Source organism: Mycobacterium sp. NPDC049093 (assembly GCF_040704635.1).
GTDB lineage: Bacteria > Actinomycetota > Actinomycetes > Mycobacteriales > Mycobacteriaceae > Mycobacterium.
This window is the reverse complement of sequence record NZ_JBEZJS010000012.1, coordinates 54,908-101,439: the sequence shown is the minus strand read 5'-3', so window position 1 is coordinate 101,439 and position 46,532 is coordinate 54,908. Positions and strand designations below refer to the sequence as shown.

General features: G+C 67.2%; 54 protein-coding genes (1 of these 54 cut by a window edge). 32 read left to right on the top strand and 22 right to left on the bottom strand.

All coding sequences use genetic code 11. From position 1 onward, the window contains the following. Positions 1 to 260, bottom strand: a 260-nt coding sequence (locus tag AB0876_RS32925) for a DUF732 domain-containing protein (RefSeq protein WP_526044098.1), incomplete at its 3' end; no start/stop codon positions are given. Positions 261 to 307: 47 nt separating this feature from the next. Continuing rightward, the gene (locus AB0876_RS32920; RefSeq protein WP_526044097.1) at positions 308 to 1,465 is read right to left on the bottom strand and encodes an alkaline phosphatase family protein; all 1,158 of its coding nucleotides are present in this window, start codon (positions 1,463 to 1,465) and stop codon (positions 308 to 310) included. 100 nt (positions 1,466 to 1,565) lie between these two features. Between AB0876_RS32920 and AB0876_RS32915 the strand changes: the two genes are divergently transcribed. After that, positions 1,566 to 2,135: an Rv1352/Rv1906c domain-containing protein gene (locus AB0876_RS32915; RefSeq protein ID WP_491841690.1), complete on the top strand. Its 570-nt coding sequence runs from the start codon at positions 1,566 to 1,568 to the stop codon at positions 2,133 to 2,135. A gap of 18 nt (positions 2,136 to 2,153) precedes the next feature. On the opposite strand, the gene AB0876_RS32910 is transcribed toward AB0876_RS32915, so the two are convergent. Next, positions 2,154 to 2,468 (bottom strand): hypothetical protein, encoded by a 315-nt coding sequence (locus AB0876_RS32910; RefSeq protein ID WP_526044096.1) that lies wholly within the window; start codon positions 2,466 to 2,468, stop codon positions 2,154 to 2,156. Positions 2,469 to 2,797: 329 nt separating this feature from the next. Between AB0876_RS32910 and AB0876_RS32905 the strand changes: the two genes are divergently transcribed. After that, a complete protein-coding gene (locus AB0876_RS32905) occupies positions 2,798 to 4,012 on the top strand; it encodes an acyltransferase family protein (RefSeq protein WP_491841697.1) in 1,215 nt (404 codons plus the stop codon). A 155-nt stretch (positions 4,013 to 4,167) separates the two neighbouring features. Continuing rightward, the gene (locus AB0876_RS32900) at positions 4,168 to 4,857 is read left to right on the top strand and encodes an Rv0518 family GDSL lipase (protein WP_055114347.1); all 690 of its coding nucleotides are present in this window, start codon (positions 4,168 to 4,170) and stop codon (positions 4,855 to 4,857) included. Positions 4,858 to 4,866: 9 nt separating this feature from the next. On the opposite strand, the gene AB0876_RS32895 is transcribed toward AB0876_RS32900, so the two are convergent. Further along, positions 4,867 to 5,838 (bottom strand): GlxA family transcriptional regulator, encoded by a 972-nt coding sequence (locus tag AB0876_RS32895; RefSeq protein WP_491841688.1) that lies wholly within the window; start codon positions 5,836 to 5,838, stop codon positions 4,867 to 4,869. A gap of 101 nt (positions 5,839 to 5,939) precedes the next feature. On the opposite strand from AB0876_RS32895, the gene AB0876_RS32890 reads away from it, so the two are divergent. Together AB0876_RS32890 and AB0876_RS32885 are read left to right on the top strand one after the other, a co-directional pair. Beyond that, the gene (locus AB0876_RS32890; RefSeq protein ID WP_526044095.1) at positions 5,940 to 6,482 is read left to right on the top strand and encodes a cupin domain-containing protein; all 543 of its coding nucleotides are present in this window, start codon (positions 5,940 to 5,942) and stop codon (positions 6,480 to 6,482) included. A 22-nt stretch (positions 6,483 to 6,504) separates the two neighbouring features. Then, positions 6,505 to 7,158: an HD domain-containing protein gene (locus AB0876_RS32885; RefSeq protein ID WP_526044094.1), complete on the top strand. Its 654-nt coding sequence runs from the start codon at positions 6,505 to 6,507 to the stop codon at positions 7,156 to 7,158. A gap of 27 nt (positions 7,159 to 7,185) precedes the next feature. On the opposite strand, the gene AB0876_RS32880 is transcribed toward AB0876_RS32885, so the two are convergent. Next, complete coding sequence (locus AB0876_RS32880) at positions 7,186 to 7,848, bottom strand: MOSC domain-containing protein (protein WP_526044093.1); 663 nt, start codon at positions 7,846 to 7,848, stop codon at positions 7,186 to 7,188. An 18-nt stretch (positions 7,849 to 7,866) separates the two neighbouring features. Continuing rightward, the gene (locus tag AB0876_RS32875; protein ID WP_526044092.1) at positions 7,867 to 8,118 is read right to left on the bottom strand and encodes a hypothetical protein; all 252 of its coding nucleotides are present in this window, start codon (positions 8,116 to 8,118) and stop codon (positions 7,867 to 7,869) included. Positions 8,119 to 8,221: 103 nt separating this feature from the next. On the opposite strand from AB0876_RS32875, the gene AB0876_RS32870 reads away from it, so the two are divergent. Both AB0876_RS32870 and AB0876_RS32865 read left to right on the top strand, forming a co-directional pair. Beyond that, positions 8,222 to 9,187, top strand: a complete 966-nt coding sequence (locus AB0876_RS32870; RefSeq protein WP_526044091.1) for an o-succinylbenzoate synthase — start codon at positions 8,222 to 8,224, stop codon at positions 9,185 to 9,187. 160 nt (positions 9,188 to 9,347) lie between these two features. Continuing rightward, complete coding sequence (locus tag AB0876_RS32865; protein WP_133058745.1) at positions 9,348 to 9,671, top strand: hypothetical protein; 324 nt, start codon at positions 9,348 to 9,350, stop codon at positions 9,669 to 9,671. Between the two features lie 17 nt (positions 9,672 to 9,688). On the opposite strand, the gene AB0876_RS32860 is transcribed toward AB0876_RS32865, so the two are convergent. After that, positions 9,689 to 10,582: an aminoglycoside phosphotransferase family protein gene (locus tag AB0876_RS32860; protein WP_526044101.1), complete on the bottom strand. Its 894-nt coding sequence runs from the start codon at positions 10,580 to 10,582 to the stop codon at positions 9,689 to 9,691. A gap of 61 nt (positions 10,583 to 10,643) precedes the next feature. Here AB0876_RS32860 and tpx point away from each other — a divergent pair, with 61 nt between their 5' ends. Beyond that, complete coding sequence (gene tpx, locus AB0876_RS32855) at positions 10,644 to 11,135, top strand: thiol peroxidase (RefSeq protein ID WP_055114335.1); 492 nt, start codon at positions 10,644 to 10,646, stop codon at positions 11,133 to 11,135. Between the two features lie 56 nt (positions 11,136 to 11,191). On the opposite strand, the gene tenA is transcribed toward tpx, so the two are convergent. Next, positions 11,192 to 11,875: a thiaminase II gene (gene tenA, locus AB0876_RS32850; RefSeq protein WP_526044090.1), complete on the bottom strand. Its 684-nt coding sequence runs from the start codon at positions 11,873 to 11,875 to the stop codon at positions 11,192 to 11,194. Positions 11,876 to 12,221: 346 nt separating this feature from the next. Between tenA and ripD the strand changes: the two genes are divergently transcribed. From ripD to AB0876_RS32835, 3 genes are all read left to right on the top strand, one after another. After that, positions 12,222 to 12,848: an NlpC/P60 family peptidoglycan-binding protein RipD gene (gene ripD, locus AB0876_RS32845; protein ID WP_055114331.1), complete on the top strand. Its 627-nt coding sequence runs from the start codon at positions 12,222 to 12,224 to the stop codon at positions 12,846 to 12,848. Positions 12,849 to 12,924: 76 nt separating this feature from the next. After that, complete coding sequence (locus tag AB0876_RS32840) at positions 12,925 to 14,001, top strand: M48 family metallopeptidase (RefSeq protein ID WP_491841682.1); 1,077 nt, start codon at positions 12,925 to 12,927, stop codon at positions 13,999 to 14,001. Positions 14,002 to 14,041: 40 nt separating this feature from the next. Next, positions 14,042 to 14,824: a hypothetical protein gene (locus AB0876_RS32835; protein WP_491841681.1), complete on the top strand. Its 783-nt coding sequence runs from the start codon at positions 14,042 to 14,044 to the stop codon at positions 14,822 to 14,824. A gap of 4 nt (positions 14,825 to 14,828) precedes the next feature. Here AB0876_RS32835 and AB0876_RS32830 read toward each other — a convergent pair whose 3' ends face one another. The 4 genes from AB0876_RS32830 to AB0876_RS32815 are packed head-to-tail and all read right to left on the bottom strand — an operon-like array spanning position 14,829 to position 18,641. Continuing rightward, positions 14,829 to 15,515 carry a CPBP family intramembrane glutamic endopeptidase gene (locus tag AB0876_RS32830; protein WP_491841680.1) on the bottom strand — a complete coding sequence of 229 codons (687 nt, stop codon included), beginning with the start codon at positions 15,513 to 15,515 and terminating at the stop codon, positions 14,829 to 14,831. Further along, positions 15,512 to 16,141 carry a uracil phosphoribosyltransferase gene (upp, locus tag AB0876_RS32825; RefSeq protein WP_491841679.1) on the bottom strand — a complete coding sequence of 210 codons (630 nt, stop codon included), beginning with the start codon at positions 16,139 to 16,141 and terminating at the stop codon, positions 15,512 to 15,514. The genes AB0876_RS32830 and upp overlap by 4 nt, the downstream gene beginning before the upstream one ends. Positions 16,142 to 16,152: 11 nt before the next feature. Continuing rightward, positions 16,153 to 17,370: a DUF1688 family protein gene (locus tag AB0876_RS32820; protein ID WP_526044089.1), complete on the bottom strand. Its 1,218-nt coding sequence runs from the start codon at positions 17,368 to 17,370 to the stop codon at positions 16,153 to 16,155. Continuing rightward, positions 17,367 to 18,641 carry a GTP cyclohydrolase II gene (locus tag AB0876_RS32815; RefSeq protein ID WP_526044088.1) on the bottom strand — a complete coding sequence of 425 codons (1,275 nt, stop codon included), beginning with the start codon at positions 18,639 to 18,641 and terminating at the stop codon, positions 17,367 to 17,369. Before AB0876_RS32815 ends, AB0876_RS32820 begins: the two co-directional genes overlap by 4 nt. A 98-nt stretch (positions 18,642 to 18,739) precedes the next feature. On the opposite strand from AB0876_RS32815, the gene AB0876_RS32810 reads away from it, so the two are divergent. Then, a complete protein-coding gene (locus tag AB0876_RS32810) occupies positions 18,740 to 19,114 on the top strand; it encodes an NYN domain-containing protein (protein WP_491841676.1) in 375 nt (124 codons plus the stop codon). 34 nt (positions 19,115 to 19,148) lie between these two features. Next, positions 19,149 to 20,363, top strand: coding sequence for a cytochrome P450 (locus AB0876_RS32805; RefSeq protein WP_491841675.1), 1,215 nt, complete (start codon positions 19,149 to 19,151; stop codon positions 20,361 to 20,363). On the opposite strand, the gene AB0876_RS32800 is transcribed toward AB0876_RS32805, so the two are convergent. Both AB0876_RS32800 and AB0876_RS32795 read right to left on the bottom strand, forming a co-directional pair. Further along, positions 20,364 to 21,941 (bottom strand): class I adenylate-forming enzyme family protein, encoded by a 1,578-nt coding sequence (locus AB0876_RS32800; RefSeq protein ID WP_526044087.1) that lies wholly within the window; start codon positions 21,939 to 21,941, stop codon positions 20,364 to 20,366. It lies immediately after the preceding gene. 45 nt (positions 21,942 to 21,986) lie between these two features. Beyond that, on the bottom strand, positions 21,987 to 22,754 hold the full coding sequence (locus AB0876_RS32795; protein WP_526044086.1) for a DUF899 domain-containing protein: 768 nt from the start codon (positions 22,752 to 22,754) through the stop codon (positions 21,987 to 21,989). A 104-nt stretch (positions 22,755 to 22,858) separates the two neighbouring features. Here AB0876_RS32795 and AB0876_RS32790 point away from each other — a divergent pair, with 104 nt between their 5' ends. From AB0876_RS32790 to AB0876_RS32745, 10 genes are all read left to right on the top strand, one after another. Further along, a complete protein-coding gene (locus AB0876_RS32790) occupies positions 22,859 to 23,191 on the top strand; it encodes an ArsR/SmtB family transcription factor (RefSeq protein WP_491841672.1) in 333 nt (110 codons plus the stop codon). Beyond that, a complete protein-coding gene (locus tag AB0876_RS32785; protein ID WP_526044085.1) occupies positions 23,188 to 23,631 on the top strand; it encodes an SRPBCC family protein in 444 nt (147 codons plus the stop codon). Before AB0876_RS32790 ends, AB0876_RS32785 begins: the two co-directional genes overlap by 4 nt. A gap of 9 nt (positions 23,632 to 23,640) precedes the next feature. Next, the gene (locus tag AB0876_RS32780; RefSeq protein ID WP_491841670.1) at positions 23,641 to 25,491 is read left to right on the top strand and encodes a fatty acyl-AMP ligase; all 1,851 of its coding nucleotides are present in this window, start codon (positions 23,641 to 23,643) and stop codon (positions 25,489 to 25,491) included. A gap of 27 nt (positions 25,492 to 25,518) precedes the next feature. Beyond that, the gene (gene cynS, locus AB0876_RS32775; protein WP_526044084.1) at positions 25,519 to 25,986 is read left to right on the top strand and encodes a cyanase; all 468 of its coding nucleotides are present in this window, start codon (positions 25,519 to 25,521) and stop codon (positions 25,984 to 25,986) included. A gap of 9 nt (positions 25,987 to 25,995) precedes the next feature. Beyond that, positions 25,996 to 26,652, top strand: coding sequence for a maleylpyruvate isomerase N-terminal domain-containing protein (locus AB0876_RS32770; RefSeq protein WP_491841668.1), 657 nt, complete (start codon positions 25,996 to 25,998; stop codon positions 26,650 to 26,652). 75 nt (positions 26,653 to 26,727) lie between these two features. Beyond that, complete coding sequence (locus AB0876_RS32765; RefSeq protein ID WP_491841667.1) at positions 26,728 to 27,741, top strand: alcohol dehydrogenase catalytic domain-containing protein; 1,014 nt, start codon at positions 26,728 to 26,730, stop codon at positions 27,739 to 27,741. 191 nt (positions 27,742 to 27,932) lie between these two features. Then, positions 27,933 to 28,856 carry an extracellular catalytic domain type 1 short-chain-length polyhydroxyalkanoate depolymerase gene (locus AB0876_RS32760; RefSeq protein ID WP_526044083.1) on the top strand — a complete coding sequence of 308 codons (924 nt, stop codon included), beginning with the start codon at positions 27,933 to 27,935 and terminating at the stop codon, positions 28,854 to 28,856. A 119-nt stretch (positions 28,857 to 28,975) separates the two neighbouring features. Further along, positions 28,976 to 30,007 (top strand): DUF2278 family protein, encoded by a 1,032-nt coding sequence (locus AB0876_RS32755; protein WP_526044082.1) that lies wholly within the window; start codon positions 28,976 to 28,978, stop codon positions 30,005 to 30,007. Between the two features lie 185 nt (positions 30,008 to 30,192). Then, positions 30,193 to 30,849: a class I SAM-dependent methyltransferase gene (locus AB0876_RS32750; protein ID WP_491841664.1), complete on the top strand. Its 657-nt coding sequence runs from the start codon at positions 30,193 to 30,195 to the stop codon at positions 30,847 to 30,849. A gap of 65 nt (positions 30,850 to 30,914) precedes the next feature. Then, a complete protein-coding gene (locus tag AB0876_RS32745; RefSeq protein WP_491841663.1) occupies positions 30,915 to 32,474 on the top strand; it encodes a threonine/serine exporter family protein in 1,560 nt (519 codons plus the stop codon). A gap of 9 nt (positions 32,475 to 32,483) precedes the next feature. On the opposite strand, the gene AB0876_RS32740 is transcribed toward AB0876_RS32745, so the two are convergent. Together AB0876_RS32740 and AB0876_RS32735 are read right to left on the bottom strand one after the other, a co-directional pair. Beyond that, positions 32,484 to 33,332, bottom strand: coding sequence for an SMP-30/gluconolactonase/LRE family protein (locus AB0876_RS32740; RefSeq protein WP_491841662.1), 849 nt, complete (start codon positions 33,330 to 33,332; stop codon positions 32,484 to 32,486). A 24-nt stretch (positions 33,333 to 33,356) separates the two neighbouring features. Then, positions 33,357 to 33,593, bottom strand: a complete 237-nt coding sequence (locus AB0876_RS32735) for a hypothetical protein (RefSeq protein WP_463806336.1) — start codon at positions 33,591 to 33,593, stop codon at positions 33,357 to 33,359. A gap of 233 nt (positions 33,594 to 33,826) precedes the next feature. Here AB0876_RS32735 and AB0876_RS32730 point away from each other — a divergent pair, with 233 nt between their 5' ends. Genes AB0876_RS32730 through AB0876_RS32720 form a run of 3 tightly spaced genes read left to right on the top strand, consistent with a single transcriptional unit; the run spans position 33,827 to position 36,782 of the window. Beyond that, complete coding sequence (locus AB0876_RS32730; RefSeq protein WP_491841661.1) at positions 33,827 to 34,234, top strand: YciI family protein; 408 nt, start codon at positions 33,827 to 33,829, stop codon at positions 34,232 to 34,234. Next, positions 34,235 to 35,404 (top strand): RNA polymerase sigma factor, encoded by a 1,170-nt coding sequence (locus tag AB0876_RS32725; protein ID WP_491841660.1) that lies wholly within the window; start codon positions 34,235 to 34,237, stop codon positions 35,402 to 35,404. Between the two features lie 25 nt (positions 35,405 to 35,429). Then, positions 35,430 to 36,782, top strand: a complete 1,353-nt coding sequence (locus AB0876_RS32720) for an NAD(P)/FAD-dependent oxidoreductase (protein ID WP_491841695.1) — start codon at positions 35,430 to 35,432, stop codon at positions 36,780 to 36,782. A gap of 18 nt (positions 36,783 to 36,800) precedes the next feature. Here AB0876_RS32720 and AB0876_RS32715 read toward each other — a convergent pair whose 3' ends face one another. Then, complete coding sequence (locus AB0876_RS32715; protein WP_491841659.1) at positions 36,801 to 38,018, bottom strand: NAD(P)/FAD-dependent oxidoreductase; 1,218 nt, start codon at positions 38,016 to 38,018, stop codon at positions 36,801 to 36,803. 199 nt (positions 38,019 to 38,217) lie between these two features. Between AB0876_RS32715 and AB0876_RS32710 the strand changes: the two genes are divergently transcribed. Beyond that, the gene (locus AB0876_RS32710) at positions 38,218 to 38,760 is read left to right on the top strand and encodes a hypothetical protein (protein ID WP_491841694.1); all 543 of its coding nucleotides are present in this window, start codon (positions 38,218 to 38,220) and stop codon (positions 38,758 to 38,760) included. Here the strand turns inward: AB0876_RS32710 and AB0876_RS32705 are convergent. Further along, positions 38,750 to 40,111 carry a TIGR01777 family oxidoreductase gene (locus AB0876_RS32705; RefSeq protein ID WP_491841658.1) on the bottom strand — a complete coding sequence of 454 codons (1,362 nt, stop codon included), beginning with the start codon at positions 40,109 to 40,111 and terminating at the stop codon, positions 38,750 to 38,752. The two genes, AB0876_RS32710 and AB0876_RS32705, sit on opposite strands and share 11 nt — an antisense overlap. 256 nt (positions 40,112 to 40,367) lie before the next feature. Here AB0876_RS32705 and AB0876_RS32700 point away from each other — a divergent pair, with 256 nt between their 5' ends. Beyond that, positions 40,368 to 41,162 (top strand): acyl-CoA thioesterase domain-containing protein, encoded by a 795-nt coding sequence (locus AB0876_RS32700; protein WP_526044100.1) that lies wholly within the window; start codon positions 40,368 to 40,370, stop codon positions 41,160 to 41,162. Here the strand turns inward: AB0876_RS32700 and AB0876_RS32695 are convergent. After that, positions 41,159 to 41,764 carry a class I SAM-dependent methyltransferase gene (locus AB0876_RS32695; RefSeq protein ID WP_526044081.1) on the bottom strand — a complete coding sequence of 202 codons (606 nt, stop codon included), beginning with the start codon at positions 41,762 to 41,764 and terminating at the stop codon, positions 41,159 to 41,161. The genes AB0876_RS32700 and AB0876_RS32695 overlap by 4 nt on opposite strands. 48 nt (positions 41,765 to 41,812) lie before the next feature. Then, positions 41,813 to 42,451, bottom strand: a complete 639-nt coding sequence (locus AB0876_RS32690; protein WP_491841656.1) for an FKBP-type peptidyl-prolyl cis-trans isomerase — start codon at positions 42,449 to 42,451, stop codon at positions 41,813 to 41,815. Between the two features lie 216 nt (positions 42,452 to 42,667). Here AB0876_RS32690 and AB0876_RS32685 point away from each other — a divergent pair, with 216 nt between their 5' ends. The 4 genes from AB0876_RS32685 to AB0876_RS32670 are packed head-to-tail and all read left to right on the top strand — an operon-like array spanning position 42,668 to position 44,968. Then, positions 42,668 to 43,492: an SH3-like domain-containing protein gene (locus AB0876_RS32685; protein ID WP_491841655.1), complete on the top strand. Its 825-nt coding sequence runs from the start codon at positions 42,668 to 42,670 to the stop codon at positions 43,490 to 43,492. 34 nt (positions 43,493 to 43,526) lie between these two features. Further along, entirely contained in the window at positions 43,527 to 44,252 is a 726-nt protein-coding gene (scnC, locus tag AB0876_RS32680) for a thiocyanate hydrolase subunit gamma (RefSeq protein WP_526044080.1), read from the top strand. Between the two features lie 10 nt (positions 44,253 to 44,262). Further along, positions 44,263 to 44,619, top strand: a complete 357-nt coding sequence (locus tag AB0876_RS32675; protein WP_526044079.1) for a thiocyanate hydrolase — start codon at positions 44,263 to 44,265, stop codon at positions 44,617 to 44,619. A 34-nt stretch (positions 44,620 to 44,653) separates the two neighbouring features. Beyond that, on the top strand, positions 44,654 to 44,968 hold the full coding sequence (locus tag AB0876_RS32670; protein ID WP_526044078.1) for a histidine phosphatase family protein: 315 nt from the start codon (positions 44,654 to 44,656) through the stop codon (positions 44,966 to 44,968). A 10-nt stretch (positions 44,969 to 44,978) separates the two neighbouring features. Here AB0876_RS32670 and tnpB read toward each other — a convergent pair whose 3' ends face one another. Continuing rightward, positions 44,979 to 46,358: an IS607 family element RNA-guided endonuclease TnpB gene (gene tnpB / locus AB0876_RS32665; RefSeq protein ID WP_526044077.1), complete on the bottom strand. Its 1,380-nt coding sequence runs from the start codon at positions 46,356 to 46,358 to the stop codon at positions 44,979 to 44,981. Further along, positions 46,358 to 46,532 carry the 3' portion of a hypothetical protein gene (locus AB0876_RS32660; RefSeq protein WP_526044076.1) on the bottom strand. The gene runs 74 nt beyond the window's last position, so 175 of the gene's 249 nt are visible here — the last part of the coding sequence; its start codon lies off the right edge, out of view; it ends in the stop codon at positions 46,358 to 46,360. The genes tnpB and AB0876_RS32660 overlap by 1 nt, the downstream gene beginning before the upstream one ends.

The window sequence follows — 46,532 nt, the reverse complement described above, 5'->3', positions numbered from 1 at the left end:
AACTGCCACGACTGGGCGTCGGTGCTGTCCTTGGCCAGTTGCTTCTTCACGAAACCGACCGAGTCCTGGGCGGTGTGGTCGACGCCGTTGTGCAGCCGCTTGCACATGATCTTGGCGATCCAGGCGTTGTAGTCCCGCTGCCCGTAGATACCGAAGGTGTGCAGCTCATTGGCGAAATCAGTATCAATCTCGGCATGTGCGGGAGCGGCGAAGGCAATTGCCGCCGCGGCACCGATCACTGCCAGCCCTGCAAGCTTCATGCGGTGAATCTTAGCCCATCTAAGCCTGTTTCGGGTGCGTGGTTGGTTCAGCCGATCGCCGACAGCAGCGGGACATATTGCTCGGCGCTCGTCAGCGAACCGTGATGGCCGATCAATGCCGACTCCAGGGGTTCGACTCGGCGTCTCAGCAACGCGGCTGAGCTGCGCGCGGCGGCGACCACATCGCCGATGCGGGAACGGACGTCGTCACGTACCCGAGGGCCGAACCAGCCCGCTCCGATGGCCTCGTCCCGCGACATCACCCACGCCGAATCCGCCAGGGTGGTCCGCCATGCGGTGAGAACGTCGTCGGCCGCGCCCGCGGCGGTGTAGACGTGCCGGGCGCGGGCTTCACCACCCACCGCGACCACCCCGTCGCGAAGCGGTTCGCACTCGTCGATGTCGATCGCCGCCGCTGGATCCACGGCGACCATTCCGTGGTCGGCCACCACCGTCAGCAGGCATTCCGACGGCAGAGCTTCCAGCACCGACTCCACCAGGCGGTCGACCTGGCGCAACTGCATCCGCCAGGCAGGGGACCCGGGTCCGTGCAGGTGGCCCACCAGGTCGAGGTCGGCGTGGTAGCCGTAACAGAAGCCGCTGCCTGCGACTGCCGCGATGCTCTCGGCGGCGAGATCGCCGAGAGCGTGCACGCCGACGTAGCGTCCGCCGCGCAGCAGCGCCCGGGTCAGGCCGGAACCGGCGTGCTCGGCGCCGGACACGACCGAGACCTCAAATCCGGCCGCCCCGGCCCGTTCGAACGTGGTGGGCAGCGGTTGGATCTGCTCGGGCACCACGCGGTCGCGAAGATCAGGCCCCCACGGATGCGGGCGCCACCTCAGCGCGTTCATCACGTCGAATTCCGGGCCGGCTTCGGGAACCCGGAACGAGTAGCCGACAAATCCGTGTTCACCCGAGCGGTATCCGGTACCGATCGCCGCCAGCCCCGCTGCCGTGGTGGACGGGAACCCGACGTGCAGGGTCCGGTTGGCGGCATCTGACATGGCGGTGAGTACGGGTGCGTCGGCGGCATGGGCGGCGAGCAGTTCGGCGCCGAGTCCGTCGATCAGCAGAACGCAGGCTCCGCGGATCGGGCCGGGCCAGGCGATCCGCGCGTCGAACCCGGGCGCGCCCATCGCAGCGAGCACGGAGGGGACCACATCGGCCAGGTGGGGTGCATCGGGATCGGGACTTGCAGGCTCCACACCGCGAGCGTGCCACAGATCACGCCGACGGGATTTGTCGCAGCAGACCTCGACCCAAGGGCACCAGACCACTGCGCTGTAGCCGGTACCCTGGGTTTTCATGAAGCCGATGAAAGCCGTGATCCTCGCTGCCGCCCTGGTGGTATCTGCAGGCGGGGCGTTCACTGGCATCGCCAGCGCCGATCCGGTCGTCCCGGCTCCAGGTCCCGCGCCGGGGCCCGTGCCCGCGCCGGGCCCGCCCCCCGGTCCCGTCGACGCGGCGCCGGCCGGCCCCGCGGCCCCGGCGGCCGCAGCTGCCCCCGCGGCCGGAACGGCGATCGACCACGACGGCCTGTTCATGGTCGGTACCGATATCCAGCCGGGTAACTACGCCTCGGCCGGGCCGGTCGAGGGTGGCACCTGCTACTGGAAGCGAATGGCGGATCTGCACGGCGGCGACATCATCGACAACGCATTCACGAAGAAGCCGCAGGTCATCACGATCGAGGCGACCGACAAGGCGTTCAAGACGAGTGGTTGCCAGCCGTGGCAGCCAACCGACGCCGCCCCCGACACCCCGGCCAACGGCACCATCCCGGCCTTGGTCGGCGGCGCCAAGCTGCGCGCGTGGATGGACACCCTGAACAACAACGCCCGCAATTACGACGGATCGTCGGTCCCGATGCCCTGACTGCTCGCGGCGCAGTGATCAGCCGGGCGGGATCAGCGGCGGCCGGCAGGCATTGCCGACCGGGTCCCACCACCAGCCGTTGTCGCACATCGGCGGCGGCGGCGCGACCGGCGGGCGACAGGTGTTGGCCACCGGGTCCCACCAGGCGCCGTTCTCACATCCCAGTGGCACGACCGGCGGGTGGCACACATTCGCCACCGGGTCCCACCATTCTCCGGCCGCACAGTCGGCCCAGCTGACTGCCGGTGCGGCGACCGTAACCACTGCCATCAGACCGAACGGCGCGAGTACCGCGCCGATGCCTGCGGCGCAGCGGCCGAGCGTGCTGGTCATCTCAAACCTCCCCGAGAGATCACGTGACTCGAGCCTATCGGCGTACCGGGCGGACTGCCAGGAATCGGACACGCCGGGTCGGCGCAGGCCACGAGGATCCGCTGGGGCGGCGACGTCGGCAAATGCTTTGCTGCACAAGATCACCCGAGCCGGTGTTCGTGCACCTCGACGGGGCACCCGGCACGGTTACACCGCGCGGCAAGCGCGACCTGCAAAGGCGCGCTGCTAGTCTGCGAGAGCTGCCGGTTGCGCGAATCGCGGGCCGATCCGCCCGGCCAGCCGCGGCGGGAACGTGACGAATCAGGCCAGTGGATACGGAAAAGGGTGTTGTGCGCGGCGCAGAGATCAAGGCCCTGACGGGACTGCGCATCGTTGCAGCCGTGTGGGTGGTCCTGTTCCACTTCCGGCCCCTGCTCTACGAGGTAGCACCCGATGTCACCAAGGCCCTCGCCCCCGTACTGGACCGCGGCGCCCAGGGCGTCGACCTGTTCTTCATCCTCAGCGGATTCGTCCTGACCTGGAACTACATCGACCGGATGGGCCCCACCTGGTCCACCCGGGCCACCTTGCACTTCCTGTGGTTGCGGTTGTCGCGGGTGTGGCCGGTGTACCTCGTCACGCTGCATCTGGCCGCGCTGTGGCTGATCTTCACCCTCAACGTCGGGCATATCCCGCCCGAGGACACGAGCGGTTACAACGCCGTCAGCTATGTGCGGCAGCTGTTCCTGGTCCAACTGTGGTTCGAGCCCTACTTCGACGGTTCGAGCTGGGACGGACCGGCATGGTCGATCAGCGCCGAGTGGCTGGCCTATCTGCTGTTCGGTGCGCTGATCCTGGTCATCTTCCGGATCGCCCGCGCGACCCGGGCGCGGAGTCTGGTCCTACTGGCCATCGCCGCGGCGGTCCCACCGGTCGTGCTGTTGATGGCCACCGGCCACTTCTACACCCCGTGGAGTTGGCTGCCCCGCATCGTCATGCAGTTCACCGCCGGCGCACTGGCATGTGCGGCGGTGCGCAAGCTTCATCTGACAGACCGGACCCAGAAGGGTGCCGGCTATCTCTCGATCCTGTTGGGCGCCGCCATCGTCGGCGGACTGTACTTCTTCGACAAGCACCCGTTGAACACCGTCGGCGATGCCGGCGGCATGGTCGACATTCTCTTCGTCCCGCAGGTGGTCGCTCTGGCGGTCGGCGTCGGCAGCCTGCCGGCATTGTTGTCCACCCGACTTCTGGTCTACGGCGGACAGATCTCGTTCGGCCTGTACATGGTGCACGAGTTGGTCCATACCGCCTGGATCTGGACCACCCGGCAATTCGAGCTGACCCTGACACCCACGCTCTCGGGTAAGGCGACGCTGCTCGGCCTGTTCGCGATCTCGGTGATCGGCGCGATCGCGCTGTATCACCTCGTGGAGGAGCCTGCCAGGCGCTGGATGCGCCGGATGGTCGACATCCGGCCGGTCGACCCGCCGAACACGAAACTGCACCGGATCGACACGGAGTCCGCAGACCGGTCCGACGAGGTTCCAGCCCGCGCGGGCTGACCGTTGTAACCATCCAAACCCGCTGCGCGACAGGTTGTTATGCCCTTGTTATCGCTGTGTCACCAGCCGCCTATCTACGGCCCAGGTTCACACCTTAGGCTGTCTCGGTATCGCGGTCCGGGACGAATTGAGTCTCGCCGGCAGTGGAGGTTGCAGTGAGTCGTCTGACCACTTTCATCGTCTCGCTCGCCCTCCTGGTGGGGCTGTTTGCGCAGGCCCCTCAGCGGCGCTTTGTCACCTCCGGCCTGGATCCCCAGATCAGCCACATCGCGGTGATCGGAGACTCCTACACCACTGGCATGCCCGCCGAGGGTGGCATGGGGCCGAGGAACTGGGCTCCGCTGGCCTGGCAGAAATTGGCACAGCGCGGTGTGCAGGTCGACGCCGATGTGGTGGCCGAAGGGGGCGCAGGCTATGAGGCGCGTGGTAACCGTGGCAGCGTCTTCGCCGACCTGACGCCACGGGCGGTGCAACCTGACGACGCGTTGATCGTTTTCTTCGGCTCACGTAACGACAAGGATGCTGACCTGGGTGCGGTGACGCGGTTGAGCCACGATGCGCTGACGATGGCGCGGCAGGCCGCTCCCACCGCCCGGATGCTGGTGATCGGGCCGCCATGGGTGAACGCCGATGTACCGCCGAATCTGCTCGGCGTCCGCGACATCTTGCGCGATCAGGCCCGGCAGGTGGGGGCCATGTTCGTCGATCCGATCGCCGAGCGCTGGTTCTTCGACAACCCGGAGCTGATCGGGGCGGACGGCATCCACCCGACCGACGCCGGCCACGCCTACATGGCGGACAAGATCGCGCCGCTGATCGGCAAGGAACTTCCGCGCTGGGTCTGAGCGTGGAGCTCAGCCGCGGGAGGTGGTGCGGAAGCGGTCGCGGTAAGCCCGTGGTGACACCCCGAGGTGGTTGACGAACACTCGTCGTAGGGTCTCGGCGCTCCCGAAACCGGCCAGGCGGGCGGTTTCTCCCACCTGTCGTCCCGCGTCGAGGGCTGCTCGGGCGACATCGATCCGCACAGTTTCGACGTAGCGCGCCGGTGTGGTGCCCAGCTCGGCTTGAAACAGCCGGGTCAGCTGTCGGGTACTCAACGAAGCCAGTGCCGCAAGGCTTTTCACGCTGTGGTCGGCCGTCGGGTCGGCCGCGATCGCATCGGTGACCTGTCGCAGCGCCGACTCTGCCGGCGCGTCGGACTCGACCAGCGTCGAGAACTGTGACTGGCCGCCGGCTCGCTTGAGATACACGACCAGTGACCGGGCGACGTCGCGCACCAGTTCGGCACCGTAGTCCGACTCCACCAGCGCCAAGGCCAGATCGATGCCCGCCGATACGCCCGCCGACGTGTAGACGGCCCCGTCCCGGACAAAGATGGCGTCGGGTTCGACCGAGATCGTGGGATAGGCACGCGCCAGCAGCCGTGCGTGCCGCCAGTGCGTGGTGGCCCGGCGGCCGTCGAGCAGGCCGGCCTCGGCGAGGATGAAGGACCCGGTGCAGATCGACGCGAGCCGCCGGGCTCGAGTGGGCACCTCTCGCAGTGCTGCCACCAGGTTCGGATCGATCGGCCGGCCCACGAGATTGTCTCCGCCGGAGACCAATACGGTGTCCACGCGGTCGATCTCCGCGATTCGATCGGTCACCGCGAATCTCGTGCCGATCGAGGTGAGGACGTCGGCGCCGTCGACCGAGGCGAACCGCAGTCGGTAGTCGGCGCCGAACCGGTTGGCCTCGGCGAAGACTTCGGCGGGCCCGGCGGCATCCAGCAGTTTCATCCCGTCGAAGACGGCGATCACGATCTCCCGTGGCTCCCCAACCTGTGCCATGTAGCCATTGTGTCGCTTTTTGTGGGAAAGATGGCGGATCGGACATGTTCGGGGAACTGGGCCGCGGCGCAGACTGGTTGCACGCCGACAAGGAGGTTCACATGTCATCCACCGCAGGTGCAACCGTCACAGTGGTCCAGCCCGGGGCCGGGGATACGGCTGAAATCCCTGGCTTCGGCGCGGTTTTCAAGCTCACCGGCCGTACCACCGGGGGCCTGGTCTCGATTGTCGAGCATCCCTTCGCGGTCGGCATGATCACCGCGGCGCACCGCCACACCAACGAGGACGAACACTCGATCGTGTTGTCCGGTGAGATCGGGTTCCGTTCGGATGACAGTGAAGTGGTTCTGGGACCGGGCGGTTACATCACGAAGCCGCGCGGGCAGATGCACGCCATGTGGAACGCGGGTTCGACGCCTGGTCGCATCATCGAAGTCATCACGCCGGGAAACGGTTTCGAGAACTACTTCCGCGAACTCGGTGAGCTACTGACCGCAGCCGGTGAACCCGGGCCGGACAGCCCACCCCTGCACACCACCGCCGAGTTCATCGAACTCTCGAACCGGTACGGCCTCACCTACGGGGTGCCGGAATGGTTCGACGACATCGTGACCCGCTATCACCTGAACCCGCCCACCCATTGATTCGAGTCTGAAGGAGACACCCATGACCACATCATTGACCGGCAACATCGCCGGGATCGAACTGCCGGATACCGCGTTGGTGCGCGAGGCCACCGAGTACATCCGCGATGTCGAAGACGACCTGCTGTTCCATCACTCCCGCCGGGTGTTCTACTTCGGCGCGCTGCAAGGCCTGCGCAGAGGCCTGCAGCCAGACCTTGAGCTGCTGTACGTCGGCGCGATGTTCCACGACATCGGGTTGACCGACGGCTACCGCACGTCATCACAATTGCGCTTCGAGGTCGACGGCGCCAACGCCGCACGGGACTTCCTGTTGCAGCGCGGGGTCGACGAGGCCGCCGCGCGCAAGGTGTGGCTGGGCATCGCGCTGCACACCACGCCGGGGGTGCCCGAGTTCCTCGAGCCTGAGATCGCCCTGGTGACCGCCGGCGTCGAAACCGATGTGCTCGGGATCGGCCTCGACAACCTGACACCGGACGATCTGAGTGCCGTCACCGCGGCGCATCCGCGGCCCGACTTCAAGAACCGCATCCTGCAGGCATTCACCGACGGGGTACAGCAGCGTCCCGGGTCGACCTTCGGCACCGTCAACGCCGACGTGCTGGCCCACTTCGACGACACTTTCGTGCGGGAAGACTTCGTCGAGGTGATCCTCGCCAACAAGTGGCCGGAATAGCCTGCCCCACAGGCAGACCCCGGCCGATCAGCTGGAGGCGGTGCGGCGTTCGGCGAGTTCCCGCAGGGGTTCCGGCAGGGCAGGAGCCTGCAGGATCGCGGGCAGATGCTGTGGCTCCAGGGTCAGTGCCCGGAACACGAAGCCGACGGTGATGTCATGGTCGGGCCGATCGGTCACCACGATCTCGTCGCCGGCAGATACCGGTCCAGGCGTGACCAGCCGCAGATACGCACCCGGGATCGCCGTCCTGGTAAAGGTTTTCACCCATCCGTTGATCTGCAGCCAGTTTGCGAACGTCCGGCAGGGGATGCGGGGCCGGGACACCTCGAGCTCGAGCCCGTGAGAACCGACCCGCCACCTTTCACCGATGACGGCGTTGGTGACATCGACGCCCGCGGTCGTCAGGTTCTCGCCGAACACACCGTTGGCGATCTCCCGGTCCAGGTCGGTCTGCCAGCTGTCGAGGTCCTCGCGGGCGTAGGCGTACACCGCCTGATCGTCGCCGCCGTGGAACTGTTGGTCGCCGATCGTGTCGCCGACGAGCCCGCTGCCGAGTCCGCCGTGCATCGGGCCGGGCGCGCGTACCGCGACCGCCCCGTCGACCGGACGCTTGTCGATGCCGGTGACTGCGCGGCCCTCGGCCGTGTTGGGTCGTGGATGGGCCACGTTGACCGTCAGTACCTGCGCCATGTCGCCCAGAGTATCGGCTTAGAAAAGCGGTGTCGCAACGCCATTCGGTGCCGGCGGTGAGGGCGGCACCGGCAGGCACAGCCCGGTCGCGGTGTCGAGCTGTCGGCCCGGTATGCAGAAAGGCGAACAACCGTTGGTGACGCCGGTTTCCCCGGGCGGGCAGGCCGAGCTCGGGGCCGGCGTCACGATCGTGGCCACCGCCATCGACCCGGCCGACAGCACCGCGGCCGACACCACGGTGAACACCCCGCGCCACACTGCGCTCGTCATTGGTTGTCTCCTCATGAGCTGCACCTCTTTCGGACCTACGGGCGCAGTCTAAGCCGCGGGTTGTCTGCCCACGCCCGGTTCGGTCCGCTAGCGTCACGTGGTTGTGCAGACCCTCATCGACTTCGACCGTGCGCCGGTTTTCGCCATCCCGACCATCGAGCCGGTCGGTGGGCTCACCGTTCGCGAGGGAATACTGATCGAAGGCCCGCAGGGGTGGGGGGAGTTCAGCCCGCTGCCGCACGAGACCGCGCTGGGCCGCTGGCTCACGTCAGCCACCGAGCCGGGAACCGTCGGCTGGCCCGATCCGGTGCGTGGCCGAGTTCCCATCGCGATCACGATTCCTGCCGTGGACGCCGTACGGGCGCGTGAGATTGCTGCCGCATCGGGTTGTCGGACCGCGGCGGTCGAAGTGGGTGTCGGGGGATTGGCCGAGGACCTTGAGCGGGTCCGTGCCGTGCGCGACGGGCTCGGGGCGGGCGGTGTCCTGCGGTGCGACGCCAAGGGCCGGTGGGATCCGGACACCGCGGTCGCCTCGATCGGTGCACTCGATCGGGTGGCCGGTGGATTGGAGTTCGTCACCCAGCCGTGCCCTACGGTCGACGAGTTGGCGCAGGTCAGGAGAAGGGTCGAGGTGCCTGTCGCGGTCGGCGAGTCGCTCCGCGAATCCGACGATCCGATGGGCCTACTCCTCGGCGAGGCCGCCGACATCGCCGTGCTCGCCACCGGTCCGCTGGGTGGGGCCAGGCGCGCGTTGCGGGTTGCCGAGTCGTGCGGGTTGCCGTGTGTGGTCACCTCGACGCTCGAGACGACGATCGGACTCGGGGCGGGGCTCGCGCTGGCGGGGGCGTTACCCGAGTTGGCGTTCGCGTGTGAATTGGGAACCAGGGGATTCCTCGCCGGCGATGTCGTCGCGGATTCGCGATCTCTGGTCACTGTCGATGGCTACCTGCCGGTGGCGCCGATGCCGCCCGCGCCGCAGCCCGACCGACTCGAGCGGTACGCGGTCACCGACCCGGCCCGGCTGGCGTGGTGGCGCGAGCGCCTTCAGAGTGCCATCTCCGCATCGTGAACTGCTCTGATGTCACCCCGGGTGGTTTGCCGCAGGTCTGGGATCAGCAACCTCCGCCGAACAGATTCAAGTAGCGCACTACGCATGTGTGCGGCGTGGCGGCGACTCGAGAATCGACGTGGTCAGCTACCGCTGGCGGGAAGATCCAACGGAGGATGCCATGTCGTTGTTCGCCAAGCTGTCGGAACTCCGGGCCGTACGGACCCAGGACTCCGCGGGGACCGACGAGCTCAGTATCAGCAGGGCTGACGGGTTTCAGTTCAAGGCTGTGTCGATGTGCCAGGGGGATGTGGTGGATCTGGACCGACTGCTGCCGTTCGACGGCCAGTTGGAGATCGTGTTGAGGGAGGTGGACGTGCGTACCGACGAGATGCAGGACGTGGGCTCGATATTCATCCGCTCAGACGAGTTGGGTCGGGGCGAGCTCACCCAGCAGTTCAGCGGCGCGGGCGCACTCTATGACCTCACGTACAAGGTGATCTGACGACTCAGCCCTGAACGTCAGTCCTGAACGGCCTTGGCGATCGCCACGCATCGCGTCAGCTCGTCGATGTCGGGTTCCGGTGTTTCGGTCAGCTCCCACATTGCGTTCTGCATCACCCGCACGATGACCCAGGCCCGGGCCCGGTCGGCATCCAGGCCGGCGGCGTCGACCAGGGCCGACAGCCTGCGCCGGACCCCGTCGCGAACGTAACCCGCCAGCTCGTCCCACCGGTTCCACAGCATCGGCGCGATCTCGTAGTGCGGATCGCCGTTCATCGGCTTGGGATCGATCACCAGCCATGGCGCGCGGTCGGCGGCCAGGACGTTCTCGTAGTGCAGATCACCGTGGATCAGGGTGCCGGTGGCCACGGGATCCGCGGCCAGCTCCTTGCCGAGGGTGATCGCCTGTTCCACGAGTCGTCGTGGAACCGGGGCGTTGCGGGGGAGACGTGCCAGGTCAGCTGTCGACCGGGACGTGTAGTCGGCCAGCGACCGCAGCTGCGGCAGAGCCGGTACATGGATCCGGTCGTAGATCCCGGCGACGACCTCACACGCCTCAATATCCCAGAGCTCATTGAGATTTCGGTGGTGCAAACGCTCCAGCAGCATCGTCCGCCGGTGCGGATCGGCCCGCAGTAACCGGACCGCTCCGGCTCCCGCCCATCGTCGTAACGCGAGGTGTTCGTGTTCGGACTCGTCATCCGGGAACGCGGCCTTGAGGACTGCGGGCACACCCTCGTCGGTGCGTACCGGTAGGACGATCGAGCAGTAGCCGTGATCGGCGGGCCCGTCGGCGTGCAGGCCCCATTCGTCGAACTGGGCCCGGATCAGTCGTGGCAGGCCATCGACCCATGATTGCCAGTGAGGTCCCCGCCTGCCCATCGCGCGCACCGGCTCGGGCAGATCGATCATCACCACCATCGTCGCACCCCGGCCCGCCCGCGCCGCATCCGGTTTTGACAGACTGTGCCCCATGGCACAGATCACCTTCAAAGGAAACCCCATCAACACGGTCGGCGACCTGCCGGCAGTCGGTAGCTCCGCCCCGAGCTTCTCGGTCACCGGTACCGATCTCGGCGCCGTCACCAACGACCAGTTCGCGGGCAAGTCGGTGCTGCTGAACATCTTCCCGTCGGTGGACACCGGGATTTGCGCCGCCAGCGTGCGCACCTTCAACGAACGGGCCGCTGCCGCCGGTGCCACGGTCTTGTGCGTCTCGAAGGACCTCCCGTTCGCGCTGAGCCGTTTCTGCGGAGCCGAGGGCATCGAGAACGTCATCACCGCGTCGGCTTTCCGGGACAGCTTCGGTGAGGATTACGGAGTCACCATGTCCGACGGCCCGATGGCCGGTCTGCTGGGACGTGCCGTCGTCGTCATCGGCGCCGACGGCAAGGTGGCCTACACCGAGCTGGTGCCCGAGATCGTTCAGGAACCCGACTACGACGCCGCGCTGGCCGCACTCTGATCGTCGTCACCACTCCTCACCGGCGCGCCCCGCGCCGGTGAGGAACCGGCCGGCGCTCAGATCGGCCACTGCTCGCGGCGATATGCCGCGTCGAAGAACATCCATTCGTATTTCGCGGTGACCTCGAAATGGGCTCGTGCGGCGGCTTCGTCCGCCCCGCCCAGTGTCGGTTCCAGCCGATCGGTCAGCTCGAGCACCTCGGCAACCGTGGCGGCGAACTCGTCGCCCCCGTAGCTGTCGATCCAACGCTGATAGCGCCGATCGGGCGAACCGCGTTCCAGCAACGCCGCCCCGACCCGGGCGTAGATCCAGTAACAGGGCAGGACCGCCGCCAACCCCTCGGCGAAAGTGCCGCTGTAGGCAGCGGCCAGCAGATAACTCGTGTAGGCGCGTGTGGTCGGGGCGATCGGCGTCGCGTTCAACGCCTCGATGTCCAGGCCCAGTTCGGGAAGCAGCTCGCTGTGTAGGCCCAACTCGACATCGAAGACCTCGGCGGCGTGCCGGGAGAACATCGCGGTCTCCGCCAGCGTGGGGGCTTTGGCGGCGACGATGGCCAACGCGCGGGCATAGTCGCGCAGATAGTGGACGTCCTGTGCCACGTAGTGGGCGAACGCCGCGTCGTCCAGGCTGCCGTCGGTCAGGCCGGTCAGGAACGGGTGAGCGAGGATCGCGGTGAATGTCGGCTCGATCGGTTCCCAGAGCCGGGAAGACCAGGATTGAGGATGCGCGTCGGAATGCATGCCACCATGGTGTCAGGTCATCCGCAAACGTGGTGAGCCCTCTCGGCCAGCCTGCCCCACAACGTTTTTCGCCCCGGACGAAGTCAAACCGGATCTCCCACCGATACTTTGCCGAGCGGGAGGGCAGTCACCCCGGCGCGCGGCGCACGAGGCGGTGCCGAGGCCACCTGCACAACGGCTGCCCAAGGCCGTTCCGGTAACTGTTGGGTCACGGTCCTGCATCTGATCGAGTCTGTGCCCCAATCTAATTGGGCAAACCGATCATCGAGCGGTACAAATGGTTGACCCGGCTGACAGCGACCAGCGGCCGGCGTCGCCTTCCGGTGGTCGAGAGAGTTGATGTTCGATGAGACGTACCTTTGCCCTGCTGTTCGGTCTGGCATTCCTGGTAGCGGCTCCCGGACTGGCCGGCGCCGCGCCGATCGAACGCCCGACCGGCAACCAACGCTATGTCGATCTGGTGATCGCCCGCGCGATGTCACAGCGCGGTGTGCCCTTCAGCTACGGCGGTGGCGATGTGAACGGGCCGACCCGTGGTGTCGCCCGCTCCCTGCCCGCCGCGGGCCTGGCTCCTGCCACCCCGCCGCTTGCGGGCGGCGGTCTGACACCGGGCCTGTCGACGCCCGTGGTGACCGCTCCCGTCGCTCCGGTTCTGACCCCGGGTCTCGGCTTGGCGCCCGACCCGTCGGCAAATGTGGTCGGGTTCGATGCCTCCGGTCTGATCGTGTACGCTTTCGGCGGAGTCGGGGTGAAGATGCCGCGGTCATCCGGCGAGCAGTACAAGGTCGGGCAGAAGGTGCTTCCGGCGCAGGCATTGCCCGGTGACCTGATCTTCTACGGTCCTGAGGGCACCCAGAGTGTGGCGCTCTATCTCGGCAACAACCAGATGATCCAGGGCACCGAGCCCGCCGTAGCGGTCACGCCGGTGCGCGCGCAGGGGATGACGCCCTATCTGGTCCGCATCATCGCCTGACACCTGAGATCTTGTGCGTCCGAGGCGGCTCAACCCTCCGTAGGCTCTGAGCTGACGACGAGGAAGGCGCACAGCATTGACTGACCAGACACCTGCGACCACGCGGACCGTATTTCCCGGTATCAGTTCCCGTGCCTGGGAGCATCCAGCGGACCGGACCGCGCTGACCGCCCTGCGTCGGCTCAAGGGATTCGATCAGGTCCTCAAGGTGCTGTCGGGGATGTTGCGCGAACGCAAGCACCGGCTGCTGTACCTGGCCAGTTCGGCTCGGGTAGGTCCGCGGCAGTTCGCCGACCTCGACGCGTTGCTCGACGAGTGCGTGCAGGTGCTCGATGCTCCGGTACGCCCGGAGATGTTCATCATCCAGTCGCCCGAAGCCAATGCGTACTGCATCGGCATGGAGGACCCGTTCATCGTCATCACCTCGGGCATGTACGAGCTGATGACACATGACGAGATGCGTTTCGTGATCGGTCACGAGCTCGGGCATGCGCTCAGCGGCCATGCCGTCTACCGCACGATGCTCCATCACCTGCTGCGGTTGGCCTCGTCGTTCGGCTTCATCCCGATCGGTGGCTGGGCGCTGCGGGCGATCGTCGCGGCCTTGCAGGAATGGCAACGCAAATCCGAACTTTCGGGGGACCGTGCCGGCCTGCTGTGCGGACAGGACTTCGACATGGCGATTCGGGTCGAGTTGAAGCTGGCGGCCGGCCGGCACCTCGACAAGCTCGACTCGCAGGCGTTCCTCGCCCAGGCCCGTGACTATGACGCGACCGGCGACATGCGCGACGGGGTGCTCAAACTGCTCAACCTGGAGATGCAGACGCATCCGTTCTCGGTGCTCCGGGCGGCGGCACTGACCAAGTGGGTCGATACCGGCGGATACGGCGCGATCATGGCAGGCAACTATCCGCTGCGGTCCGAGGATGGGAACGCGAGTTGGGCTGATGACGTCAGCGCGGCGGCACGCCATTACAAGGACGGTTTCGACCAGTCCAACGACCCGCTGATCCGGGGCATCCGGGACGGCTTGGGCGGCGTGGTCGACGGAGTGGGGCAGGCCGCGACGAGCGCGGCAGACTCGATGGGCCGCAAGATCTCCGAGTGGCGCCGCAATACCCGGCCGAGTGACGAGCAGTCGAGCGGTGGGTAGTTGCCGTCGGAGCAACGGTAAGCCCCTAGACTAGGCGCTCGTGGGCATCCTGTTTGGCTTCGCGCCGTGGATCATCTATTGGGTTCTCGTCGGCAACGTGCCGTTTCTGGTCGCCGTGCTGGTGGCGCTGGCCGCTGCCATCGCGACATTCACGATCAGCCGGGTCTCCGGGGCACCTGGGCGGACCCTGGAGATCGGTGCACTTGCCACCTTCGTCGTGTTGACGATCTTGACCCTGGTGCTGAGCCAGGACGTCATGGAGCGCTGGATGCAGCCACTCAGCAATGCGGGGATCTTCCTGGTGGCGCTGATCGGACTGCTCATCGGCAAGCCGTTCGTACTGGAATTCGCGGCGGCAGGTCAACCCCCTGGAGTCGTGGAAAGCGATCTGTTCCAACAGATCGTGAAGATCCTGACCTGGATCTGGGTGGGTGCGTTCGCCGGAATGACGGTGTCCTCGTCGATCCCGCCGATCGTGCAGGGCGACGCAACGATCCTGGACACCAGGACACCGCTGTCGTTCATCTGCTACTGGGTCATCCCGTTCACGCTGCTCGGGCTGGCGGCACTGGCCTCGCGGGTCCTGCCCGACCGGATGACGGCGGGAATGAACGACATCGTGCGCAAAACCACCTTCGTGGCGTTCTCCGAGGCCGAGATCGACCAGCTCTACTACCTGGCTCAGGAGCACGCCAATCGCGAGGTCGGCGCCGGGCAGGAAGCCTACGACGTCCGGGTCGGTGGATCGGCGACGCCGTTGGTGGGCGATGAATCCCGCATGTCGTGGCCCTCGACGTACAAGGTGCGCGACCGCAAGAGGTAGTACCTCAGCGGTCCGGCATCATCCCCAGCAGTCCGAACATCATCACGAGCCCCGGCAGCAGGTTGGTCACCTGGTGCGCGATGATGCCGCCCCACAAGCTTCCGGAGTAGAGCCGCGCCAACGCAATTGGGATGGCGACCACGAGCAGCAGCGGGACCCGTTCGGGTTCCAGGTGGGCCAGCGCGAACACCAGGGTGGACGCGATTACCGCGACGATGCGTCCCCAACGTTGCTCGAGCGCACCCCACAGCAGTCCGCGGTACACCACCTCTTCGCAGATCGGTGCGATGAAGGCGACCAGGATCAGGACGGCCACCGCCAGCGGCCAGCCGGTCCGAACGCCCTCGTACACGCCGCCGACCGCGGAGGTCGCGTCAGGTCCGACGATCGCCTGGTACAGCAACGCGGCGGGCAGTGTGACGAACAGGCCGCCGATGCCGAACGCCAACCCGAGACCGGCGGCACGCCAGGACCAATGCCATCGAAAGTCGATGCGGGGGCCGTTGCCGCGCCATTTCGCGATGGCAACGGCGAGAGTCGCGGCGACGAGTGTCGGTACCCCGATCGCCAGGGTGATCAACCAGGGCGGCGGCGGGCCCGGGGGCGCGAAGATACCGAACGCGGCCGAGATCAGCAGATAGACGGCCTCGACGGCGATGAAGGCGCCGAGGCCCCAGCGATGTGCGATCACTTGGTTCCGAAGATGCGGTCACCCGCGTCGCCGACGCCGGGGACGATGTAGCCCTGCTCGTCGAGTTCCCGGTCCAGTGCCGCGGCGTAGATGGGCACGTCCGGATGTGCCTGGTGCATCGTGGCGACGCCTTCCGGACAGGTCAGCAGACAGACGAACTTGATGGATTTGGGCCCGTATTCCTTGATGCGGTCGATCGCCGCGACCGCCGAATTGCCCGTGGCCAGCATCGGATCGACGACCACCACGTCGCGTTCCTGCAGATCACCGGGCAGCTTGAAGTAATACTCCACGGCCACGCGGGTCTTGGGATCCCGGTAGAGGCCGATATGGCCGACGCGGGCGTTGGGCATCACGCTGAGCATGCCGTCCAGGATGCCGCTTCCGGCCCGCAGAATGGACACGAATACCAGTTTCTTGCCGTCGATCACGGCTCCTGTCGTGGATTCCAGGGGCGTCTCGATGTCGATGTCGTGAACCGGGATGTCACGCAGCACCTCGTAGCTCATCAGCATCGAGATCTCGTTCAGCAACTGGCGAAATCCTTTGGTGGACACGTCCTTCTGCCGCATCAGGGTCAGCTTGTGTTGCACCAGCGGATGATCGATGACGTGCAGGTTGCCCATGTCGTCACTCCTTAGAAGACCGTGCCGTCACTGATGATGGACAACGGCGGTGCGCCGTCGCGCAGGCGTGCAGCCAGTGCTCGGCCCGTCGCCCAGGTTCCGCCCTCCAGCACACACGCCAGCGGCAGCCGTGGGGCGCCGAGATGGTCACGGATGAGCGGTGCGAGCTCATCGAGCAGCGCGACGGTCAGTGCCCGCCATTCGACGACGAGTTCGTCGTCCACCGCCCAGTCCTTCTCGGCGAGCGCGGCATCACGTAGCCGCAGCACTCCGGTATCCAGCAGCAGACCGCCGTTCCGGTACTCGGGCAGGCCGGTGAGGGCATCGAGTTCGGTGACGGCGACGCCGGCCCGTTCGAACGGTTCCAGCAGGGAGTAGGTCAGCCACTGGGACAGTTTGTGAAACGGCATCCAGCCGCGTGACAGACCGGGGCCCGGCGCCGCCTGATGCCGCCAGCAGTCACCGAGTGGTTGACCGCCGATGGTGTTGTCGGTGAGCCACACTCCCGACAGTGCGTCCAAGACCGTCGAGAGTAGGTCGTGGGCCGTGACCGTCGGGCCGGTCATCATGTCGAACAATCCGCCGGGACGGCCGTCCGGTCCGAATACATCAGGGCGAGCGGCCAATTGGGTGCCCAGGCGGCGCAGCAGCTGCACCCGACCAGTGAGGCCGAGCAACGGATTTCCGAGGTCCGACTGAAATGCGGCCGCCAGGCTTTCGTCCTCGAGGCCTCGCAGTGCGTCGGCATCTGCCCGCAGCGGATCGTCTCCGTCGCTGGAGAACAAGCCACCACAGAAGGCGTGCCAGCTCGCGACCCCCAGCCCCTCGGAGCGGTTCAGACGAAGGCCGGTACCGGGTTCGGTGTAGTGCCAATCAGGTCCGGCGCCGGCGTCGAGCAACACGCTCACCACCGCCAGGTCGATCATCGATCGAGCACGCGACGCGTCATCCGAACCGGCTGTGCGCGAGTCCAACTCGGACCGGCGATCCACCCCTCCGGCCTCGAAATGTCGCCACCTGCCGTGGTAAGGGATGGCGAGTGTCGGGTAGCGGCTGCGGGTGACGTCCGCGACCTCGGCGGCTGCCCGGTTCAGAGCATCGTCATCCACCAGGAACCAGGCGGAGTTGCCGACCCGGGCCCGCTGCAGAAGGTGCTGTGCCCGTTCGCGGATCGCGGTGGTCGTGCGCAGCGTGGCGACTGCGGCTGCGCCGTCCGGGGTCGTGGTCATGGCGTGAGTCCGCGGCCTTTGGCGATCTTGAGTTCGTCGGCGCCGGGTACCGGGCCGGGGGTGAAGTATCCGGCGGCCATCTTGGCGTCGATCTCCACCCGGGCGTCGGCCGGGATCAGATCGTCGGGGATGTTGACACGCTCGCCAACCTCGATCCCGGAACCGGTGATGGCGTCGTATTTCATGTTGCTCATCGACACCAGGCGGTGGATCTTGCGGATTCCCAGCCAGTGCAGGACGTCGGGCATGAGCTCCTGGAACCGCATATCCTGCACCCCCGCTACGCATTCGGTGCGGGCGAAGTACTGGTCGGCGGTGTCGCCGCCGTCCTGGCGCTTGCGTGCGTTGTAGACCAGGAATTTCGTCACCTCACCGAGTGCGCGGCCCTCCTTGCGGGAATAGGCGACCAACCCGACCCCGCCACGCTGGGCGCCGGCGATACATTCCTCGATGGCGTGCGTGAGATAGGGCCGGCACGTGCAGATGTCGGAGCCGAAGACGTCCGAACCGTTGCACTCGTCGTGCACCCGGGCAGTCAGCTCCACGGTCGGATCGGCCAAATCGTATGGGGCCCCGAAGATGTACACGGTCTGACCGCCGATCGGCGGCAGGAACACCTCGAGGTCGCCGCGGGTCACGAGTTCGGGGTACATGCCCCCGGTCTCCTCGAACAGCACCCGGCGCAGGGCGGTCTCGGTGCAGCCGAACCTGGCAGCGACACCGGGCAGGAACCACACCGGCTCGATAGCTGCCTTCGTCACCAGGGCCGCACCGTTTTCCAGGAGTATCTGGCCGTCGGGATGCAGTCGGCCTGCGGCGATGGCGGTGGCGACCTCCGGCACCATCACATGGGCCTTGGTCACCGCGACGGTCGGCCGGATGTCATAGCCTGCGCCCAGTTCAGCGGCGAACGCGTCGGCGACCATCGCGCCCCATGGGTCCAGGCTGACGATCGTCTCGGGGTGGCTCCACTGGGGGTACGGCCCGATCGCATCGGTGGGAGAGGTATTGGTGAGATCGGCACGGTGCTCCGGGGAGAGGGCGCCGGCGGCGACGGCCAGAGCCCGGTACACGCTGTAGGAGCCACTGTGGGTGCCGATCACGTTGCGGTGCGCGCGGGTGGTGGTGGTACCGATCACCGGACCACGCTCCGCGGCGGTCGGCGCACCCCAGTGAATGGTCGGGGTACCTGCGACAGCACTGTGCGACGTCAACCGGATATGCCTGGCTTTCGTCGGCTCCGTGGATGCACCACTTGATTCGACGACCATGTCCGGTGCCCCTTCCTCCGTGCCCGCGCCCGGTGAGACGTTCCAGTCAACTCCGATTCGGCAGGTTCTGCATGCGGTGTGCCCGTACGGTCGGTTGGGTGCGGTGGATCGTGGATGCGATGAACGTGATCGGGTCCAAGCCAGACGGTTGGTGGAAGGATCGCCACGGTGCGATGGCCGGTCTGGTGGAGCAGCTCGAGCGCTGGGCTTCGGCCGAGAACCTGCCTGTGACGGTGGTGTTCGAGGGGCCGTCGGCGTCGACGATCGAGTCGGCGGTCGTCGAGGTGACGCACGCTCCACGGGCGCACGCGAACTCGGCGGACGACGAGATCGTGCGGTTGGTTCAGGCGGATTCGCGACCCGGCGAGATCACCGTGGTGACATCGGATGGCGGGCTGGCCTCGAGGGTCCGCGACGCGGGCGCGCTGGTGCAGCCCGCAGCCGGATTTCGCGAGCTGATCGACCGATTCTGACCCTGCGGGCACGTCGGTGCACTACCGTCACGGCATGCTCGACGATGCGGTCAGCATCAGCGGTGTCGACCTGACCGATCCGGCGGTCTACGAGGCGGGTGTGCCGTTCGCGGCATTCCGGGAACTTCGGCGCCGGGCACCGGTCGCCTGGCATCCGTACTCGGACGGGGCAGGCTTCTGGGCACTCACCGGATACGACGAGGTGCACGCGGTGTCGCGGGACAGCGCGACGTGGTCATCGCATCGGACCGGAGTGCTCTTCGACGTTCCGCTACCGGAGAATTCGTATCATCTCGACCTCATGATGCTGACCATGGATCCGCCGCGGCACAGCGCACTGCGGACGCTCGTCAGCAAGGGTTTCACCCCACGACATGTGGCCAAGCTGCGTGAGCGGCTGGGCTGCCTGGCAACCGAGATCGTCGACGGGGTGCTGGCCCGGGGCGAGTGTGAATTCGTGTCCGACATCGCCGGCGCGTTGCCGTCGTATGTGATCGCCGAACTGCTGGGCATCTCTCACGAGGACGGTCGCCGCCTGTATCACCTCACCGAGGTCATGAACTCGGAGCACGTGGGCGAAGCGACGGACACGGTGATGCAGGCGCAGATCGAGATGTTCGAGTACGCGTCGGCACTGGCGCAACGCAAGCGTGCAGAACCGGGCGATGACATCGCGACCGCGCTGCTCGATGCCGAGGTGGACGGTCGGCACCTCACTGACCTCGAGTTCAACATGTTCTTCCTGTTGATGCTCAATGCCGGGGGAGACACCACCCGAAACCTGGTGTCGGCGGGCACCTTGGCTCTACTGGAGCACCCGGACGAACTCGCTCGACTGGCGGCCGACCCCGGGCTGCTGTCCACGGCGGTCGAGGAGATGCTCCGGTATGTCAGTCCGGTGACCGCTTTCACCCGTACGGCAACGAAAGACACTGAACTGCACGGTGTTCGCATCGCCGAAGGGGAGCGTGTGGCGATGTTCTTCCCGTCGGCCAATCGCGACGAGACGCAGTTCGTCGATCCCGACCGATTCGACATCGGCCGAAACCCGAATCCACACCTGGCCTTCGGTGGCGGTGGGACGCATTTCTGCCTCGGCGCGAACCTGGCCAGGGTGGAGGCGGCAGCCATTTTTCCCGAGATCCTGTACCGGATGAAGGATCTTGAGGTCATCGGGCCGGTGGAGCGGGTGCGTTCGAATCTGATGAACGGTATCCACTCGATGCCAGTCCGGTTCAGCGCGGCATGATCAGCTCGCGGTCCGGCCCGGCGGCTGAAGGCGGATCGTCGCGATTTCCTCGTCGATGATCAACTGTCGCAAGGTTTTCCGGTCGAATTTTCCGCTGGACAGGGTGGGGATCCGTTCGCTCTCGGTCAGCGCCCAGCGGGTAGGCACCTTGTAGGCGGACAATTGTTCGCGAGCATAGGTGGCCAGGTCCGCCAGATCGAGGTCCGTGGTCGGCACCACGACCGCGCAGACCTCCTCCCCGCGCTGCGGGTCGTCGGTGCCGACGACCACACACTGCGCCACGCCGGCAGACTCGGCGATGACGGCCTCGACCTCCAACGGTGAGACGTTGGCCCCGGCGGCCTTGATCAGATCGGTGGTGCGTCCGACGTAGAACAGTCGGGGGTCGCCGTCGCGCCGGTACACCTTGTCGCCGGTGTGGTACCAGCCGTCGGTGTCGAAGGTGTCCGACCGTTCGCGCTTGTTGTACCCGGCCATCACCCCGATACCTCGGACCAGCAGTTCGCCGGTCTCCCCGGATGCGACCGGGGACCCGTCTTCGTCGACGATGGCCATGTCGGTGAAGGCGAACCCGCCCGCCGTCTCGGACATGGTGCGGTGCACCGGAAATCCGTCGGGCACGTCGGTCATGGCGATGTCGAGTGGGCCGTCGCGCAGCATCGGTGCACTGCTCAGGTCGCGGTCGGTGAACGACGGGTGCTCACGCAGCCGCTGGGTGAATGCCGGCCAGCCCACGATGCCGGTGATCCGTTCCCGCTCGGCAAGATCCAGAGCGGTCTCCGGGTCGAGTTTCGGCATCACCACCAGGGTGACCGGTTCGTGCAGGGCGCCGGTGACGGCGAGCAGTCCGCCGATCCAGAAGAACGGCATGGCGCACAGGATGCGGGACTGGTCTTGTGTTCGGGTGATCGCCCGGATGGCCGCCGGCCACGTCGAGGTTTGACGCACCAGGGTCCCGTGGGTGTGCAGGACCCCTTTGGGATCTGCGGTGGATCCCGACGTGTGCACCATGATGGCGAGGTCGGCGGGGGAGACCTCGGCCTCCGCGGCATCGAGAACCCCGACCGGTACGACGTCGGCGGCCTCGTCACACCCGGGTGATGCCCACGGCCGGTTGGCGGTACCGATCAGCGCGATGCGGCGCAGGTACGGGGCGGCGCGCAGGGCCAGCCGGCTCGTGGAGTGGTCTGCCAGTTCGGGCAGCGCTGCTTCCAGCCGGTCGGCGACATCGATGTTCAGCACCGCGGCGGGGGCGATGAGCAGACCGATATCAGCCAGGCGCAACACCTTTGCGATCTCGGCGGGGGTGTACAGCGTGCTCAGCGGCACCGCCACCGCCCCGATCCTCGACACCGCGAGCCACCACGTCACCCACTCGGCGCCGTTGGGGAAGAACAGGCCCACGCGGCTACCCTTGCCGACCCCTTGGTGCAGCAGCCACCGCGCCAGGCGTGCGGATCGTTGCTCGGCCTCGCGGAAGGTGAGCCGGTCGGCCGGGGTGACCAGGTAGACGGACTCGCCGAATTCGGCGACACTGCGCCGCAGGAGGGCGGGAATGGTCAGCGGGGATGACGTCACCCGCCCATCTTCTCCAATGGCTGTCGCGGGTCTGCCCGGGGTGGGTCAGTTACTGCCGCAGGCGCAGCCGTCACGTGGCGGGCGTGGATCGCGCGGATTGTCGGGGTCCGGATCGCCGAACCACCGCGAGGGCTCATGCTCGGGGTAGGTGTCGTGCCAGGACCACCACTCGTAGGCCTTGGTCTGCGGGTATCCCGGCGGGGAATCCTCCCAGGTCTCCTGCCGGCCGAGCGCGGTCATGTCCAGGAAGTTCCACGTGTTGACGAACGCCTCGTCGCCCCGGTTGTCGATGAAATAGGTGCGGAAGATCCGGTCGCCGTCGCGAATGAACGCGTTGGTGCCGTGCCACTGGTCGACGCCGAAGTCCACGTCGAACTCCGCGCCGGGCCGGGGGACCATGGTGTACCAGGGATGGCTCCACCCCATACGCGCCTTGATCCGGGCGATGTCGGCCTGGGACCCGCGCGAGGCGTAGACCAGGGTGGTGTCGCGCGCGTTGAGATGCGCCAGGTTGCCGATGTGGTCGGCCATCAAGGAGCAGCCGACGCAACCGTGTTCCGGCCAATCGTCCACACCCGGATCGAGGAATGCCCGGTACACGATCAGCTGACGTCGTCCGGCGAACAGGTCGAACAGGGTGGCACTGCCTTCGGGGCCTTCGAACTCGTAGTCCTTGGTCACCGGTGTCCACGGCATGCGTCGGCGCAGCGCCGCGAGCCGGTCCCGTGCGCGGGTGAATTCTTTTTCCTTGGCCAGCATTTCGTCGAGTGCGGCCTGCCAATCGGCGGCCGGCACGATCGGTGGATTCTTCATGGTTGCTCCCGTCGTCAGTCCGTTGCAACGCTCTTCAATCGTTCAACAAATCAGTTGAATAACGTTCCTCGAGGTAACCACGGCCCGCGGCTATAGTCAACAAGGTGGTTGAAGATCAAGTTCTGGACCGCGCCTATTCGGCTCTGGCCGATTCGACCCGGCGCCGGTTGCTGGAGGCCCTGCGTGAGGGTGAGACTCGCATCAGTGACCTCGCCGCCCCGTTGCCGATGACCTTCGCCGGTGTCTCGCGCCATATCGGGGTATTGGAGGCCGCGGGTCTGGTACAGCGCGAGATCCGAGGTCGAGAGCACTGGGTCTCACTCAAACAGGACGGGTTGACCACGGCTCAGCAGTGGATGACCGAGCAGACGGACTTCTGGTCGAGCCGCGCGGATGCCCTGGCCGAACGGTTGCGGCGGAAGGCGCAGTCCCGATGACCGACGCGCCAACGGTCCGCGTGCGGCGGCTGATGCCCGCGGCTCCCGATGTGGTGTTCGACGAATGGCTCGATCCCGAGTCGCTGCGGGAGTGGATGTGCCCCCGGCCGGTGTACTGCGTCGAAGTGGCGGTCGAACCTCGGGTCGGTGGGCTCGTGCGGTTCGACATCGACGATTCCGGTTCGAGCGTGCTGATCACCGGACAGTTCCTGACGATCGACCGGCCCCGCGTGCTGCGGTTCACCTGGAGCAACTCGGACTGGGCGGACCCGACTGTGGTCAGCATCGTCAACGTTGAATTCGAGCCGGCCGGCGACGGGCAGACGATGATGTCGATCGAGCATTCCCTTTTGCCGCCAGAGGAATTCGACAGCTTCCACAGCGGGTGGACCCTCACATTCGAGCAACTGGCGGCCCGCCTCGAAGGTGCCTCGACCTAGACTGCGGGCATGGACAGCGGCTCTCAGATTCAGTACGAGGCCCCGGCAGGCCTGCTCCGCATCGAGGACTGCCTGGACGAAAACGGTGGCATCGTGCTGCCCCCCGGCACCACCCTGATATCGCTGATCGATCGCAACATCGCCCATGTCGGCGATCTGGTCGCCTACCGCTACCTCGACCACAGCCACGCCGAAGAGGAAGTCTTCGAGCTGACCTGGACGCAGTTGGGCGTCCGGCTGGGGGCCGTCGCAGCGCGGCTGCAGCAGGTCGCTGCACGGGGTGACCGGGTTGCCGTTCTTGCGCCGCAGGGCCTGGACTATGTCGTCGGCTTCTTCGCTGCGATCAAGGCCGGGAACATCGCGGTGCCGCTGTTCGCGCCGGAACTGCAGGGCCACGCCGAACGACTCGAAACCGCGCTGCTCGATTGCCGTCCCACCACGGTGCTCACCACCGCGTCCGCCGCCGACGCCGTAGGGGAGTTCCTCGCGAAGATGCCGGACACACTGCGACCGCGGGTCGAGCTCATCGACGAGATACCCGATTCGGCGGGGGACACCTTCACCCCGATCTCGGTCGATCCCGACGACATCTCCCACCTGCAGTACACCTCGGGCTCGACCCGCCCGCCTGTCGGCGTGGAGATCACCCATCGCGCGGTCGGCACCAACCTGTTGCAGATGATCCTGTCCATCGATCTGTTGAACCGAAACACCCACGGCCTCAGCTGGTTACCGCTCTATCACGATATGGGCCTGTCGATGATCGGGTTTCCCGCTGTCTACGGCGGGCACTCGACGCTGATGTCACCGACAGCGTTCATCCGGCGGCCCCAGAGATGGATCCGTGCGATGTCCGACGCCTCCAAACACGGCCGCGTGATCACCGCCGCACCGAACTTCGCCTACGAATGGACCGCGCAGCGCGGCGTTCCCGCCGACGGAGAGGACATCGACCTGAGCAACGTGGTGCTCATCATCGGTTCCGAACCCGTAATACCTGAGGTCATTACTTCCTTCAATGAGGTGTTCGCGCCGTACGGGCTGCCGCCGACAGCGTTCAAGCCGTCGTACGGCATCGCCGAGGCGACGCTGCTGATCTCGACGATCGCCCCGGCCGAGCAGGCGTCGGTGGTCTATTTCGACCGTGAGCAGTTGACCCTGGGGCGCGCTGTCCGCGTCAACGCCCACGCCGAGGGGGCCGTCCCACATGTGTCGTGCGGTCATCCGGCCCGCAGCTTGTGGGCGGTGATCGTCAACCCCGCGACTGCCGACGGCGCGTCCGAAGAGGTGCCCGACGGTGAGGTCGGGGAGATCTGGTTGCACGGCAACAACATTGGTAGAGGTTACTGGGCCCGTCCCGAGGAGACGAGCAAGGTGTTCGGGGTGCCGCTGCATTCCCGTCTCGCCTCCGGTAGTCACGCCGCGGGGCTGCCCGACGATGCCACCTGGCTGCGGACCGGTGACCTCGGGGTGTATTTCGAGGGGCAGTTCTATGTGACCGGGCGGATGGCCGACCTGGTGCGGATCGACGGTCGCAGTTACTACCCGCAGGACATCGAGGCAACGGTGGCCGACGCCTCGCCGTTGGTCCGCCGCGGCTACGTCACGGCCTTCACCGTGCCTACTGACGGTGACGGCGCCACATTGGTGGTGATCGCCGAACGCGCCGCCCGCACCAAACGGGCCGATCCGGAGGAAGCCAGTGAGGCCATCCGCGCGGCGGTGGCCGACCGGCACGGATTAACCGTCGCCGATCTGCGATTCCTGCCGGCAGGCGCGATTCCGAGGACCACCAGCGGCAAGCTGGCCCGGGTGGCCTGCCGCGGTGAGTATCTGGAGGGCACGTTGGGCGTGCGGTGACCGTTCGCCACGGGCATGCTGGCTGGTATGAGCAGAGACGAGATCACCGCCGCGATCGTAGAAGCCCGCCTTACCAAGGGCCTGACGTGGCAGGAGCTGGCCGACGCCATCGACAGACCCGTGGTGTGGACAGTGTCCGCCCTGCTCGGGCAACACCCGGTACCGGCCGAGTCGGGCAGGATCATCGTGGACCTACTCGGATTGGACGAGTCGGTGATCCCGGTACTGGCTGCCGTCCCGATGCGCGGTGGACTCCCGACAGCCGTGCCCACCGATCCCACCATCTACCGGTTCTACGAGGCGCTCCAGGTCTACGGCGGTGCGCTCAAGGAAGTCATCCACGAACAGTTCGGTGACGGCATCATGAGCGCCATCAACTTCAGCGTCGACGTGCAGCGCAAGCCGCATCTTGCCGGTGACCGCGTGGTGGTGACGTTCGACGGCAAGTTCCTGCCCTACGACTGGACGGCGGCCGAGCGGGTGGTCCGCTGCTAGTTTGCAGTCGTGGGCCAGTTCTCAGATTCGTGGGCGGCGCTGCGCGCCGCGGTGGCCGGGCTCGATCCCGAGGACTTCGACCAGCCGTCCGGGTGTGCCGGTTGGCTGGTTCGAGATCTGGTGTGCCACCTCGTCATTGACGCCCAGGATGTGTTGATCACCCTGGTCACCCCGACCGAGGCGGAACCGACCCGCAACGCGCTGACGTACTGGGCCGTGTCCGGCACGCCGCCCGACGGCGAGGACCCCCTGGACGCGCTGACCGTCAGACTGGCCGCGGCATACGGGGATCCGGCCCTGCTCAAGTTTCATCTCGATGACGTGGGCTCGGCCGCAGGACGGGCAGCTGGCCTTGCAGACCCGCACGCTCGGGTCGGCACGCGGGGACAGGTTCTCACCGTCGGCGACTACCTCGACGCCTACGTTCTGGAATGGACCCTGCACCACCTTGATCTGGTCGCGCATCTGACGGGGGAGCCAGGCCCACCGGCGGCGGGACTGGCCCGCTCACGCGCGATGTTGGGGGACATCACGGGCGTCCGGTTCCCCGCGGAGTTCTCCGATGACGACATCCTGCGGCTGGGGACCGGCAGGCGGGCGCCGACAGATCTGGAGCTGACCGCTCTCGGGGAGACGGCGGCACAGCTGCCGTTGATCCTGGGCTGAGCGCAGACCCTGGCCAAGCGGGCCATCGACGGTCCATGATGGCGAGACATCCCGACGGTGACGGTAAGGATTCTCATGGCCACACATCGAGCTGTTCACGTCCAGTCCGCTGGCGGCAACCTGGAACTCGTTGACGCTCAGACCCTCTCGCCCGATCGGGGACAGGTCCGGGTCGCGGTGGCCGCCTGTGGAGTCTGCGGCACCGACCGGGCCATCCTCAACGGTGGATTCCCGGGCATCGGGTGGCCGGTGACGCCGGGCCATGAGATCGCCGGCACCATCGCCGAAGTGGGCGCGGGCGTCACCGATTTCGCGGTGGGGGACCGGGTGGCGATCGGCTGGTTCGGCGGGCACTGCGGAGTCTGCATCCCGTGTCGCAAGGGCCTGTTCATCCACTGTGAGAAGGGGCAGATACCGAGCCTGCACTATCCGGGCGGATACGCGGAATCCGTGACGGTACCGGCCAACGCGCTGGCCCGCATCCCCGACGAACTGTCCTTCGCCGAGGCCGCTCCGATGGGCTGCGCCGGGGTGACGACCTACAACGCGCTCCGCCACACCCGGGCCCTGCCCGGCGACGTGGTCGCAGTCCTTGGTGTGGGTGGCCTGGGGCATCTCGGTCTGCAGTTCGCCCACGCGATGGGCTTCGAGACGGTCGCGATCGCCCGCGGCCCCGGCAAGGAAGCCGATTCCCGGGCGTTGGGCGCCCGGCACTACATCGACTCGACCGCAGGCGACGTCAGCGCAGCGCTGCTGGATCTGGGCGGCGCGGCGGTGGTCCTGGCCACGGTGGGCAATTCGCAGGCGATGGCCGAGACAGTGGGCGGACTCGCGCCCCGCGGTGAGTTGGTGGCGATCGGGGTGTCCGCCGATCCGTTGCCCATCAGCCCGGTGCAACTGATCCAGCCCGCGCTGACCATCTCCGGCCACCCGTCCGGAACCGCACGTGACGTCGAGGAGACGATGCACTTCGCGGTGTTGTCGGGCGTGCGGGCCCGGATCGAGGAGCGCCCGCTCGCTGAGGCGCCGAGCGCCTACGCCGCCATGGAGCAGGGACAGGCGCGCTACCGCATGGTCCTGACCATCTGACCGGCCGAATCCGGTTATCTCGCCCCGCCGGTCACAGTGACCGGGTAGCGTCGGGACTTCGTTTGCTGGACGACGAATCGGTGGGGGCCGGGATGGCGTGGAAGCGGATGGCGACGGTTGCCTGCAGGTTTTTCTCCGGTAGGTCACCTGGCGTTGCCCAAGAGTTCGCCCGTGATATCTACTCTGCCCCGGTGCTTTTCACGCCGGGACGGCTCAGAACAGTGGTATCCGCCGCGCTCGTCGCGCTGTTGGGATGTGCGGCGGCGCCACCGCCCGCGTGGGCTGCGCCCTTACCGTCGGCGCAGATCGACTTCGGCGGCACGATGCGCACCTACCGGCTCCACCTGCCGGCCGGGGGCACACCTTCCGGGCTGGTGGTCAATCTGCACGCGGCAGGCGCGACCGGAGCCGATCAGGCGGCGCTCACTCACTACGACGGGGTGGCCGACGCCTACGGGTTCGCCGTGGTCTACCCCGACGGCATCGATTACAGCTGGGCCGACGGCCGCGGCGCGTCGGTGCCGGACCGTCAAGGGGTCGACGATGTCGGGTTCATCTCGACCCTCGTCGATCGCCTCGTCGCCGAGAACGGCATCCCGCGCGGCCGGGTATATGCCACGGGTCTGTCGGCAGGTGGGTTCATGGCCAACCGGCTGGCGTGTGATCGCGCCGACCTGTTCGCCGCGATCGCCCCGGTGGCCGGCACGCTGGGCACGAATGTGGGTTGTAATCCCTCCAGACCCGTGTCGGTCCTGGCTACCTACGGGACGGCCGACCCGGTCGTACCGTTCAACGGCGGGCCGATGACGGGGCGGGGCGGAGGCAGCACCGTGGTGTCCGGGCCGGCGATGGTGGACCGGTGGCGCCAGATCAACGGCTGCCCGGCCCCGTCGGACGAGGTGCTGCCCAGCACCGGCGACGGCACCGAAACCCACCGCATCGCCTCCGACGGCTGTGCCGGCGGAACGTCGGTGGTGTTCATGCGGGTCGACGGGGGCGGGCACACGTGGCCTGGCGTGCCCGAGATCCTTCCCGTGCAGTCCGTCGGGGCCGCCAGCCACGCCTTCGACGCCTCGGATGCCTCGGGGCAGTTCTTCGCCTCCCACGGCAGATAGTCGCGGTTCTCCGTTTCGGGTAGTCCGCTACGCGTGTCCGCATCGCGACGGGCCGATAGTTTCTGCGGGTGCAGGCACATGAAAGTCCTTGTGTCGGCATTGAAACGGAGGAGTCGATCATGGCGATCACCTATGGCGTTCTGCGCGCACGACCGGACCGGTTCGTCAGGGAAGACGGGCAGTCAACTCCGCACCTGCAGATCCGGGCGGTTGACGACTCGGGGCAACCGTGGCGGGTCGCGGTCAACGTCGAATCGAACGACGGCAGCGAGGTCGTCTTCTGGTTGGTGGATCCACTGGTCGGGCACCCCGTCGTCAATGGACTGGCTGCGGTGGCGTCCGGCTTCTCCGTCACCCCCGGCACGTCAGCGTCCTCGTTGGACTACGTGAAGGCGCCGTTGTTCGACTTCACCCTCGGCCGGGCGCTGCCACCCAGCGGCAGTGCGAATGCCGATGACCTACAAGACCTTCTGGGTTTGTACCTGACCCAATGCCAATCCGCGGGCGGCGAACTCTACGCGTTCGGCGCGAAGTTCGACCGCAATATGCACATGCCGATCGACGCCGACTTCGGTAACACCGACGGTCTGCACGGTATTCACGACATCCACATGAATCAGGGCAATGTCGGCGCGCACGCGGGGGACAACGGGGCCTTCCACGACGGCGGACTCCTGTTGGCCTTCCCCGATCGTGTCGTCGGCATCCTGCTCGCCTTCCAGACCCAACGGGTGCCCACCGACCCGCAGGGTGACGCGGCACCGGGTGCACAGCCCCTGTCCCAGTTGGTGGGGCCGACCGCGGGCGGAGGCCAGGTGACGCCGGGCCTGGCGTATCTGGAACGGGCGCTGATCAATCCGAGCGGCCCCGACCCCGGACACGAAGCGGTGGTGATCGGCAACTACGCCACCGAGGCGGTGTCACTGCACGGTTGGCGCCTGGTCGACCGCAACGGTCGGGAGAGCAAGCTGGACGCCGACCTGGCCGGTGGTGCCTCGGCGGTCATCGTGCTCGACGGGTCAGGCGCACAGCTCGGCAACTCCGGGGGAAACCTCCTGCTGGTGGATGATCACGGCACCGAGGTGGACAGCGTCACCTACTCCCGAGGCGATGCGGCCGTCGTGGACCGCTTTGTGCGTTTCCAGCCGTAGCCGCCAGTATTCATCACGCCGCGGTAAACCCTCGCCGCGCTCCGAAGACGCCCGCTCGCGGGATCGAATACTGTTCTTTACCTGCATGATTCACGCTGCGTGGAAGCAGGCCGCAGTCAAGCATGTCCGGAGGGTGCCGGCCCGCGGCGGCGCGACCGATGGCGCCGTGGCGTTACTGTTCGGTCGTGGACTGGCACAGTTGGCACGACGACTACGACCGGCCGGATTCGGCACTCGCACATCGGCTTCGCGCGGTGCAGACCTTGATCGGGCAGGCGCTGGACGAGGCTCCGGCAGGGCCGCTGCGGGTGGTCAGCCTGTGCGCCGGGCAGGGGCGGGATCTACTCGAAGTGTTGAGCGACCATCCGCGGCGCGACGACGTGCGGGCGCGCCTGGTCGAGCTGGATCCCCGCAACGCCGAGATCGCCGCCGAAACGGTGAACCGGTTCGGGCTGACCGGGGTCGACGTGGTGACGGGCGATGCCGCTCTGATCGACCGATACCAGGACCTGATCCCCGCCGACATCGTGGTGGCCTGCGGCATTTTCGGCAACATCACCGATGAGGACATCGAGCGGACCATCGGCTTCCTGCCTCAGCTGACCAGAACCGGCGGCACGGTGCTGTGGACTCGCGGCCGCACCGTCCCGGACCGGGTTCCGTTGATCCTGAACTGGTTTGACGAGCGCAGCTTCGATCTGGTCTGGGTGTCGCAGCCGGATGTGAGTTACGGCGTCGGAGCCCACCGCTTCACCGGGTCACCCGAACCGCTGACACCGGGCGCCCAGATCTTCACCTTTGTCGGGTCCGACGTGATCCGGGCTGCCGACCGCGCTCGGTGACCTGAACCGACTGGGCAGCCCGGCTTCCACCGGCCCGCGGCGGTTCATGACTACGCTGCACACAAATGGCTGAGGAAGGATTGAACGGCAGGGACCGCTTGCGCGGCGGGCTGCGCATCGCCCTGCGGGGGCGGCGGGACCCGGCACCCGTGGCCGGCCGGCGCAGTCGCGCGTCGGCCGGGATGGGCGACGTGCACACCCGCAAGGTCCTCGACCTGACCATCCGATTGGCAGAGGTCATGCTCTCGTCGGGCTCGGGCACCGCCGACGTCGTCGCCACCGCCCAGGACGTCGCACAGGCCTACCGGCTCACCGACTGTGTCGTCGACATCACGGTGGCGACGATCATCGTCTCGGCGCTACCCACCGCGGACAGCCCGCCGGTCACGATCATGCGGGCGGTGCGCACCAGGTCGACGGACTACACCCGGCTCGCCCACCTCGACCGGCTCGTGCGGCGAATCACGTCCGGCGGTATCACGGTCGACGAGGCGCACGAGGCCATGGACGAGCTCACCGAGAGTCCACATCCGTTCCCGCGGTGGCTCGCGACCGCCGGCTGGGCGGGTTTCGCGCTGGGCATCGCAATGATGCTGGGCGGCAACTGGTTGACCTGTCTGCTGGCCAGCCTCACGGCCGCGCTGATCGACCGTGTCGGCCGCCTGCTGAATCGGATCGGCACGCCGTTCTTCTTCCAGCATGCGGTCGGGGCGGCGATCGCCACCGTGATCGCCCTGGGCGCCTACCGCTACGCCGGTCAGGGGCTCAGTGCTCTGGTCGCCACCGGGATCGTGTTGCTGCTGTCGGGCATGACCTTGGTCGGTGCCGTACAGGACGCGTTGACCGGGTACATGGTCACCGCGGTCGCGCGGCTCGGTGATGCGGTCTTTCTTTCCGCCGGGATCGTCGTCGGCATCACCGGCGCACTGCAGGCCGCCACGCTGCTCGGGTTCCAGATCGAACTGCATGTCAACACGGCCGGCACCTTCCTCACCCCGAGAGGTCCACTGCCGATCGTGTTGGCGGTTCTGGGCGCGTCGCTGGCCGGGATGTGCCTCACCATGGCCAGCTATGCGCCGCTGCGTTCGCTACCCACTGCCGGGCTCGCCGCCGGGCTGGCGGAGCTGACGCTTATCGGGCTGGGGACCGCCGGGTTCGGTCAGTGGGCGGCCACCGGGATCGCGGCGATCGGTGTCGGTTTCCTGGCCACCCTGATCTCCATTCGCCGGCAATCTCCGGCGCTGGTGACGGCGACCGCCGGCATCATGCCGATGCTGCCCGGCCTCGCGGTGTTCTGGGCGGTGTTCGCCTTCGCCGTAGACGAGAACTTCGGTGAGGGACTCGCGCACCTGCTGACCGCGGCAGCGACGGCGCTGGCACTCGGCAGCGGCGTGGTGATGGGTGAGCTGCTCGGTTCGCCGCTGCGCTACCGCGCCGGACGGATCGGTGAGTTCTTCCGTAAAGAGGGACCGCCGGGGCTGCGCCGGGCGGTGGGGCAGGTGGTCCAGTTGCAACCGGCCGACAACACGTCGGCTGCCGGCACCCCGCGCGCGGAAAGCGTCCCGTTGGAAGCGGCCCCGGCCGAGGAGCCCGAGGACGACGAGAGCGCAGAGCCCGACAACTGAGTCAGGCTGTCAGGGCGATCCGACCCCGGGCACGTCGACGCGCGCCTGCAGGATCCGTCCCGTCGAGTTGCCCGCCAACAGATCTTCGTGGCTCGTGTCGTTGACCACGAGGTAGAGCGTCCGCCCGTCGGGACCGCCCAGTGCCGGCGCCACCGCCCATCCGCGGTCGATCTCGATGCGGTGGGTGATCTCGCCGCCGGCGACGACGCGCAGGAACTCTCCGGTGTCATACGAGCCGACCCACACTCCACCCGCGGTGTCGACGCACAGTCCGTCGGGATGCCGGTCCGGGCCGAGGTCGGCGAACACAGTGGGTGCGCCGAGACTGCCGTCGGGACCGGCGGTGAACGCCAGCAGGCGGGAACCGTGGGTCTCGCTGACCACGAGGGTCGACTCATCGGGCAGCAGCCCGAGGCCGTTGGGCATCGACAGTCCGGTGGCGACGATCTTCACGGTGCCGTCGGCGCCAACCAGTCCGATTCCGCCCGTCAGGCCGCGGCCGTCAGCGATATAGAGGTCGACATACGTCCGGCCGTCCGGCGCGACCAGCAGATCGTTGGTGGACCACGCGATGTCGCTCAGGTCGTAGCCGGCCGTCACGTTTCCGTGCGCGTCGGCATGGTGCAGCTCCGCCGAGAAGAGAGTCGACACCACGAGCGTCCCGTCGGGTAGCCACCCGAGTCCGGAGGCACGCGCGAGTTCGACCTCGACGGCGAGGTCACCTGCGGCACCGGCCGAGTACACCCGGCCGGCCAGGCCGTCGGTGAACCACAGGCGATCTCCGTGCCAACGCGGCCCCTCGCCGTAGACGATCCCGTCGACGAACGGGACGGCGGCGATGGCCTCGACGGACGTCATCGGGCCGTCAGGTCCGGTACTGGATCAGGTGAACGGAAGGAAGTCGCCGTTGACCCAGACGCCCCAGTGACCGCCGGCGGGCAGGTTCCACCAGACCATCGGGTGGCCCTGCCACGTCTCGGCCGGCTTCTTCGGCGCGTTCGGCGGCGGCGGGAGGCTCGGATCGGGATCGGCGCTCGCGGTGGCCGCGCCGAAGCCGAGTGCGGCGCCGATCAGGCCTGCGGCCGCGAAGGTCGCCACGGCTGCCTTGCTCAGGAACATGAATGCCACCTCGGTGCTCGAATCTGAACTTGGATAGTCGAAGCTTAGCCAATCGAACTGATCGGTTGTGCACCTGTGGTCGGACGACGGGCGTATTGGTCATCCTGAACCCGCGCGACGTGGTCTGACACCGAGATGAGAAATATTTCCGTTCTCGATGTCGAGAACGCGGCGACGGCTCCGTCCCTGAGGTGAGCGACCAACTAGGGTCGCGAATCTGAAGGGAGAATCTCATGGCCAAGTACCTGTTTCTCAAGCACTACCGAGGTGCCCCGGCGTCGGTCAACGACATTCCGATGGACCAGTGGACACCGGACGAGATCCAGGCCCACATCCAGTACATGAACGATTTCGCCGATCGGCTCAAGGACACCGGTGAGTACGTCGACAGTCAGGCCCTGGCCCCGGAGGGCACGTGGGTCCAGTACGGCGGCGAGGGCAAGCCACCGGTGACCGACGGCCCGTTCGCCGAGACCAAGGACCTGATCGCGGGCTGGATGCTCGTCGATGTCGACTCGTATGAACGCGCCGTCGCACTGGCCGGAGAACTGTCGGCGGCGCCCGGTGCGGGCGGGCAGCCGATCCACGAGTGGCTGGAGGTGCGTCCGTTCCTCACCGCCCCACCGACTGTCACCGAGTAGATGGACGCCGGTGCGGTGGACGAGGCCCAGCTCCGGGATCTGATTCCCGGTGTCCTGGCCGCCCTCGTCCACCGTGGGGCCGACTTCGCGACAGCCGAGGACGCCGTGCAGGAGGCCTTGGTCCGAGCCTGGGAGACCTGGCCGCACGGACGGCCCGACGATCCCAAGGGCTGGTTGATCACCACGGCGTGGCGCAGGTTCCTCGACCTCACCCGGTCCGATGCTGCCCGGCGCAACCGCGAGGTCCGGGTTTCGGCGGAGCCGGCCGCCGGGCCGACCCCCGCGGACGACGACACCTTGCAGCTCTACTTCCTGTGCGCGCACCCGAACCTGACCTCCTCGGCAGCTGTCGCGCTGACACTGCGTGCGGTCGGTGGCCTGACCACCCGCCAGATCGCGCAGGCCTATCTGGTGCCGGAAGCGACGATGGCGCAACGGATCAGCCGAGCCAAGCGCACCGTGGCCGCCGTTCGGCTGGATCGTCCCGGCGATCTGCGCACCGTGCTGCGGGTGCTGTATCTGGTGTTCAACGAGGGCTACAGCGGCGATGTCGACCTGGCCGCCGAGGCGATCAGGCTCGCCCGCCGGCTGGCGCGCACCACCGACGATCCGGAAGTCAGCGGTCTGCTGGCGTTGTTCCTGCTGCACCACGCCCGGCGCCCGGCGCGTACCCGGGCCGACGGGACCCTGGTTCCTCTCGCCGAGCAGGACCGCGCGCTGTGGCGGCGCGATCTCATCACCGAGGGCGTGTACGTGCTGCAAGCCGCCCTGGCCCGCGACCGGCTCGGGGAGTATCAGGCCCAGGCGGCGGTGGCGGCGCTGCACGCCGACGCCCAGTCCGCCGAGGAGACCGACTGGGTGCAGATCGTCGAGTGGTACGACGAACTCGTCGCACTCACCGACAGCCCGGTGGTACGCCTCAACCGCGCAGTCGCGTTGGGTGAAGCCGATGGGCCGCAGGCGGGTTTGGCGGCACTCGCCGAACTCGACTCGGCGTTGCCACGCCACACCGCTGCGGCGGCCTACCTTCACGAGCGGGCAGGGGACATCTCAACGGCGGCACGGCTGTACGTGCAGGCTGCGGCCGAGGCGCATTCGCTGGCCGAGCGCAACCACCTCACCTTGCGCGCATCCGCGCTGCACGGTCGCATTTCCAGCGACGGCGGTTAACCTCCTAGTTGTGGGCAACAGTCGGATGAGAGTGTTGATCATCGGTGGGGGATTCGGCGGGCTGTTCTGTGCCCGTCGATTGGGCGGAGTCGACGTCGACGTGACCCTGCTCGATCGGGCGGCGGGACACCTGTTCCAGCCGCTGCTCTACCAATGCGCCACCGGGACCTTGGGCTTCGGCCAGATCAGCCGACCGCTGCGCGAGGAGTTCGAGCGTCACCGCAACGTCACCACGTTGCTCGGTGACGCGATCCACCTCGACCCCGAGTTGCGGCGGGTCACCGCCCGCCGGCCGGATGAGACGACGTTCACCCTCGACTACGACGTCCTCGTCGTGGCCGCGGGCATGCAGCAGTCCTACTTCGGCAAAGAACATTTCGCGGAGTGGGCGCCCGGGATGAAGACACTCGACGACGCACTCAACATCCGGCAGCGGGTTTTCACCGCATTCGAGATTGCCGAGACACTGCCACCGGGTCCGGAGCGCGACGGTTGGCTCACGTTCGCCGTCGCCGGCGGCGGTCCGACCGGGGTCGAGCTGGCCGGGCAGATCCGTGAGATGGCCACGCGCACCTTGGCTCACGAGTTTCACAGCATCGAGCCCAAGGAAGCCCGGGTGCTGCTGTTCGACGGCGGGGAACGGGTGCTGAAGGCCTTCTGCTCCGAGTTGGGGGAGAAGGCGACGAAGTCGCTGCAGAAACTGGGCGTCGAGTTGCACATGGGAGTCCACGTGACCGACGTCAACCGGGACGGGGTGACCGTCAGCCCGAAAGCCGGTGGTCCCGATGAGCAGTACGCGGCACGAACCGTGTTGTGGACGGCGGGGGTTGAAGCCGTGCCGTTCGCCCGCCACCTCGCCCAGGTGCTGGAAGTCGAGGCCGATCGCAGCGGGAGAATCGCTGTGGGGCCTGATCTTTCGATCGACGGCCGTCCAGAGATCTTCGTGATCGGAGATCTGGCCGGCCGGGAGAACCTGCCGGGTGTCGCCGAGAACGCGATGCAGGGCGGGCTCCACGTGGCCTCGTGCGTTCGCCGGGAACTCGCCGGGAAACCCCGGCGGCCGTTCCGCTACCGGGACCTCGGCTCGGCGGCGTACATCGCGCGCCGACAGGCACTGCTGCAGGTCGGCCCGGTCAAGCTCGCCGGCTTCTTCGGTTGGCTGGCTTGGGGTTTCATCCATATCGCATTCCTCACCGGCGTACGCAACCGCGCCAGCACGGTGACCACCTGGCTGACCACCATCGCCCGCGAGAACCGCGGGCACCGTGCGTTCATGCTCGGAGCGACCGGCCTTCCCGAGCAGCGCTATACGTGGACCACGTGGGACGCGCTGACACCGCCGCCACCCGAGACACCGCCGGACGGGAACGGCCGCTAGGACCTGCCGGGCGGAGCGTTAGCCGCCTCGGGCCGGCCTGGTCTGAAGATCGGGTGCGGCGGCTGCGAGCAGGGCCTGCCGATCGCCCGTCAACGGCGGGTAGATCCGTTCGGTGTTGATGGTCTTCTTGGTGGCCTTGGCCACCGTACCCGTGGCCACGACATGTCGGTCCCAGCCCTCGGTGTAGACGGCGCCGGCCGGACCGAGATCGAGAACGGTGACATACCAGGGGATTCGCAGTGCGCGCAGGGGCAGGTCGAGGAGGTCGCCGACCACGTTGTACCCGGCGTAACGCCCCATCGGCCTGCCGTGTTGACACGACATCACCGACGGGTGAGTATCGTCGATCGGCGCGGCGGCCACATCGCCGGCCGCGAACACCGCGGGCACACCCTCGACGCGGAGGTACTCGTCGACGGGTAGTCGACCGAACCGGTCCAGCGTCACCGGCAGTTGGGCCGTCAGCGGGTTGGCCCGCATCCCCGCACACCACACCACGGTTGCCGCCGGCACCACCGCGCCGGACGACAAGGTAGCGGCACCGATGTCGACGGAGGTCACACCGACACCGGTCATCACCTGAACTCCGTTGTCGGACAATGCAGTTTCGATCACCGGGCGTGCCGAGTCGCCCATATCCGAGCCCACCTGCGGGTTGTGGTCGACGAGCACGACCTTCGGCGTAACGCGGCCATCGAAGAGCGCGGACAGCCGCGAGGGCAGTTCGCACGCGGTCTCGATACCGGTGAGCCCGGCTCCGACGACAACGACCGTGCCGGCGCCCGATATCTGCGGATTGGCGGCCAACATGTCCAGGTGATCGGCGAGGCGCCTGGCACCGTCGAATGTATCGACGTCGAAACCGAATTCGGCCAGCCCCGGAACATTCGGTCGGGCGACCCGGCTGCCGGCGGCCAGCACCAGCCGGTCGTAGCCGACGACGCGCGTTCGGCCATCCTGCAATGCGGTGACGTTCCGGGCTTCGGCGTCGATTGCCGTGACCTCGGCGACAACGTGATCCACACCGACGGGATCCAGCAGCTTGTGCAACGGGATTCGGCAGTCGTCGAGATCGGTCTCGTAGTTGCGCACGCGAATGTCGTGAAAGGGACGCTCACTGACCACGGTGATCTGCACGCCGCGGGCCGCCGCTCCGAGTTCGTCGATGCGTCTGGCGGCCCCGAGCGCGGCCCACAGCCCGGCGAAACCCGATCCGACGATCAGTACCCGAGACACGGTTTCAGCCTGCCACGCGAGGCACACCGGGTCGCCCGGACGCGCTCGAAGGGTTCTTGCCGGCGGCGCTCTAACCCAGCGCGTCCCCAGGGCGGTATGCGACGATGCACGGACCGCCCTGACTCCTGAAGGAGTTTTGCGGATGCATCGAGAGAGGACCGCCGGACAGATGACCGAAGCGCACCGCGCCACGCTTGCCATCAAGGGGGCCAAGCTCGCGATCGCAGGCCTGACCGCCGTCGGTGTCATGCTGGCCGCGGCAGGACAGGCCGCAGCGGACCCCGTCCTGCCTGATCCGGCGCCCGCACCGGCAGACCCCGCACTGGCAGCGCCGCCGCCGGCACCGGCCGGTCCGCCGCAGGTGCCCGAGATCGCCAACCCCGTGTACGGCTCGGGCCAGTATGGCGGCGGCCCGATCGGCACGCTCAGGGATCTCTGGCATCAAGCCCACGACCCGGGCGGCTTCCAGGGCGGCGGGGGAGCACCCGAAGGTGTCGCTCCGCCTCCCGGCGCCGGCCCGGCACCTCCGCTGCCGCCCGGATACAAATCGATCAACGCGCCCGGCTCGGAGACACCGGTCACCGCGCCGGCTCCGGGTAGCGCTCCCGCCGGCCCGGCGCTGCCGCCCGGGTACTACTCGCTCAACGGCCCGCCGCCGCCCGGATACGAGTTCAACTCGCCGGGGCAGCAACCTGCTGCGCCGCCGGGACCCGCTGCACCCCCTGGGGCTCCTACGCCGTAGCCGGGCGGCCCAATACGTGGGCCAGCGCCTGCTCCAAGTGCGGATGGCGAAAGCTGTGCTCGGCGGCCGTCAGGATCGCGGGAACCGCCCGCTGGCTGGCGCACGCCAGTTCGCGGGCACCCTGGTCGCCCAGCAGTAGCCTTGGGCCCAGCGTGGGCACCGGCAGAATGGTCGGTCGGCGCAGAACGTGGCCGAGCGTGTCGGTGTATTCGGCGTTGCGCACCGGCTCCGGTGCCACCGCGTTGACCGGGCCCGACAGCTGCTCGTCCCACAATGCGCGGTGGTAGATGTCGACCAGGTCGTCGATACCGATCCAGGGCAACCACTGTTGCCCGTCGCCGATGCGGCCGCCGAGTCCGGCGGCGAACAGCGGACGCAGCAGCCGTAACGTGCCGCCGCTCGGTGACTGGACGATTCCGGTGCGGATGCGCACCACCCGGGTGCCTGATCGTTGCGCCGGGGCCAGCGCGTCTTCCCAGTCCGCCACCACATCGGCGAGGAAGCCGTCTCCGCGCTCGCTGGTCTCGGTGAGAACCTCGTCGCCGCGGTCGTATCCGTACAAGCCGACCGCCGAGGCGCTGACGACCACTTGTGGACCGGGGTCGGTGCCGGCGATCAGTTCCGCGAGCCGGCGGGTCGGCTCGATACGGCTGTCGCGGATCGCACGGCGGTGCCCTTCGGTGAACCGGCCGGCGATCGACGCGCCGGCCAGGTGGATGACGGCGTCCACCCCGTCGAACAGTTGTGGGTCAGGGTTGTCCGGGTTCCATTGCCGCTCATCAGGTTTGGTTGCTCCATGGCGCACCAGCCGGATCACCCGGTGGCCGCCGGTGCTCAGGAACGCCGTCAACGCAGACCCCACCAGTCCGGACGCTCCGGTGACCGCGATCGTCAGCGGCGGCAGGCCTCCTGCGTGGGCACTTCGGTGGGCGGCGAGGTCGTCGGCAAGCTGGCGGTGACGGTAGACGAACATCGGGCGAAGGAAACGGCCGGGCACCGGCGTCTCGACGCGATCGGTCATCCGGGTGTGGGTCGCATCGATCGCGTCGAATTCATGAATGTGCTTCCAGCGCACCGCCAATGCCGCGGGTAGCGAGGCCGGACCGCCGGCGGCGATCTCGTCGACGAAGCGCCGTGGTGGGTCGTAGCCGTCAGCCTGGTGCTGAGCCACCCACCGCAAACCGCCGGGCAGCGCGAGTTCGGCACGGCCGTCACGCAGCGAGGCCGCCTCGGATCTGAGCGTCATGGCTTGCCACGGTGGTGACAGCCTGGCGAACGCGCCGGGGCGGCCGTGCCAGGCGAAGACTTCTTCCTGCGGGGCGTCGATGATGCTGGAGTACACCAATCCCATCGGCCGACGTTACCCGCAGAATCGCACCTATGCCGCGGCCCGCCCCTCATGCCAGCGGCCACTTATTGCACGCGAATCACTGGTCTACGTGTCATAAGTGGCCACTGGGAGGCACAGGCTCAGGTCAAGATGATGCAGGCGCGCCATCCGGGGCGGGCATCCACCTATATCGTCATGCCAACTGTAGCCAACTCTGTAATAGAGTCCGTAGCGGCCCGATGGTCGGACGAGAGGTGTACGTGTGGAACGCACTGCGATGACGCCGTTCTTTGTGAGCACTGACGACGGGTTCGTGCCCAACGAAATCGCCCACGGAGGATGGGGGCCGACGCTGGGCGGTCAGGTGGTCGGCGGTCTGCTGGCCCGGGCGGTGGAAGAACTCGTCAGCGACGCGGACCTGCAACCGGCGCGATTCACCGTGGAGATACTGCGTCGGGTCGCCAGCGCTGCGGTTCGTGTCTCTGCGTCGGTGGTGCGAGCGGGTTCGCGGATGCAAGCGGTCGATGCGGTGATGACCCAGGACGGTGACGTGGTGGCCCGGGCTTCGGCGCTGTATCTGAGACGCGGCGCCCAACCTGACGGCGAGTTCTGGACCACCGGGATCGAGCTGCCTCCGTTACCGGAGGAACCGGCGGAATTCGACGACGCCATGCCCATGTTCATCCGAGCGCATGGAGCGGACCCGGACTGGTCGGGTGAGGGGTTCCCGTGGCAGCAGTGTGGGCCTCGGTACGCGTGGTTGCGCGAAGTCCGGCAGCTGGTCGATGGCGAAGAGCTCACGCCGTTCGTGCGCGCGGCGCTGGCAGTCGACGTCACGAGTTCGATGTGCAATTTCAGTTCCGCCGGTTTGGCTTTCATCAATGCCGACTACACACTGGCCCTCAGCAGGTTGCCGGTGGGTCCCTACATCGGCATGGCGGCGGTGACCCACACCAGTGCCGAGGGCGTGGCCACCGCCAGTGCGTGCCTGTACGACACGTCGGGACCGATCGGCACCGGGTTGTCCACTGCGATAGCCAATTTCAACTTCAGTCCGAACGGCTCCGGCTAGTCACGGCGCAGGATGGCCACCAGGAAGTCTGAGTCATCGGTGAACGGGCGCAGATCCCAGGTGGACAGCAACAGGTCGGTGGTGAACCCGGCCGCGGCCGCATCGTCGAAGAACTGACCGAAGTCGTAGTCGCGACCGGCCCCGAATCCGATCACCGCGCGGCCGTCGTCGGCGAGATGCGCGTGCAACCGAGTCAGAACCTGAACCCGGGTGCTCGGGGCGAGGAAGGTCATCACGTTTCCGGCCGACACGATGATGTCGAACGGATCGGCGATGCCGCGCGCCGGCAGGTCGAGCTCGGCGAGATCGCCGACGAGCCAACGCGGACCGGGATGGTCGTTCTCGGCCGCCTCGATCAGTACCGGGTCGACGTCGACGCCGACCACCTGATGCCCGGCCTCGGCGAGGTATCCACCCACCCGGCCGGGGCCACAGCCGGCGTCGAGAATGCGGGCATCGCGCGATGCCATCGCGTCCACCAGACGCGCCTCGCCGGCCAGGTCCTGACCGGCGCGCTCCATGGCGCGGAAGCGCTCGACGTACCAATCCGAATGCCCGGGATCGGCTGCGACCTTCTGCATCCAGATGCTGCGCTCGACCATGGAAGCATTGTCGCAAGCCTGCCCCGGGCCCCGGGCGGGCGGTGTGACTCAGCCCTTGGCGTCGAGGATCTTGATCGCGAAGATCAGCGAGTCACCCGGCTGGATACCCGCGGCAGGCTGACCCTGGGGGTAACCGTCGGCAGAAGTCATCGCGACTGCCACCGTGGATCCGACCTTCTGCCCGGAGATGGCCTTCTGGAAGCCGGGCACAACACCGTTGAGGGGGAAGTCGACCGGTTCGCCGCGTTCGTAGCTGCTGTCGAACACCGAACCGTCGCGCCCGTTGACACCCATGTAGCAGACCGAAACATTCGCCGAGGGCGCGACGACCGGCCCGTCGCCGGCCTTCAGCGTGTGCACCTGGGTCTCGGCCACGCTGAACGGTCCGGTCACCTGCACCACGGGTGCAGCCGTGTCGGTGGACCCGGTGACCGCGACACTGCCGGTCGACCCGGACACCGTCCATTCGGGGGTGCCGGCGTTCTGCGGTGCTGCCGTGGGACAGGTGCTGGCTTCGGTTGCGGTCTCGGCGATCGAGGGGGTGAGTACCTCGGCGACCGAGGGCGTGCTCGTCGAGGCCGACGACGCAGCGGTATCCGTGTCGGAGCCGCATGCGGCGAGCGTCATGGTCAACGAAGCGGCACAGGCCACGAACGCAACGGTGGAAGGCACGCGAAAGGAGTTCATGCGCGTCACGGTACAGCGGCGCGGGGTTTCGCCTGCCGATAGCCGCGTGATGGGGTCCGGGCGGACAAAGTTTCGCAGCTGAATCCTCTCGTCATTGTGAAAATTCAAATACCTGCTTCAGCGGGCCGGGAAGATTGCCTGACCGGCACCGGTCCGGTGTTTGCCCGTGATAGCGTCGCCGCAGGCAAACCGTTTATCCATCCGAGGACACGGAATATGGCCAACAATTCCATGGGCGACTTTGTCAGCCAGTTGCGTCCGGCATTGCATCGGTTGCAGGACTGGCCCTATCCGGATCAGATCGATCGGACGCTCTTCAGCGCCTTCATGAAGAACCCGCATGATGTCGGCGGCGATCCCGACGCGCCGGCGATCTTCGAGGAGAAGCAAGAAGAGGCGTGGGAACTCAATACGTTCGTCACGTGTGAGGTTCTCGGCTGGCGTGGCATCTGGACGTCGGAAGAACGACGGCGGCTCGGAAACGTCGATGTGGGCCGGACGATCTATCACGGCTTTCCCTATTACGGGCGATGGGTGTGGGCTATCGCCCGGTGCCTCGTCGAGAAGGACCACATCACGCTTCGCGAGTTGCTCGAGCGCGTCGACGAGGTGCGCGCAAGGGTTACCACTGGTGCTGCCGACGCCCTGTCGGCCGCACCGCGCGGGGTGGGCGATCCGGCGGCGGTCCCCAGGAACCGCCATCACATCGAGGCGCTCGGAAAGGGCGACCCCCAGCGGTTCGCCGGCCAGGCCGGCGCTCCTCGATTCGCCGTCGGCGATCGGGTGCAGGTGCGGGATCTGCCGACCATCTTCTACACCCGCACCCAGGAGTATCTGCGCGGGAAGCCGGGGACCATCGCCGAGGTGTCTTACGAAAGCCTGGTACCCGAGGACGAGGCATTCGACCGTGAAGAGCAGAAGCCTCAGTGGTTCTACATCGTGCGCTTCAACATGACCGACGTGTGGGACCCGTATGCGGGCGCCGAGGGCGACACCCTGCAGGCCGAGATCTCCGAATTGTGGTTGCGGCCGCTCGGCTAGACCGCTGATTCGACGGAACGAACAGGAACCCGACATGACGCACGACGACGCGGCGCACACGCATGACGACGCACCGGAACGGCACGCAGCACCCATGGTCGAGGAGGTGACCGATTTCGAGGTCCTGGAAATCGCGCTCCGCGAATTGGCGATCGAGAAGGGCCTCTTCACCGCGGAAGACCACCGGCACTACACCGAGTTCGTCGAGCAGATCGGCCCGGCGCCGGGGGCGCGACTCGTCGCGAAGGCGTGGGTCGATCCGGATTACAAGCAGCTGGTACTCCAGGATCCCATTGCCGCCAGCCGCGAAGTGGGGATCGACTGGCTGCACCCGACCGGCTTCGGGACACCCAGTGATTTCACGGCTTTGGAGGTCCTGGAGAACACACCGAGTTTGCACCACGTGATTGTCTGCACTTTGTGTTCGTGTTATCCGCGGCCGTTGCTCGGGAATTCTCCCGAGTGGTACCGGACACCCAACTATCGACGCCGAATTGTGCGTTGGCCGCGTCAGGTTCTCGGTGAGTTCGGGCTTTTCCTGCCCGACGATGTCGAAATCCGCGTCGAGGACTCCAATTCCAAACGTCGGTTCCTGGTGCTGCCGGTCCGACCCGCCGGAACCGAGGGTTGGACCGAGGAGCAACTTGCCGAGATCGTCACCCGCGACTGCATGATCGGTGTCGCCTTGCCCAAGCCCGGGGTGACCGCGAACGCGTCGCGACCGGTGCATCCCGCGGTCCGCCCGGCCGAGGGGTACTGAGGGGCAGTCGATGACCGACGAAGATGACGTCACCACAGTCAGGGTGAGGACGCTGGAACAGATGGTCGGTCGGGGGCAGTCGTGGCCCCGCATGGCGCAGAAGTACGGCGTCTCGAATCCGGTTCCGCCCTGGAAGTCGAGTCTGGACGGGATGTGCGACGCGCTTGACCACGAGGGGGTCACGCTGCCGCTGCTCACTCGTCGAACCGATGAGGACCGCCTGGTCCAAGAGGTCTATGTGACGCTGCCGTATCCAGAGAATCAGCTTGTCGCACTGACGCATTCGTTGGTGGCCAGGCATGTCATCGACGAAGAGACACTGGCCCAGCGGATGCGCGACGTCCGGACCCGCCTCGAGGAGGCCTGACCCGGCCGGTAGATCGTTTCGATACGGTCGGGGGATGGGCCGGACGCTCTATGTGGTCACCCACCCGGAAGCCACCCACCATGTCGATGGGTTGGTCGGGGGATGGTACGACTCGGACCTGACCGCGAAGGGATTGCGAGACGCTCACACCATCGCGGAGGCGTTGCGGGCACGAGTTCCCGGGACGGCCGCGGTGAATGTGGTGTCGTCGGACTTGCTGCGGGCGCAGCGAACTGCCGCCGTGATCGCCGAAACCTTCCGCACCGCCGAAGTTTTGGATCCGCGCCTTCGAGAGAATTCATACGGAGAAGCCGGCGGCGTGGATCAAGATGCCGTTGCAAGTGAGTGATCTTTAGTGGTCACGCGACTTGCACCCCGTCTCGGGGTTGTTCGGCAGCCCTGGGGCTGCGTCCCTTCCGCGCTTCACGGCCACCAGCCCGACTCGGTCGGGTCTTACGGTCGGCTCCACGCTTGACGGCGGCCCCAACTGGGCCGACGACACTAGATGGTTCCTCGTAGCGTGCGAGGTTTACAGCAGCGCAATCGTCACGCTGATGAGTGGCCGAACACAGTTCGCATTGCCAGTGTTCGGCCCAGCCGATGTCCTGGACATGCCGGCAGGCATGGCAGGTTTTCGACGACGGGAACCAGCGGTCAGCGACCACCAGTCGCGATCCATACCAGCCTGTCTTGTAGACCAGGTGGCGTCTTGGGGTGCCCAGGGCGGAATCGGAGAGTCCACGCCGTCGGGCGCGGGCACCTGGCAGAACTTTTTGTCGCAACATCCCCGAAACGTCGAGGCCTTCGACCACGATGCGGCCGTGAGTTTTGGCCAATCGTATTGTCAGGACGTGCAAATGATGTGTGCGGACATCGTTGACCCGACGATGCAGCCGGGACATCTCTCTGGTGCGCTCACGATACTGGCGTGAGCCTTTCGAGCAGCGCGAGCGGGCACGGCTGACGTGCCGCAACGCGGTGAGTGCCGCATCGAGCGGGCGGGGATTGGCTACCTGCTCGATCACGGCACCGCCAGAGTCGGCGACGGTGGCCAGACGCCGGACCCCCACGTCGACCCCGACTCGTGAATGAGGTTGAGCCACACAGGGTTGCTGCGGTCGTTGCACCAGCACTCGCACACTCGCGTCCAGTCGAGTGCCGTTGCGGCGCACGCTGATCGCCAACACCCTCGCCCGCCCGTTGGCGATGAGCCGTTCGATCCGGCGAGTGTTCTCATGGGTACGGACCGTGCCGATCACGGGCAGGGTGAGATGCCGGCGATCGGGTTCGACGCGCATCGCCCCGGTGGTGAAACACACCCGATCGGCGTCGCGGCCCTTTCTCTTGAACCGCGGGAAACCCACTCGCTTACCAGCACGCTTGCCAGCACGGGACTGCTGCCAGTTCCAGTACGCCGCGACGGCGCCCGCGACACCGTCGGCGTAGGCCTCCTTCGAGCACTCACGCCACCACACTTGCCCGGTCTCAGAGTTGACACACACCTGGTCCTTGGCCTGGTTCCAGCGGTCCCGCATCCCCCGGAAAGACGGCTTCGCCGTATCAACACCGGTAGCATGCCAGGCCGCGATATCAGCGTGCAGTGTGGCCACAGTCCAGTTGAAGGCCTTACGCCGGGCGCCGAAATGCCGAGCTAACGCACGGGCCTGGTCCTCGGACGGATCCAACGTGAACCGGAACGCCTGTACACCCCACCCGTCGGGCACCTCGAATCGGGCCATCACGCCGCCCACGCATCATCGGTCGCAGCGGCAGCGGCAGCGAGAGCGCGCTTGGCCCGACTCTGTGCAGCGCGTCTGCCGTAGCTCCGGGCACACAATGAGGTCAGGATCTCGGCCACCGCCGCATCATTCAAAAGAACGAGCCGACCTACGCGCCGCGCAGGCGCCGGCACC

Excerpts from the sequence above, each read along its gene's own strand:
- AB0876_RS32745 (WP_491841663.1), top strand. The coding sequence starts at position 30,915 with ATGGCTGAGGAAGGATTGAACGGCAGGGACCGCTTGCGCGGCGGGCTG.
- AB0876_RS32780 (WP_491841670.1), top strand. The coding sequence starts at position 23,641 with ATGGACAGCGGCTCTCAGATTCAGTACGAGGCCCCGGCAGGCCTGCTC.
- AB0876_RS32740 (WP_491841662.1), bottom strand. The coding sequence starts at position 33,332 with ATGACGTCCGTCGAGGCCATCGCCGCCGTCCCGTTCGTCGACGGGATC.
- AB0876_RS32755 (WP_526044082.1), top strand. The coding sequence starts at position 28,976 with ATGGCGATCACCTATGGCGTTCTGCGCGCACGACCGGACCGGTTCGTC.
- AB0876_RS32670 (WP_526044078.1), top strand. The coding sequence starts at position 44,654 with ATGGGCCGGACGCTCTATGTGGTCACCCACCCGGAAGCCACCCACCAT.
- AB0876_RS32805 (WP_491841675.1), top strand. The coding sequence starts at position 19,149 with ATGCTCGACGATGCGGTCAGCATCAGCGGTGTCGACCTGACCGATCCG.
- AB0876_RS32685 (WP_491841655.1), top strand. The coding sequence starts at position 42,668 with ATGGCCAACAATTCCATGGGCGACTTTGTCAGCCAGTTGCGTCCGGCA.
- scnC (WP_526044080.1), top strand. The coding sequence starts at position 43,527 with ATGACGCACGACGACGCGGCGCACACGCATGACGACGCACCGGAACGG.
- AB0876_RS32880 (WP_526044093.1), bottom strand. The coding sequence starts at position 7,848 with ATGGCGCAGGTACTGACGGTCAACGTGGCCCATCCACGACCCAACACG.
- AB0876_RS32725 (WP_491841660.1), top strand. The coding sequence starts at position 34,235 with ATGGACGCCGGTGCGGTGGACGAGGCCCAGCTCCGGGATCTGATTCCC.
- AB0876_RS32705 (WP_491841658.1), bottom strand. The coding sequence starts at position 40,111 with ATGGGATTGGTGTACTCCAGCATCATCGACGCCCCGCAGGAAGAAGTC.
- AB0876_RS32675 (WP_526044079.1), top strand. The coding sequence starts at position 44,263 with ATGACCGACGAAGATGACGTCACCACAGTCAGGGTGAGGACGCTGGAA.
- AB0876_RS32860 (WP_526044101.1), bottom strand. The coding sequence starts at position 10,582 with ATGATCGATCTGCCCGAGCCGGTGCGCGCGATGGGCAGGCGGGGACCT.
- AB0876_RS32915 (WP_491841690.1), top strand. The coding sequence starts at position 1,566 with ATGAAGCCGATGAAAGCCGTGATCCTCGCTGCCGCCCTGGTGGTATCT.
- ripD (WP_055114331.1), top strand. The coding sequence starts at position 12,222 with ATGAGACGTACCTTTGCCCTGCTGTTCGGTCTGGCATTCCTGGTAGCG.
- AB0876_RS32730 (WP_491841661.1), top strand. The coding sequence starts at position 33,827 with ATGGCCAAGTACCTGTTTCTCAAGCACTACCGAGGTGCCCCGGCGTCG.
- AB0876_RS32690 (WP_491841656.1), bottom strand. The coding sequence starts at position 42,451 with ATGAACTCCTTTCGCGTGCCTTCCACCGTTGCGTTCGTGGCCTGTGCC.
- AB0876_RS32885 (WP_526044094.1), top strand. The coding sequence starts at position 6,505 with ATGACCACATCATTGACCGGCAACATCGCCGGGATCGAACTGCCGGAT.
- cynS (WP_526044084.1), top strand. The coding sequence starts at position 25,519 with ATGAGCAGAGACGAGATCACCGCCGCGATCGTAGAAGCCCGCCTTACC.
- AB0876_RS32695 (WP_526044081.1), bottom strand. The coding sequence starts at position 41,764 with ATGGTCGAGCGCAGCATCTGGATGCAGAAGGTCGCAGCCGATCCCGGG.
- tenA (WP_526044090.1), bottom strand. The coding sequence starts at position 11,875 with ATGCATTCCGACGCGCATCCTCAATCCTGGTCTTCCCGGCTCTGGGAA.
- AB0876_RS32895 (WP_491841688.1), bottom strand. The coding sequence starts at position 5,838 with ATGGCACAGGTTGGGGAGCCACGGGAGATCGTGATCGCCGTCTTCGAC.
- AB0876_RS32795 (WP_526044086.1), bottom strand. The coding sequence starts at position 22,754 with ATGAAGAATCCACCGATCGTGCCGGCCGCCGATTGGCAGGCCGCACTC.
- AB0876_RS32875 (WP_526044092.1), bottom strand. The coding sequence starts at position 8,118 with ATGACGAGCGCAGTGTGGCGCGGGGTGTTCACCGTGGTGTCGGCCGCG.
- AB0876_RS32765 (WP_491841667.1), top strand. The coding sequence starts at position 26,728 with ATGGCCACACATCGAGCTGTTCACGTCCAGTCCGCTGGCGGCAACCTG.
- AB0876_RS32820 (WP_526044089.1), bottom strand. The coding sequence starts at position 17,370 with ATGACCACGACCCCGGACGGCGCAGCCGCAGTCGCCACGCTGCGCACG.
- AB0876_RS32890 (WP_526044095.1), top strand. The coding sequence starts at position 5,940 with ATGTCATCCACCGCAGGTGCAACCGTCACAGTGGTCCAGCCCGGGGCC.
- AB0876_RS32865 (WP_133058745.1), top strand. The coding sequence starts at position 9,348 with ATGTCGTTGTTCGCCAAGCTGTCGGAACTCCGGGCCGTACGGACCCAG.
- AB0876_RS32720 (WP_491841695.1), top strand. The coding sequence starts at position 35,430 with ATGAGAGTGTTGATCATCGGTGGGGGATTCGGCGGGCTGTTCTGTGCC.
- AB0876_RS32910 (WP_526044096.1), bottom strand. The coding sequence starts at position 2,468 with ATGACCAGCACGCTCGGCCGCTGCGCCGCAGGCATCGGCGCGGTACTC.
- tpx (WP_055114335.1), top strand. The coding sequence starts at position 10,644 with ATGGCACAGATCACCTTCAAAGGAAACCCCATCAACACGGTCGGCGAC.
- tnpB (WP_526044077.1), bottom strand. The coding sequence starts at position 46,358 with ATGGCCCGATTCGAGGTGCCCGACGGGTGGGGTGTACAGGCGTTCCGG.
- AB0876_RS32735 (WP_463806336.1), bottom strand. The coding sequence starts at position 33,593 with ATGTTCCTGAGCAAGGCAGCCGTGGCGACCTTCGCGGCCGCAGGCCTG.
- upp (WP_491841679.1), bottom strand. The coding sequence starts at position 16,141 with ATGGGCAACCTGCACGTCATCGATCATCCGCTGGTGCAACACAAGCTG.
- AB0876_RS32700 (WP_526044100.1), top strand. The coding sequence starts at position 40,368 with ATGACGCCGTTCTTTGTGAGCACTGACGACGGGTTCGTGCCCAACGAA.
- AB0876_RS32815 (WP_526044088.1), bottom strand. The coding sequence starts at position 18,641 with ATGGTCGTCGAATCAAGTGGTGCATCCACGGAGCCGACGAAAGCCAGG.
- AB0876_RS32785 (WP_526044085.1), top strand. The coding sequence starts at position 23,188 with ATGACCGACGCGCCAACGGTCCGCGTGCGGCGGCTGATGCCCGCGGCT.